Below are 57,671 nucleotides of genomic sequence, written 5' to 3'. Positions count from 1 at the left end.
TGACATTGGAATCAGAGATGGGAAAATTATGGCTATAGGAAAAGGCGGCAATCCCGATATAATGGACAGTATTGATTTTATTGTAGGTTCAAGTACTGAAGCAATTTCTGGAGAAGGTAGAATATTAACTGCAGGTGGAATTGACTTGCATGTTCACTATCTTTCTCCTTCTCTAACTCATGCAGCTCTTGATAACGGTATTACTACTTTATTTGGAGGCGGTACAGGCCCAGCTGATGGATCAAATTCTGCAACATGTACTCCTGGACAATATCATATTCACAAAATGCTTCAAGCATATGATCAAGAACCTATTAATATAGGTATTATGGCTAAAGGAACTGGAGCTATACCAGATACTATTTCAGAACAAATTGAAGCTGGAGCCGCAGCAATTAAAACTCATGAAGATTGGGGAGCTACTTATTCAGGAATTGATAACTCTTTAAAAGTAGCTGATGAATATGATGTACAATTTGCTGTTCATACAGATTCATTGAATGAAGGTGGTTTTGTTGATACGACGTTAAATGCATTTGCTGGTCGAACAGTTCATACGTTTCACACAGAAGGTGCAGGTGGTGGTCATGCTCCAGATATCATGGTCGTTGCAGGACATAACAATATTTTACCATCGTCAACTAACCCAACAAATCCTTATACAGATAATGTTATTGATGAATTATTTGATATGACTATGGTATGTCATAATTTAGATCCTAAAGTTCCAGAAGATGTAGCATTTGCTGAATCGCGTGTTCGTAAACAAACAATTGCTGCTGAAGACGTTTTGCATGACATGGGTGCACTAAGTATTATGACTTCTGATGCAATGGCAATGGGACGTGTAGGAGAAGTTGCAATGCGTTGTTGGCAATTAGCAGATAAGATGAAGAAACAACGTGGTTTATTAGAAGGTGATACAGAGTTAAGTGATAATAATCGGATAAAGCGTTATATTGCAAAATATACAATTAATCCTGCAATTACAAATGGAATTTCAGAATATATTGGATCAGTTGAAATTGGTAAATATGCAGATTTAGTTATCTGGGATGCTGATAAATTCGGTACTAAACCCAGAATGATTTTAAAATCAGGAATGATTGCTTACGGTGTTATGGGTGATGCTAGTTCAAGCTTACCTACTCCTCAACCTCGATTAATGAGAGATTTATATGCTTCTAAAGGAAAAGCTGTTGGAGAAACTAACATTACTTTTGTATCTATGTATGCTTATAACAATGGAATTAAAGATAAATTAGGATTAAGTAAAATAGTTTTACCTGTAAAAAATACTCGTCATTTAACTAAAAATGATATGAAATTAAACAATTATGTTCCAAAAACAATTAAAGTTGATCCACAATCATTTGTGGTAACAATAGATGACGAACCAGTCACTTGTGATTCTTCGTCTAATGTTTCATTAGCACAGCGTTATTATCTTTATTAAGAATGAACGAGGAAATTAATATGATTTTAGAGAGTATGTATGGACATGTTAGTAATATAGATATCGTTAAATACCATATAGAAACAGCTTTTGTAAAAAGTGATGACTTATATAAATCAATACTAAGAGTAAAAACTGATCATGGAAATGAATATGGTATTAGACTAAAAGATAAATCAAAACAATTAGAAGATGGGACAATATTCCAATTGAATAATCATAATCTGCTTCTAATATCTGTTTTACCAGATAACATGATAGTAATAAGTCCTGAGAATATTGAACAAATGGGGACTATTGCACACTTAATAGGAAATCTACACAAGCCAGTTAAAATAGAAAATAGTAAAATATTTTTAAATTATGATAAAACAGTTGAGAAAACATTATTAAGCCAAAAAATTAAATATTCCATTGAAGATATAAAACTAAAATCACCGTTAAAATATGTAGATTTTTCCAATGGAAAGTGAATTTCTTAATTACTTAGATGTGTTTCAAATTTGTGATTCAACTTTTCCTATAGGTTCTTTCAATCACTCATTTGGAATGGAAAATTATTTGTACAATAAAACTATTAAAAAAAACGATGATTTTAGTATATGGTTTAATAATTTTTTTAATACACAATTTAAACATGGAGAGGGATTATTAATAAAACTAGTATATGAGTCATCTGGCACTCATAATTTAAAAAAAATATTATTTTACGATGATGTAATCACAAAGTCTTCTTTAGCTAAAGAAACTAGAGATGGAAATAAATTAATAGCAAAACAATTAATTAATATTTTAGAGGTACTGTACAAAAATAAAATTCCTATGTTAGATAAATATAGAAATATCATTTTAAAAAAAGAAGCTTATGGTAATCCTGCAATAGTATTTGCACTACTTTCATTATATAAAAAATTAAGTCTAGAAGAAGCGATATTTATGTATTCTTATAGTGTAGGGGCTACTATTGTTCAGAATGCTGTCCGTTCTATTCCTATAGGACAAAAAGAAGGGCAGATCATTTTAAAAAATTTAACGGTTTCGTTGCCTAATTTAATTTCACAAATAATGAAATTGGATGAAGATACTTTAGGAGCTAATACTCCTGGAATTGAAATAGCTCAAATTAGACACGAATCTCAAAGCTTTAGGTTATTTATGTCTTAAAAGGAGATTGGATGTTAATGAAACAAGCAATTAAAATTGGTGTAGGTGGACCAGTAGGATCTGGTAAAACTATGTTGATTGAAAGATTAACTAGATTTATGCACAATGAATATAAAATTGCAGTAATTACTAATGATATCTATACAAAAGAAGATGCTGAGTATATGGTTAAAAATTCTGTGTTGGATAGAGATCATGTTATTGGAGTAGAAACGGGTGGGTGTCCACATACAGCAATTAGAGAAGATGCATCGATGAATATTGCAGCAATTGAAGAATTAGAAAGTAGATTTTCTAATTTAGACATTATTTTTTTAGAAAGTGGTGGAGATAATCTAGCAGCTACTTTTAGTCCTGAACTAGTAGATTTTTCTATTTATATTATTGATGTCGCTGAGGGAGAAAAGATTCCTAGAAAAGCTGGACAAGGAATGATAAAGTCTGATTTATTTATTATTAATAAAATAGATTTAGCTCAATATGTTGGAGCTAATTTAGACAGAATGAAAGAAGATTCAAAAATATTTAGAGAAGAAGGAACATTTTTATTTACTAATTTAAAATCAGATGAAGGTTTAATAGAAGTAATTAATTGGATAAGAAAAAACTGTTTATTAGAGGATTTATAATAATGAAAGATACCTACGATGGAATTATTGACATGAATTTTATATATAAATACGATAGAACCATTGCTGATAAGACATATAGGAAAGGGAATTTTCGTATATCGTCTATGTTAAGAAATACAGATATAATTCCACAATATTTTATTATTTCAACTGGAGGAGGATATGTGGAAGGAGAATCGTATTTACAAAAGTTTAGACTAGATCAAAAATCCCATGTTATTTTGACTACACAAACTCCCAATTATATTTTCAAATGTGATAATAGAAAATTGACTAAACAAACAACAGAAATTAGTTTAGAAAAAGATTCTTTTCTGGAATATTATACAGATGAAATTATACCTTATAAAGATGCTATGTATCGTCAAGATACGAATATTAATATGAAAAAAGGATCTAAGTTAATATTAACAGATGGATTAACTAGTGGTTGGTCTAAAAATCAGGCATTATTTCAATACAAAAATATTATGATTAAGACACAAATCAGTATGGATAATGAGTTAATATTAAATGACTGTATGGTCATTGACAGTAGTAATAATAATATAGAAGAGATTGGTATTTTTGAAGGAAAAAAGTGTTTTAATTCAGTAGTTATTATAGACGAAACAATAAATAATGAGATTATTTTAAAGTTACAAATAATTACAAATAATTTATCAACTAATTCTATTTTAGGAATTTCTCTTTTAGAAAAGTATGGTCTAGTAGTTAGAATTTTAGGTGATTCAATACAAGATAATCAATTAATCATGCAAACTATAATCAATTATTATAGAAGGTGTATTTATAATCTTCCTTCTCTGAATTTAAGAAAATTTAATTTTTAGATATAAAAAATATAAAAATTTATTTTTTTATTTCATAATTAAGGAGGAAGAGTATGCATTTACCAGATAATTATTTAAGCCCACAAACATGTGGATTTATGTTTGCTTTATCCACCCCAATAGTAGTTACATCAGTAAATAAAATAAAACTAGAATTGAAAAATAATAGTTTAATGGCTCCTATGTTAGGAATTTCGTCTTCTTTATCTTTCCTAATTATGATGTTTAATATTCCTATACCTGGTGGGACAACTGCTCATGCAGTTGGCGGAACTTTATTAGCAATTTTGGTAGGGCCATATGCTGCCTGTATTTCGCTCTCAGTGTCATTAATATTACAAGCATTTTTGTTTGGTGATGGTGGAATTTTATCATTAGGAGCTAATATTTTTAATATAGCGTGCATAATGCCTTTTTCAGGATACTATATATATAATATTTTTAGAAAAAAACAACATAGAGAGCTAGGTACAATTATAGGATCGTATGTAGGAATTAATTTATCTGCTCTACTTGTATCTTTAGAACTAGGAATTCAACCTATAATTTTTCATGACTCTAGTGGAGTTCCTTTGTACAATCCATATTCTATAGAGATAACTGTGCCAGCTATGATGATAGCTCATTTATTTATTGCTGGTGTTATAGAATCTTTTTTCACTTATACTATTTATAAATTTATATATAGGGTCTCACCAGATTCTATTTATTACGATAAGAAAGACAAAGTCAATATTAGATATAATTTAAAATATCTATACCGTATTATTTTTATGCTAGTAATTATATCACCTATTGGCTTAATTTCTAAAGATACAGCTTTTGGAGAATGGTCAGGTAAAGAATTACTAAATAGGTTAATTAATGAAAACATAATGAGTTCACTACCAATGGGAATAAAAAATGGATTATCTTATAATTCTATTTTTACTGATTATGTGATTCCAGGAGTATCAGATTCTATCAGTTATATACTTAGCGCATTGACAGCAGTTTTATTATTTATTATTGGAAGTAAAGTTCTAGGAGCTATATATGGAAAATCGAAAAATTCGAATTTACCTTCCTGAATGGATTAACAAGGAAGACAAAATAAAATATAATGGTAAAAATAAAGATTTTGTGTTAGTTAATTTGTCTATTATCAGTAAAATTTTATATTTTTTTACTCTTAATAACATATATTACAGATCTAGAACAACTCCGGTTATCAGGCTACTAAAACTTTTTATATTCTCATTCGTTATTTTTTCATCAAATAATCTATTATTTATTTGGATAATATTGGTATTGTTATTGTTTAATCTATCCTTTTTTTCTGGATTAGTTTTAATAAAAATAATTAAAAAAATATTTAAATTACTAATATTCTCTATTATTTTTTTATTTCCATCTATTTTATTTCAAAAAACGAATATAGAGTTATTTTCTTTAAGAATATTAATTGGTATGTTAAATTTTGCTATATATTCTTCAACGACGAATTGGACACAATTTATCTTATCATTAAGACAGTTGAGGATACCTTATGTAATTTTAATAACTTTTGATATAGCACTGAAATATATATTTGTACTAGGTAGATATTTAGAAGATATATTATATAATATACGATTGAAAATGTTAGGTCAGAATATAAATTATAAATTATTCGGTGCAATAATAGGACAATTATATTTTATATCTAAAGATAAGATGATTGAATTATATCAAGTAATGAAAATTAGAGGATACGAAAATTCACTTTATAAAAAAAAGATAAAACTCACTAAGTTTGATTTTTTTACTATATTTGAATTAATGATAGTTTTATTATTATTTGTGCTATTTAAGGGAGAATAATAGATGATAAAAATTTGTAATGGTAGTTATGATTATAAGGAAAGCTTCGGGGTTAAGGATATAAATATAGAAATTAATAAAGGTGATTTTATTTGTTTAATGGGGCCAAATGGGTCTGGAAAATCTACCTTATTGAAAATAATTGTGGGTATTTATGTACTTAAGACTGGGAAATATTTTTTTAATGATAAACTAATTGACCATAATTATTTAAGAGACTCAAAAAAAGCTAGTCAGCTGTATAAAGATATTGGATTCGTCTTTCAAAATAGTACTATTCAATTATTTAATATGAGTGTATATGATGAAGTTGCATTTGGCTTAAAAAATATAGATTTATCTAATGACGAAGTTGAAACTAGAGTATTCGATTGTTTAACATTATTGAATATTCAAAAATTGAAAGATAAGGTTCCTTATCACCTTTCTGGAGGGGAACAAAAGCTTGTAGCTATTGCTAGTGTTTTAGCTATGAATCCTCAAGTCATTCTTTTGGATGAACCATTTAGTGGCTTATCTCCGAGATATCAAAAATTAATATTTGACGTTATTTGTGAACTAAAATCTTTTGGAAAAACTATTATTTTAACTAGTCATAATTTTAGAGAAATAAATAATATATTCGATAGAATATTTATTTTTTCAGAAGAACACACTATAGTAAAAGAATTGAAATATCAAAATATAAAAGATAATCCAGAAATATTAAATTATTTAGATAATTTATAAATAATACTGTGTAATTAATAAATAAGGATTATATAAAAGTTACTAGAATAAAGAAACTAAATTGTATTTAAAAAGCTGCTCAATTGAGCAGCTTTTTAAATACAAGCAAAGTAATCCATTCACTATTCAACAAATGGTTCTTCACCCAAGGCATGTTGAGCAGCAAGATTCAACATGCTCCATTGGCGGTCAAATCCCGGTTGAAAGAAGAAATCAGCTGAAGCCAAATCTTCGAGAGTCAGTTCTTGTTGGATAGCTAATGCAATGACATTACCTTGGGCTGTGATATCATAAGTGGATAAAATGGCGCCACCAAGAACTTGATGAGTTATTGGATCAAAGAAGAGCTGGACAGAAGCTTTTTTATTGCCTTGTTGTTCAGGAACATATTTGGGACGCAACGTATCTTCATAATAAGAAGAGTGGACATTAACCCCTGCTTTTTCTGCCGTAAAACTATTTAATCCACTAGCTGCAAAATGATAATCAAATACACTTAAAGCAGAAGAGCCTACGACACCACCGAAGGGGCTACTTGGTATTTTTTCAAAGAGATGTTGCACGACATAACGTGCTTCTCTTCGTGCAACTGTTGCTAGAGCAATAGGCATCTTCGCTCTTGCTGGAATCGAGTAAGTAAGTGTCGCATCACCTACTGCATAAACATCTGGAAGGTTTGTTTGTAGATATTCATTGGTCCTAATCCATCCTCGTTCGTCTAAATCAACGGAGCCTTTTAACCACTCGGTATTTGCTTTTACACCTGCTGCTTGGATCACTAGATCGACGGGTATTTCTTCTTTTTCTGTTTTAATTGCTTTAACATTTACATCTCCAACAAATGCACTTATTTTTGCATTAGTCACTACATTGATTCCTTTTTCTTTTAAGTGATTTTCTATAATATCAGTCATTTCTTTATCCAAATAGGTACCTAATGGGCGATCTATTATATCTAAAAGTGTGACTTCTTTACCTGCTTTATGAAATGCTTCGGCTGCTTCAATCCCGATATAACCAGCACCGATTACTGCTACTTTTTTTACTTCTGGGTTTTCTAATTTAGCTTTTATTTTTGTAGCCCAATTATAGCCACGCATCAAGAAGATGTTCTCTAACTCTGCTCCAGGTAATGGTAAAGAGTTTGGTTTGACGCCAGAGCTTAAGATCAATTTATCATATTTGTATTCTTTCTCTTTATTTTCTGCAGTACTTTTCACTATTACTGTTTTTTTATCTGCATTGAGTTCTATTACCTCGTGATTATTGTAAATATGAACATTTGGTTGTGGGAAGCTTTCTAGTCTGAAATTTCGTACATCTCTAACATTTGTTACTTGATCTTTTAAGTATAATTCCATTCCACATGACATGAAAGAAACATAATCACCAGCTTCAAATAAAGTAATCTCGACATCTTCTCCATATCTTGATAGCAATTCTAAAATGGATTGGTGTCCCCCGTGTGACGCGCCAACAATAATAACTTTGCTTTTATTCATAATATAATAAATCCTCCTATAAATTGAATTTATTTGTAATTAAATATTTCTATAAATTAATTTTTAGAAATAAGTAACCAAAGCATAGTATATTCAATAGCAGTATGTTTTTTTTTTAAAATATTGTTATTTATATTATAAATTTTAAGATAAATAGTTATTAACAATTGATTGAATAAAATTTATTGAATTTAACATTATTCGATGTATATGATCCGTAAAGATTTTAAACTATAAAAACTAATTAAGAAAGATATTAAAGAAACCATACTTTAATGTTTGACTCTTTTTTTTTGCTATAAATTTTAATATTAACAAAAAAAAAGAAAAATATGGTAATAAAAAAATATATAATTTCTTTAATTGATTTATCTATAAATAATAAGTTTAAGGAGATTAAAAATGAATAGGAATAAGTATAAATGTGGCGAAAAAAAAGTAAAATACGCTTTGAGAAAATTATCTCAGGGAGTATTTTCAGTTGCTATAGGATCCGCATTATTTTATAGTGGTCCAATTATGAATAATGTTCACGCAGATGCTATCTCAAATGCTGATAAAGTAATACAAGGATTACAAAATAAAGATAGTAATTTTGCTAAGGTTGAACTCATTCCCATTTTAAAATCTGAGTTGAATAATAATGAAAAGTCTAAGATTACTAAGAATCTACCAAAAATAACTGTAAATAAAAATCAAAAATATTATTTAGTCTATCAAAAGAACTCACAAAATATCTTACCGAAAACCAATGAAGTAAAATCATCAATAAATTATTTATTTATAGGATCTAGTATTGTTTTAGCAAGTTGGATTTTACTTTCTAAAAAAGCAAGAAAATCCAAATTCTTATTCAGTGTACTTTTACTTAATTCATTTAGTGGTGTACAGGTATTAGGTTTGACTATGAGTAATGATCAATTATTAAATAGATATAAACAAACCGTTGAAGTTCCTGTAGGAAGCTCTCTTCCTAATATTGATGTAAATATTCCTGGATATGAATTTTTAGGCTATGCACCTGTCGAAAATTATTCAGGAAAGAATGATATATTAAAATCTAATATTGGTAACAAAAAACCAGAAGAAAATATTAAAGAAGTAAAAAGTTCTATAGCGACTAAAAAAGATGAAACGGTGACAGAAGTAATTCCATATACAACAAAAACTATAGATAATCCAGAACTAGAAGAAGGAATTACAAAAGTCAAAACTGCAGGAGAAAACGGAATAAGAAGTATCGTATACAAAGTAACTTATGACGCGACAGGAAAAGAAATTAACCGAGTAGAAGTAAGTAATACCGTCACAAAAGCACCTGTAGAAGAAGTAATCGAACGGGGAACAAAACCGAAGGTTACAACAACAGAAAAAGATGAAACGGTGACAGAAGTAATTCCATATACAACAAAAACTGTAGATAATCCAGAGCTAGAAGAAGGAATTACAAAAGTCAAAACTGCAGGAGAAAACGGAATAAGAAGTATCGTATACAAAGTAACTTATGACGCGACAGGAAAAGAAATTAACCGAGTAGAAGTAAGTAATACCGTCACAAAAGCACCTGTAGAAGAAGTAATCGAACGGGGAACAAAACCGAAGGTTACAACAACAGAAAAAGATGAAACGGTGACAGAAGTAATTCCATATACAACAAAAACTGTAGATAATCCAGAACTAGAAGAAGGAATTACAAAAGTCAAAACTGCAGGAGAAAACGGAATAAGAAGTATCGTATACAAAGTAACTTATGATGCGACAGGAAAAGAAATTAACCGAGTAGAAGTAAGTAATACCGTCACAAAAGCACCTGTAGAAGAAGTAATCGAACGGGGAACAAAACCGAAGGTTACAACAACAGAAAAAGATGAAACGGTGACAGAAGTAATTCCATATACAACAAAAACTATAGATAATCCAGAACTAGAAGAAGGAATTACAAAAGTCAAAACTGCAGGAGAAAACGGAATAAGAAGTATCGTATACAAAGTAACTTATGACGCGACAGGAAAAGAAATTAACCGAGTAGAAGTAAGTAATACCGTTACAAAAGCACCTGTAGAAGAAGTAATCGAACGGGGAACAAAACCGAAGGTTACAACAACAGAAAAAGATGAAACGGTGACAGAAGTAATTCCATATACAACAAAAACTGTAGATAATCCAGAACTAGAAGAAGGAATTACAAAAGTCAAAACTGCAGGAGAAAACGGAATAAGAAGTATCGTATACAAAGTAACTTATGACGCGACAGGAAAAGAAATTAACCGAGTAGAAGTAAGTAATACCGTTACAAAAGCACCTGTAGAAGAAGTAATCGAACGGGGAACAAAACCGAAGGTTACAACAACAGAAAAAGATGAAACGGTGACAGAAGTAATTCCATATACAACAAAAACTGTAGATAATCCAGAACTAGAAGAAGGAATTACAAAAGTCAAAACTGCAGGAGAAAACGGAATAAGAAGTATCGTATACAAAGTAACTTATGACGCGACAGGAAAAGAAATTAACCGAGTAGAAGTAAGTAATACCGTCACAAAAGCACCTGTAGAAGAAGTAATCGAACGGGGAACAAAACCGAAGGTTACAACAACAGAAAAAGATGAAACGGTGACAGAAGTAATTCCATATACAACAAAAACTGTAGATAATCCAGAACTAGAAGAAGGAATTACAAAAGTCAAAACTGCAGGAGAAAACGGAATAAGAAGTATCGTATACAAAGTAACTTATGATGCGACAGGAAAAGAAATTAACCGAGTAGAAGTAAGTAATACCGTCACAAAAGCACCTGTAGAAGAAGTAATCGAACGGGGAACGAAAAAAGTAAAAATAGATAAAAATAAACTAGAAATAGTTATTGATCAGGCAAAGACGTATCAAGAAAACCAATACACAACAGCTAGTTGGGATGTACTAAGAAAAGCATTGTCATCCGCAGAACAAACATTTAATGATACAAATTCAACTCAAGAACAAGTAGATCAAGCTGTAAGCACTCTACAAGCAAGTATTAAACAGTTGGAGAAAAAACCTGTAAATAAAGAACAATTGAAACAGTTGATTGATCAGACAAAGACGTATCAAGAAAACCAATACACAACAGCTAGTTGGGATGTACTAAGAAAAGCATTGTCATCCGCAGAACAAACATTTAATGATACAAATTCAACTCAAGAACAAGTAGATCAAGCTGTAAGCACTCTACAAGCAAGTATTAAACAGTTGGAGAAAAAACCTGTAAATAAAGAACAATTGAAACAGTTGATTGATCAGACAAAGACGTATCAAGAAAACCAATACACAACAGCTAGTTGGGATGTACTAAGAAAAGCATTGTCATCCGCAGAACAAACATTTAATGATACAAATTCAACTCAAGAACAAGTAGATCAAGCTGTAAGCACTCTACAAGCAAGTATTAAACAGTTGGAGAAAAAACCTGTAAATAAAGAACAATTGAAACAGTTGATTGATCAGACAAAGACGTATCAAGAAAACCAATACACAACAGCTAGTTGGGATGTACTAAGAAAAGCATTGTCATCCGCAGAACAAACATTTAATGATACAAATTCAACTCAAGAACAAGTAGATCAAGTTGTAAGCACTCTACAAGCAAGTATTAAACAGTTGGAGAAAAAACCTGTAAATAAAGAACAATTGAAACAGTTGATTGATCAGACAAAGACGTATCAAGAAAACCAATACACAACAGCTAGTTGGGATGTACTAAGAAAAGCATTGTCATCCGCAGAACAAACATTTAATGATACAAATTCAACTCAAGAACAAGTAGATCAAGTTGTAAGCACTCTACAAGCAAGTATTAAACAGTTGGAGAAAAAACCTGTAAATAAAGAACAATTGAAACAGTTGATTGATCAGACAAAGACGTATCAAGAAAACCAATACACAACAGCTAGTTGGGATGTACTAAGAAAAGCATTGTCATCCGCAGAACAAACATTTAATGATACAAATTCAACTCAAGAACAAGTAGATCAAGCTGTAAGCACTCTACAAGCAAGTATTAAACAGTTGGAGAAAAAACCTGTAAATAAAGAACAATTGAAACAGTTGATTGATCAGACAAAGACGTATCAAGAAAACCAATACACAACAGCTAGTTGGGATGTACTAAGAAAAGCATTGTCATCCGCAGAACAAACATTTAATGATACAAATTCAACTCAAGAACAAGTAGATCAAGTTGTAAGCACTCTACAAGCAAGTATTAAACAGTTGGAAAAGAAACAAATAGAACCAAAAGTTATATTAAAGAATGTAATACCTGATATTGTTCAAAAATCTGCGTCTATTGACTATAAAATAGTGGATCCAGATAGTACAATTCAGTCTGTGCAAGTAAATGTATATCAGGGAGATAAGTTTGTAGAACAGAAAGAATTAAGTTTAATAAACTATACAGTAATAATTAATAATTTAGCCTATAACACGCCATATACTTTAGAAACAATTTATAGATTTAGTCTAAATGGACAGACTATTTCTAAAACACAAAATGAAACACAAATAATTGAATTATTACCTAAAAAACTAGAGATTAATAATTATGCTTCAACTAAGCTATACAAATTAAATACAAATGGTGAATTACAAAATATTATTGGTTTGAGTGATATTCCGCAAGATTACTCTAATTATATAGTTAAGGTAGATACTCTAAATAATAAGGATATTCTTTTACCAGTACATCAGATACAAGAAGTTACTCAAGATGGAATTGCGAAATATAAGGTAATAGTTCATTATCCAGAATTAGTGACGTATGATCCAAAAACTAATGACTATATTGAGAATTATTCTTTTTATATTAACAAAATTATAAAAAAAGAAAACGAGTACACTACATTTAATGAATTAGTTAATGCCATCAATAAAAATCCTAGTGGTACTTTTGTTGTGGGAAGTGATCTATCAGCTTCAAATTCATCTGTAACAGGCGACAGTTATATTAGTGTAGATTTTACTGGAACATTGAAAAGTGAGTATGGTCATACTTACAATATTTATAATTTAAGTAAACCTTTGTTCAATTCAATTATGAATAGTACTATTAAAGATATCAATTTATTAGATGTATCAATTTCTGGTAGTCAAAGTAATGTTGGGGCATTAGCTAAAACAGCTATAAATTCTGTAATTGATAATGTTCATGTTTCTGGAAAAATTAGTGCACCAACTAATATAGGTGGGGTTGTTTATTCATTAACTAAAAATTCTACTATGCTTAATAGTTCATTTACTGGTTCTATTAATCTAACTAGCAGTCAAAATTATTTTGTTGGAGGATTAGTAGGTAATCTAAGCGGACAATCTATTATCAATAGGAGTTATGCTGATATAAATATTGTAGCTACGGCATATAGAAATGATAATAAGATTGGTGGTTTAGTCGGACAAAGTGACAGTAATACATTAATAGAAAATTCATATGTAACTGGAAAAATTAAAAATTCTGGAACAGGAGGATTCGTAGGTGGAATTATTGGTAGTGCATGGTGGAATGGTAGGCTACAAAATATAATTACTTCTGTTAAAGTAACAGGAGGAAATATTATACATGGGGACACTGGCTATACTAATGCACCGTTTACTAATATTTATTACGTTGAAGGAAATGCCAGTGGTAACACAAATCATCAATCTACAGGAATTACAACAAATAAGGCTAAAGAGCTTATTAATAACTGGAATATCAAGATAATCCCTATTGAGCCAAATTATAACTTAATAAATTATAGTTATTTATTAGGCTATGAGAAGGATAGAGAGGTTTCTTATCATAATATTGAAAAGTTAATACCTTTATATGATCGGTATACTATCCTCCGTTATGGTAATTTAGTAAATAAAAACGATAAACTATATACAACAAAGATTTTATCTGTTACACCAATGCAAAATAATTTTATCATTACAGATATATTTAGTAATTTAAATAAAATAAATCGTTTATTAATTCATTATGAAGATGGAACTGTAGAATTCATGAAATTATCTAATAGCTCTACTTTTAAGAATACAAATTTAGTAGAATTCCAGTTAGGTGATAATTTGATTTATACACCAATGCAATTTAAATCAGATTTTTCTAATGTATTAACTAATGTTTTACGTAAATTTCAGGATATTGAATATTTATCTCCAGATATGTTGAATAAATTTGGTTTTATGTGGACTCAGAATGAAATACAAGCTGCACAAAATAAAGCAATACAGGATTATAAAAATAATACAAAAAATCCACCAATAAATCCTGAAAAAGAACAAGAGTTGAAACAAAAAGCATTACAAGATTTACAAACTTCAAAATATAATAAATTACGGGATATGTATTTATTAGAATCATTTACAGAAGTAAAGAAAAATATATCAAAAGAATTAAAGTCTATTTTGACTAATGGTTCTGTAGTTGACTTAAATTCTTTGGGAATTGTTAAATATCTAACAGATAAATTACAAAATCAAGCTTTAAATTTATTGTTAGGTTTATCATATGTAAATCGTCTATATAATATTAATTATGGTGATATTAATATTAAAGATTTAGCGATGTATAGAACAGATTTCTACGGCATTAAGTCAAATAATTTAGATTGGTTAATATCATTTGGAAATATAGGATACGAGAATCTAAGAGTTAAAAATAACTATAATAGTTTCAGTGCACAATTTTCGTCTATAACAGGAAAAGCTGATTTAATTGACTATCTCGATTATAATCGAAATTTATTCTTGCCAAATGTTGACGAAAATAATTGGTTTAAATCTGCAACAAAAGCTTATATATATGAAGCAGCATCTAAAGAAGTTCCAAATGCAGATGTTAAAATTTATTCTCGTTTGAAGGGTAAGTATCGTGCTGAGTATAAAAACTTTATTTTACCATTACTAAATTTAAAATCTAACGACGTATTTGTTGTAACTAATATGTCTACCATTACTTTCGGATTATATGAACGTTACATTGATGAAGCATTGAAGAAAACACCAACTATATATGCACAAAAAGTAAAAGAATTTGAAAAGACCATTAATCATTATGGAGATTTGTGGGCGGGATACTATGATACGTGGTATAGAATTGTAGACGATAAGGTCAAAAGCAAATTATATACCAGCGATATTCCAGTTTGGGATGGATATTGGATTATTGATAATACTCAAAGTGGATATTGGAAAAATCGTTGGGTAGGACCTTATGATTCAAGTGTACCTGGTATGACAGAGTTTTTTGGAGCAATTGGCAAATGGTATAATCCTAATGGAACTGGAGCATATGCTAACGGAAGCTTGGTACACTTTGTAGTAGATGCAGTAGTATCTGACTATGGAACATCAACCTTAACCCATGAAATGACTCATAATTTTGATGGCAAAATTTATCTAAATGGATATGGGCGCCGTAATGGACAATATGCAGAGAATTTTGCTATGGGATTACTGCAATCTCCATATACAAAAGATTCTTCTATTTATGGCTTGAACCTTGTCTATAATTGGCCTGAAGATAGTTTGAGATCTCAAAACTATAGTCCAAGTATATTTAAATCCGATCTAGATTTAGGAAACTATATGCATGGTGTATTTGATGTAACATATTTATTAGATTATGTGGAAGCAGAAGTCTCACTTGCTAAAGAAAAAAATGATCAAAAATTACTTTACAAAAAGCTTACTTCTTCTGGTGGTACTGATAAGGTGGTTGATTTTACTGATGAAGAATGGAATAGAATGAATCTTCGAACAGTAAATGATCTTATTGATTACAACGTAGTATCTAGTCGATACTACAAGGGAGCGAACGTAGGAAATAATTCATATTTTGAAGTATCAATGTATGCACCAATTTATGCAGGTTTACAAAGTACTACTGGAGTTTCTGGCGGGCTTATTTTTAGAAAATCTGCTTATGAATTATTAGCTGCAAAAGGTTGGGATAATGGTTTTGTTTCTTATACATCTAATCAATACGCGGATGATGCTAAGAATGAAGGACAAGTTTTCTCAGATTCTTATGTTGTTCATAAAATTTTGGGTAATGAGTACAACGATTATGCTGCATTCAAAAAAGCAATGTTTCAAGAACGTATTGCTAAAAAAGATAAGCTAAGAGAAATTACAATTAATTGGGATAACTCTAACAGAACTATTAGATCATATGAAGATTTAAAATCTTTATTTGAAGACGCGTTAAATAAAGATTTAGCTTTAGCTAAAAGTAATAGAAACATGCACTATATAGATGATTTAAAATCAAAAATTATGCAATCCTGTCATCTTTTGACTAATGATTTCAAATCATCAATTTTTAAATAGAAAATAATATATGTAAAAAAGACAAACCTTATACAAAAATAAGGTTTGTCTTTTTTTTATGTAATAATCTATAAAGAAGTGATAGATTAGGCTATTTCCTTTAGAAAAACGATTGTTTCATGCTTTTATCCTTTTTATTTTTACCAGTTTTTTCATATTAAGACACACGAAATTGAGCTCAATTTTCATGTGTACTCATTTTTATTGATAAATATTGAATATTTCTATAGATAAATAGTAGTCGATTTTTTTGAGAAGTAATAGCGAAATTTTTATACCCAACACCCATAAATTCGTAATAAGTTGTTTTGTTGGCTCAATTCTTCAAGATAAAAAGTCTATTGCTGGGAGTTAAATTATATTTTATTTTGAGAACATCTGTATACATATACAAATTATGCTCTTATTTTAATATATAAAAAATACAAGACACTTAAAAATTAGTATTTTGTCTCTTTCATATATATTATTTTATACATAAGCGTTTTTTATTTTATCTGAGAGTTATTTTTCAAAAATAAAAAGATATTAAAATACCCTTGAAGAATCAGAGAAAACTTCAAGGGAGGGTAATAATTTGTGTTTAATGGTAAAAAGAAGAGATATAAGTGATTAATATTACCCATTTAAATTATAACAATCATATTATGTAGTATTTATTGTTTTTTTTCATTATTCGATGTATTTTAGATAAAATTTATGAAGTAGCAGAGCAAACTCGCGACTTTAGTCGTGTAGATGAAGCTGATACGATTAGGATATAGATTTAGTTATATCAATCAACAGATCTATGTTAAAATGCCTAGAACAATGAGGATTAACGAAACTGTATGTTAAAACTGTTAAGAGGTGTTTTTTGTATGTCAGAAATTCATTATGGACGTGGCTATACCTATTCTATTCAATATTATCTTGTTTGGTGTGTAAAATACCGCTATGATGTTTTGTATGGTTATGTAGACATGAATATTAAACAGTTATTGAAACAAATCGCTGATGATAATAATGTAAAAATTATGGAAATAAAATCAGATAAAGACCATATTCATCTGTTAATTGAATGTAACCCTCAGCACTATATACCAAATATGGTAAAAGAGTTGAAAGGTATATCGGCTATAAAAAACATCCTGAACTTAAAAAACAGCTTTGGACTGGACATCTTTGGAATCCAAGTTACTTTATAGCCACTGTTAGTGAAAACACCAAAGAACAAATTAGAAAATATATACAAAACTAGAAAAAGAAATGAGGTGAATCTGTATGCTACAACATAAATCTTATAAATTTAGAATCTATCTTAATCAAGAACAAGAGATATGAATGGCTAAAACTATTGGTTGTTCAAGATTTATCTATAATCATTTTTTGAATTTGTGGAATCACGAATATATGACTACTGGAAAAGTATTATCTTATAATTCTTGCTCTGCCATGCTTCCACAAATGAAAAAAAATTCAGAGACAATTTTGTTAAAGGAAGTTAATAGGTTGCGATTCTTTCGGATGGTCAAAAAATTGATAATAATAGATTCACTTCGAAAATGAAGAAGCAACTAAAACGTGAACAAATAAAATTGTCTAGACGCGCTTTATTAGCCAAACAAAAAGGTAGAAATATTTTTGAAGCGAAGAACTATCAAAAGCAAAAACGAAAAGTGGCTCGATTACACGAAAAAACGCTGATATGGACTTGAAAGATTAAGAAAGATAAATGGTATCCTACTAGTCAAATTTGCCTATAAATAATAGTCTTCACAGAATTTAAAATAAATCAGCAAATTTTATCCAATATACTCCATAAAAAAAATCCCAAATAATCCATTTTTATCTTTACTTTTATGAAAGCGGATGCTATATTGTTTTTGGAGTTGTTATCCAAAAAAATAAAATATTCGGAGTGTTTAGGATAATGAATAAAAATAAGTTTTTAGATCTCATTTCAAAAGGTTTGATTGTTTCGTGTCAAGCATTACCTGGTGAACCATTTTATAAAGAAGAAGAAAGTTTAATGCCTTATTTTGCTTTGGCTGCTCAAAGGGCTGGAGCAGTTGGTATACGTGCAAATTCTGTTCGAGACATTATTGAAATTAAAAAATGTGTATCATTACCAATGATTGGAATTATTAAAAGAGATTATCCACCAGAATCTCCATTTATTACTGCCACAATGAGAGAAGTAGATGAGTTAGTAGAAACTGGTGTTGAGGTAATTGCTCTTGATTGTACTCTTAGAAAGCGTCATGACGGTCTATCTATAAATTCTTTTATTACTAAAATAAAAGAAAAATATCCTGAACAATTATTTATGGCAGATATTTCTACATTTGAAGAAGGAAAAAATGCATATAAAGCAGGAATCGATTTTGTAGGAACTACTTTAAGTGGATATACTGAGGAAAGTAAAAAACAAAATGGACCAGATATAGATTTGATTAAAAAATTAGTAGAAGAAGGAATTTGTGTAATTGCTGAGGGAAGGATTCATACTCCAGAACAAGCAAAAGAAATAAAAAAACTAGGGGTTGTGGGTCTTGTTGTTGGTGGTGCTATTACTCGTCCACAGGAAATTGCATCAAGATTTGTTAAAGCATTAAGATAGGAGGAGAAAGAAAATGTTTAAAAAGTTTTCACAATTAGGTCGTGCTTTCATGTTACCAATTGCTATATTACCAGTAGCTGGACTACTATTGGGGCTAGGAGGAGCGTTAACAAATGAGAGTGCTATAAATGCTTATCCATTTTTAGGACAGCCATGGTTGCATACGATTTTAAGTATTATGAGTTATGCTGGAAATGCAGTTTTTGCAAACTTAGCACTAATTTTTGCAATTGGGATTGCTGTAGGACTTGCAAATGGAGATAAAGGAACAGCGGGTTTAGCTGGTGGAGTAGCTTATCTAGTATACACCGCAACCATTAGTGGATTTCTTGAACTTTTTTCGACAAAAGACGCAACACTTGATACAGGTGTAGTTGGATCAATTGTTGTGGGGGGGACTGTTGCATTTTTACACAATCGATATAGAAAGATAGAATTACCACAATTTTTAGGATTTTTTGGAGGATCAAGATTTATTCCGATTGTTTCTAGTTTAGCCGCAATCATTATTGGTTCTTTCTTTTACTTAATTTGGCCGCCAATTCAAAATGGTTTAGTAGTTGCTGGTGAACAAATTGCTCAAATGGGTAGTTTAGGAACTTTTTTATATGGTTTCTTATTGCGTTTAACAGGTGCTGTTGGACTACACCATACCATTTACCCTTTATTCTGGTATACTTCTTTAGGTGGTACAGAAACTGTAGCTGGATCAACAATTGCTGGTGCCCAAAATATTTTCTTTGCTCAACTAGCTGATCCAAACCATACTGGCTTATTTACTTATGGTACTAGATTTTTTGCAGGAAGATTTGCAACAATGATGTTTGGATTACCTGCAGCATGTTATGCTATGTATCGTGCAATTCCTAGAAAAAATCGTAAAAAGAATGGTGGTCTTTATTTTAGCGGTGCTCTTACATCATTTTTAACTGGAATCACTGAACCGGTTGAGTATATGTTTTTATTTGTTGCACCATGGTTGTATGTAATTCATGCGTTTTTAGATGGATTGTCTTTTTACTTTGCTGATATATTAAATATTCGTGTAGGGAATTCTTTCTCTGGGGGATTAATTGATTTCTTGTTGTTTGGTGTACTTCAAGGAAATGATAAAACTAATTGGTTGAAATTGATACCATTCGGTCTTGTATGGGCACTTATATATTTCTTTGTTTTTACATTTTTCATCAAAAAGTTCAAAATAGCTATTCCTGGAATGGTAGAATATGCAGATGTACCTTCTGAAGAAGTAATAAATAAAAATACATCATTGCATGAAGAATCTATGATAATTATTGATGCACTTGGTGGAAAGAATAATATTGAATCTGTTGAAGCTTGTGCAACACGTTTACGCATTGCTGTAATAGATGGTCAAATTATACAAAAGCAAAAAATAAAAAATCTTGGAGCAACAGCTGTTTTTGAAGTTAATGGGGGTATTCAAGCAGTTTTTGGGGGAAAAGCAGATTTATTCAGCCAAGAGATTAACCAAATATTAGAAAAAGATATTTAGGAGGTATTCTAGATGTTTCAATTTTTAAAAAAGAAAAAACAAGAGATAATTCATGCTCCTTGTTCAGGACAAGTTATTCCAATTACAGAAGTAAAAGATCCTGTATTTTCACAAAAGTTGTTAGGAGATGGATTTGCTATTATACCTAATGATGAAAAAATTACTGTTCCGATTACTGGTCAAGTATTATCAGTATTTCCAACGAAACATGCAATTAGTTTTAGAACAGAAGAAGGATTAGAATACTTAATCCATATAGGCGTTGATACAGTCAAATTACAAGGAGCTCCTTTCACTATTTTGATTAAAGAAAATGATATGGTAAATCCTGGAGATATAATTGCTGAAGTAGATTTTAATCAAATAATAAAAGCAAGAAAAGATCCTTCAGTTATTGTTGTTTTTACAGAAAATAATCAAGTTAAGAATTTAAGCTTGAATAAGAAATTTGTAGAAAACGGTAATACTTGTGGGAAAGTTAGCTTTTAAATTAATGCAACATCTATCAATAAATAATGATAGATGTTGCATTTTTCATTAACAGATTTAGTTAATTGCGCTCGTTAGGAGTACAAAATAAAAAACGTGTATTTCCACTCGCGGACGAAGTAGATTTAGATATAAAAATCTAGAATATACCAAATGGAATTAGCACATGGACATCGAACACGTGTAATCTTCACTGGTGCAGGAACATCTCAATATGTATGAGACACTTTAGTTCCTTATCTGCGCAAGCACGGTAATCGTCAGGCATTTAGCTTTGAAAGTATTGGAACGACCGATATCGTCGCAGAACCTGAAGAGTATTTAATTAAAGAAGAACCAACTTTACTTGTATCATTTGAGAGGAGTGAAAACAGTCCTGAAAGCTTGGCGGCAATTAAAATTGCAAATCAAGTAGTTAATACGATCTATCATTTATCAATCACGTGTGCTGCAGAAGGGAAATTAGCTAACCTTAGTCAAGTAGATTCCAATAGCTTTTTATTCTTGATGCCAGCACGATCAAATGATAGTAGTTTTGCTATGACTGGTATCTTCTCCTGTACGATACTGGGAGCTTTGTTGATATTCGATCAGACAGCACTAGAAGAAAAACAAAAATACGTGAGAGTCCTGAATGGTTTAGGAAATGAAGCGATCGACCGTGAAAATGAAATTGGAAAGATCGTTCAGATGGATTTTGAACGATTTGTTTATGTTGGTTCAGGAAGTTTAGCTGGATTAACAAGGGAAGCACAATTGAAGATTTTGGAGTTGACAGCCGGAAAAATTGCAACTTTCTTTGATTCATCCATGGGCTTTCGCCATGGACCAAAGTCGTTTATTAATGAAAAAACAATTATATTCGGTTTTGTTAATAATAATTCTTACACGCGTGATTACGACTTGGATATTTTAGAGGAGATATGCAGAGATAAAATCGTTTCCGGAATGTTTGCTATTACTCAACCAGGACAACGGAATTTTACTGGGGATAAATTCGAGTTTGTAAGTGAGGCAGAATTGTTACCAGATAGTTATTTAGCACTAGGCTATATCATGGTTGCACAAATAGTCGCTTTGTTATCATCTATTAAAGTGCAAAATAAGCCGCAATGGACCGTTTATCGACAAAAGATGGTATTATAAGCGCCTTAGCGATTGATCAACGTGGCGCATTAAAAAAATGATCAATTCCTTAAATGTAGAACTAAATGATGAACAAATTTAGCGCTTAAGGAGTTAATTTCTAGTGAATTAACCCCTTATGCATCTTCTATTTTATTGGACCCAGAGTATGGCCTTCCTGCTGCAAATACACGACATGAAGATGCTGGTTTATTGTTGGCCTATGAAAAAACCGGTTATGATGTAACAACACCAGGACGCTTGCCTGATTTATTAGCAGATTGGTCAGTTTTACTATTAAAAGAGCAAGGAGACGATGCGGATTAAGTTTCTACTTTATTATGACGTAGATGAAGATCCAGAAATCAATCATCAGAAGCATGTCTTCATAGAACGTTTAGGTAGCGAGTATGCCGAAGAAGATTTGCCATTCTATTTAGAATTGCTATCATATGATACTCAAATTTCAGATGCTAATTCAATGGTGTGTTGTGTGGTCGAGCTACTTGGAAAAATGGTGTGAAGCCGTTTATAGAATCTGGTGAGGAAGCTGCTTGCGCATGGCTGGAAAGCGAAGGTCGGGAAAATATAGAAAATCTGAATAACGTTTTGGCTCAAACAGCCAGTTCTTGGTATGATAAAGTCCAAATGGTAGAAAAATAAGCGGTGAACCGGTATATTGTGATAATAACTATAACAATATACTCTTAAATTGATATTTCCTATTCACTTGGTATGCTGAATCCAGACACTATCAATCAAACAGATCAAGTTATTGAAATAGCAGGTAGACAAGATCTTAATGTAACCTGCGTAATCCATTATCTAAAGGAAGATGGGTTCGTTATCGGAGTTCTCGGTCGGTTACATGGGGTGTTTATTGCATGCATATGAAGTGAACTACTCGCCACTTAACTAAATCTAACGGTCTTTAACGTTTGAAGTGAGAGCTTCTTGGAAAGAGAGCATACTTGATTACTTATTTCTAACAGTGGTGTCTCTTGTTGACTAAGCTATTCCCGTAGTTCCTACGGTTCGTATTTATTTAATCTAAGCCAATTCTATAGAATGTAGTCTCAGACCTTAGGCCAGAATATTTATACTGGCGTTGACATCTCGATTATGATAAGTATGACAAATAGGACAAGTCCACTCACAAATATTAAGCGATTTCTTGCCATCTTTATACCCACATTCTGAGCAAATTTGACTAGCAGGATACCATTTATCTATTTTAATGTTTTCAAGTCCATATCAGCCTGCTTTTTATTGTATCTTTATTATAAATTTAGATCACGATACATCAGAAATACTTTTCGCTAGTTTATTATTACTCAACAACCCTTTTGTATTTAAGTCTTCAATACAAATAATATCGTTTTTTTGATAATTTCTGTACTCAATTTATTAAGAAAATCAGTATCTTTAATTAATGAACTATGAACCCATTCTTTACTAATTCTATTCCTATATAAAACTTATCACTATTTTGGAGTTTACCAGAAATGATTTTTTGGTTTAATTCATCATTTATGATTTGGTATTACGAGATGACTATATTAACTCTTTAAGTAAAATCAAAGAATTAAATTTTTCATTAACATTATTTAATTTTAACACATTTTGTGAAGTTGAGGTGGTTGACTTTCTATTTTAAATTATTTAATACATCAATATACTGAGAATGCTTTTATTTAAGAGGGTAGCTTTTGAATATATGTGAATTTTCTCAATGATAAGCCCTTTAAGATAATATCAGGAGCTTTCTACTATTTTTGAGTAGATTCCAGCCTATTTGTATCACTCGTTATATAATCTGAAAGCATTGAGCTTAATACAGTTGAAATTTATGTATCATGGAATTTACATGAGTCTAGAAAAGGATATTTCCATTTGGAGGGAATTTTAGACTTGGGGTATTTTTTGTGTCTATTACTGAGAAATTAGGTCTATACGCAATTATTAGATCCTATCTATATACTGTGTAGAGTGGGAGTTTTGTAGGTACCTTGATTTGTTATTGAATTAGGAAATTTGGATATGGATAAATGAAAATGATTATTTAAAATATGTAGCGGATAAAGATAGACAAATAATCAATAAAAATAGATAACCCGTGCGTGGTATCTATTTTTATTTTGTTCTTTGTTATGAAATGAGACAAAAAAATTTTTATAAATTTTTTGAAAAAAATGTTAAAATGGTTTATAAATTAATCCTGCTTTTTTATAATAAAATCAATCTATTTTTGGAGGGAGTTTATTGAAACGAACAAGTAAATTATTATCAGCGTTGCTTTTGTTAGGACAAGTGGTTGGTAATACTCCTATTGTTTTAGCAGACGAAAATCAATCGAATGTATCGACGACAGAGCAATCTTATACAGTTAATACTGAAACAGTGGATACAGATACTTTAACAACAGATAGTACGAAAACAGTAGAACAAGAGAAAACAACAGATTCTACAGCAGAGATACCTGTTCAAACAACGGACCATTCAGTGAGTGAATCAACAAATTCAACGACAGAACAAACTACAGCTTCTTCAACGGATAGCTCACATTCACAAACAATTGATTCAAAAGCAGAGACAATCACTCCTGACGCTACAGAATCTAGTCAATCAGAAAATAGTACGCAAGAAACAACCAAGCCTTCAGAAAAGAATTCTTTGGAAAAACCAACAACTAACCCAAGCGAATCAGGTAATCAAGAATTGAAACAACCAACGAATTCTGCGGAAGTTACTCCATCACAACCAGTTGCGCCACAGTCTTTAACAACTGTAAAAAATACGCAACCAAATGCAGAAGAACAGGATCAACCAATTACTCAAGAAGAGACAAAAGCTTATCATCAAGCACCAACTGCGCCAATTCAAAAACTAGTGCCTTCTAGCACACAGGATAACGAAGGAAATATTCATTTTGAAAAAGATGAATCAGTTGAAACGTTTATTCGTAAAATTGGCGAGTCTGCTCGTAAAATTGGACAAGAAAATGATTTGTATGCTTCAGTCATAATTGCACAAGCGATTTTAGAATCGGCAAGTGGTCAAAGCCAGTTAGCACAAGCGCCAAATTACAATTTATTTGGAATCAAAGGCACAAATAACGGAAAAAGCGTCTCTTTTGCGACACAAGAAGATTTAGGTAATGGAACACTTTACACTACCCAAGATATTTTTAGACAATATGAGAACTACGAGGGCAGCTTAAATGACTATGCTCGACTATTAAAAGAAGGTTTAACAGGAAATAATCATTTTTATGATGGAGTTTGGAAAAAGAATGCGAAAACTTATCAAGAAGCAACGAAATTTCTAACAGGACGTTATGCGACAGATACTAGCTACGATAAAAAATTAAATGGTTTAATCGAAACTTATGACTTAACTAAGTATGATAAAGAAGTAGTGGGTCCACAATTAAATAAAAAAGGATATGTCGCTCCATTAAAGAATTACACGATTTCTAGTCCATTTGGTAATCGTGGGGGAGAATTTCATAGAGGATTAGATTTGGCAGCACCACAAGGCGAGCCAATCTATGCCATCAAGGCAGGAACTATCGTTAAAGCAGAGTATCATCCTTCATGGGGGAATTATGTCACCATTGAGCATGAAGACGGTACAACGTCTTTATATGCCCACCAACAAGAATATCAAGTCAAAGTGGGAGATAAAGTGAAACAAGATCAAATTATTGGCTACGTTGGCTCAACAGGAAATAGCACTGGTAGTCATTTACATTTTGAACTTTGTTTAGATCATAGTTTAAGTCAATCACAATTGGTTGATCCAGAAACAGTCTTATTTTAAAAATAAGACTGTTTTTTTATTTGATTTTTAAGAATCAAGAGCAATATATTGTTACGAAGATATGATCGATGAAATAAAATAATTGGAAACAAAAAGGGAGATCTACAGTGATAGTAGAAGAAAAACTACGAATTTATGTGGTTAATGATGGGAAAGTAAGTTGGGAATTCTGGAAGATATTGGACATCTACTTTTATAACATTACATAAAATCCAATGGTTGGATAGTTTTGTGAGCTGCATTTTTTGCTAGAAATGATAGTCTTATTTGGCAAAAAGAAGAGGAAAATAAATCAATTTAGGATTTATTGCTAAACCATATAATAAATATTGAAGGATACATTTCTTAGAAATAATGAACAGTGGATCGATATTGAAGTTTCAATCGTTATAAAAATTATTCATCAATATAGTTTAAAATGCGATAGCATTGGGATTAGTGATATCAGTATATCTAATGGAGATATCATAATCTTTAATTGTTTGATAGATTTGAAGATAAAGAATTTTGTTTTTTTCTGAATTTATTTCTGAACGTGAACCTTTCAATTCAGTATTTTTAGCTCTCAGCATTTGCCAGTTAATAATGCCAAGAAAATAAAGACGTTTTTTATATTCTGTAACGTACTTGCTAGAAATAATTGGTCTATTAGATTTTTATAGATTTAAAATTTTTGGGGAATTATTTTATTCTGCGTTCGAATAAGCTTTTCATAGTAAATACTCCATCTTTTACTTGTAACTGAAAAAAATTTCAAAATTAAGCAAATAGTTTCCAATCTTCTATGTAAGTATTTACTAAATATCCAGGAAGGATAGTAATCTTTGGGGGATCACCAGTTATTTATTTGAAAAAAAGATAAAGAAAAACCTTCTTTATAATTTGTTTCAAACAAGCAGGAATACACAATATTCTTATAAGTAAAATCAAAAGTGGCAATATAAACACCTAGCTTTTTCATCCCTAAAGATAGTATTCAGTGATTGAACAAATGCAGTATGAACAGAGTTTAAATGGGAAGGACAAACGTGCGGTGTATATTCGAGAAAAAGGTGAGATGAACTTATATCTGTATTTAATCATGAGAAGTTACAACAAATAAGAGTGTTTCATAGTGGAGAAAAAAACTTGATATTCAGTCATTAAACTCCTCCAGTTCATAAGATAAGCAACCATTTTAGGATAAGAAAGATAAATAAAAAATAGAAAGTAACTTAGATACTTTTTTACTAGGAAATCATCACCAGATCTTAGAACAATATTCTGAAGCAACGCTGGTGTATGGTTCGCAGCAATGGAGAATAAAAATTGGCAAATGAGGAGCGTATCCTCTCATCCTTTTTTTATTTTTATGATAGGGAAAATATGAATTATCAAAAATACAAAGAATTAGGAAATTTATTCAACGAGACATTTAGATTGATTGTTTCTGATAAGAGCAATTTGTTTGTTTTTTTAACAGATTCAGATGTTCCATAAATATCGTATTTATGAGCAAATAATTATTTAAGGACAGAAGCTGAATGCTACCCATATCGCTGATTTTGATACGTAGAAAAAATTAGGACGATTTGTTAAAAAAGGAGAAAAATCTATTGGTGTTATTAATCAGTCAACAGGGAAAATAAATGTAAAACATTACTTTGATCTTTCTCAAACAGATGGAAAATAGTTTAATTTTCCTGATTATACGTTAGAAAAGAATTACTGGAATCTTTTAGTTAGTCAAGAAATATAAAATATAGTTGATGAGATAGTTGACTTTACTGAAGAATCAGACATTCGCAAATTATCTATATAAATTGGTTTATTTTTAGCAAAAAAATAAGATTATTGGTTTTGAAGCAATTGAAATAAATGAACAAGAACTAACTATGTTACAAATTTTTACTAACTTTTTTAAAGTAATGAATTATGGGAAATGACGTGAATCGACTAATTAGTAAAGAAATTTTGTTTTATAAAAGAAAAAGAAAGATTAAACATGAGTCTAAAATATTACGAGAACGAGACAGGACAACTGATACCAGAAGTCGAGTATCTCCATTATTCATTGGGGAGATGTGGGAAAATAGCCATAGCCAAATTATAGGAAGGTAATAAATCAAACTAGTCGAGGGCGATCCTGTGGAGTGGGATACGACATCAACAAAAAAGTATGAAACAGAAGGGGTATTTATTCCGAAAAGAGAAACTGAAAAAATAATCAGTCATAATAAAAAATATTTAAACAACTTTATCCAAGTAAATCAAGAGAAAAAATCAAAGCAAATCTTAAAGCAATTCAGTTATCGAAATAAATCAGTTAAACACCTGATCGAATCACTAACAATAAAGAACGAGAAGTTCTTGAAAATATGTTGGTTGGGTTGTTTTGCTTCAATTTTTGACAAACGAGATGACCAACATCTGAAATATTTGGATGCAGAAATATCTTCAGTCGGACGTATGAGAATTGATCCACAAGTAGGTATTGGCATGGCTCATCAATTTGAAAACGCCATAAAGAGACTACCTGAGCAAGTAGAAAAAAAGCAGGAACACCTCAATAAAAACTCAAGAAAATGGAAGAAAAATTAGAAGTAACGAATAAACAGTTTTGTCAATCTTAACAACAAGAAGAGGATTTGAAAGAGAAGATAGCAAAACAGTAGAAATCGAGTGTTCACTAATTAATAAAACAGATACACATTCAATGTCTGATGAGATAGAAGAAAATGTAGAATATGAAGGAGAATATTCTACAATAGAAAATAATATGGAATAAATGGAAATGTAGGAAGTTCCTACATTTCTTATAATTTTGGAGGTAATTGAAATGACAAATGAAACTTATTCATTAAAAGAAATATTAACTAAATTAGAACAACAGAAGATGGAATAATGTTTATTTCTGATTTAGACATAGCAATGGTTGATGAACGCACTCTAGAAGTACGTACTTTCTACATACTATTATTATTAATAGTCTACTACAGTAAAATAGGAAGAAATTCTTATAAAGTAGATTTGTTTTTTTATTGAATTACTGATTTTATGACCACTCTCAATTAGAAAAAAGAATGTCGACTAGACACCATTATTATTTTTCTTTCCAATTCCGTGATTGAGGAAATTTATAGGGCCAACCAACTTTATCAAAAATCATCCGTTCCTGTCACTCGTATCTTTTTAGAAGCTGCTCGAGCAAGTAATGGAGAAACTGTTAAATAATTTTCAGCAATAGTTAAGTTATTAGTTAGGCTACCAATGGATATTCCGTCCTTATCTAAAGGAGTCAATTCTTGTTTATTATCTATTACATTAGTTGGTTCATTTATGCTATCAGCAAAAATGGAAATTGTAGTTCCAGTTACACTAACTCTAAAAATACCTAAAGATAAAATAAACTTACTTTCATTATCTATCGTATCGAAATTTAATAAGAGAAATCGTTTTCTAAGTAAATTCTAACAGATAAATCAAGTAATATACTAGAAAGTTCATAAAATTTATTTTTAATATTAAAATTGTTTGATTATTCTGGATTGTTATTTGTTCTAAACTTAATACTGTTCTGTTAAACAAACGACTATAAAAAATAGGAAATAGGTCTGTAAAAATATATTTGTTTTTGTTAAAAATATACATAAAATGATTTAAAATAACTATTTATTTATATATATATTTCGAAAGATACATTGTTTTATTTACAAATATTTAATATTCTTAAATTACTCTAAAAGTAATTTTTCCAAAGCATATAGGAAGCGTTGTATCTCTGAGGACTGCTCTATAAAGAGCAGTTTTTTGTTTCAATCTATATTATTGATTTATAAAAATTTGACTATTTAAAAGTAAAAGAAGACAAATCTTACGAGCAGCTTTAAAAAATATATAATATTTATATTAAAATAACAAATTTATAAAAGGTAATCAGTAAATAATCATAAAGATGTGAAAAAAGAAAAATGATAAAACTCAATATTTAAATAGGAAATATTAAGTATATTAAATGACTGTATTTAATTTTATAAGATATAAAAAGGTATTAATGTGATTTTTACTTTTTATAGCTCATAAAATTTAAAATACAAGTTTGAAAATCGATACTTTTGTTCAGAAAGATACTAGTCAGTATAGTGTTCTATTGACTTTCTACAATCTTTTGTTTAACAAAAGATTGATTTAAAATAGAAGAAATAATGAAGAATAGGTGACTAACGTAAGTTAAAAATATTGGAACTATTTTCATTAAATTAATTGATAAATAATAAAAATAAAAACAAAAAATAAAAAATAAGTACTATAGTCAGAAATCTATTTTACATGCTATTATTTATTTACACCATACCAAACTAATTTTTTCTCTCATAATTACTAAGATTACTAGAATTTTCTAGTAAAGTTTTTCCTCTATTGCATCAACAGTAGAGGAATTTTTTTCAGAAAGTCACTGTTTTAACTGGTTTAATTGATCTATAATCCTTTTAAAGTCTTGGTTTACGTGATCATTAGATAGAAAAGAAACATACTTCAATGTGGCATTTCTATGTAAGCTTTCAGAACATTTTAATCAAAAAGAATGATTGATACCATTAGGTGGTTTGAAACCAAGCCTAAGGTGTAGTACATCGTATCATCGATTTTAAATTCTTCTTCATAAATGTGACTTAACAAATTTTATCTATAAATAATATATGCTGATTCATTGTATATTACTACAATAAATAGCTACTTTTTTCGAATTTTCTTTCTCTTAAAATTTGACAAACTTGTAAACAGAAGAAATCTGAAAGGCGTTCTATTATTGAATACAAATGGATAATATTTTTTCTGTCATTTCAAGATCACCTGGCGTAACTGTATTTTAATCAATTGGTATTCGATCATTAAATATACATATTTTTTGAAATAAAAAAGTTAACTAATTTGATATTTACAAAGGAGAATTTGTATTTGCTAAGATCTTATCTCAATAACGTAAATACATCTTTTATAATTCCCTACAGTGGAATACTGTGTTTAACGTCTAATAAGATAAATAGACATGGGGGGAATTCAAAAACACAATTATAAAGAGGTGAAAAAATGTTTATTCAGTATGTTTCCATAGGAATAGGATGTTTTATAGGAGGATGTCTGAGATATTTTTTGAGTAAAAAAATGAATAAAAAGAATAACAAATTTCCTCTTGGTACTTTTCTAACAAATATTGTAGGAGCATTTTCAATTGGTCTTTTTTTCTATAGTTTACCACTAAAAAATACTTTACTTTATCTTTTTTTATCTGGTGGAGTTTGTGGCGGTTTAACCACCTTTTCTACTTTTAATTTTGAAGTAATAAATCTGTTTCTAAATAGGAAAATCTATACTGGTCTTTTTTATTTATTAATTACTTTCTTTGGTACAATTATTGCTATAGTTTTAGGAGGATTAGTTTCTCTTATGTTTAAATATTAGAAAGGTGGTATAGCTACAGAATATGAAAATAAAAAATTATATTATTGTTGGTATAGGCTGTTTTTTAGGGGGAGAATTACGTTATTTTTTAGAAAATATGTGGACAGCAAGGATGAACTACTTTCCATTTGGTACGTTTTCTGCTGATATTATTGGTTGTTTGTTTATGGGAATAATCATGGGATTTGTTTTAAAAAAAGAGATACAATCTTCAAAAATAAAATTGTTTTTAGCAACTGGATTTTGCGGAGGCTTAACTACTTTTTCTTCATTTTCTTTAGAGGTAGTAAAATTTGTAACACAAAATAATTGGAATATGGCTGTTTATTATGCAGTAACTAACTCGGTTTTAGGGATAATTGCGATATATTGTGGTATAAAATTATCAATACTGATTGTCAATAAATAAAGATGATGATGTAAATTACATTATATAACAAAAGTTCATCATGCTTCAAGTGTTAAGAACCAATGGATTTATTTAAGTGGTAGTATTTTACTAAATTAACTAATGATAGAGAAATGAAAAACTAGTGACTAATTTCTTTAAAAAGTAATGAAGTCTATATTTATATCTTATATTAATAAATAAATTATACTGCTACATGGACGAAGAATCGTCAGAGTATGAATATTAAAGAATCAGTGAAACGTAGAAATGTTTAATCCGTATCTCGAATTAATTCATTCAGACCATGTCTAAAGAAATCAATTGATGCAAAGAAATAGTATCATAACGTTATGTAGCTAGTATTTATACAGACTAAAAATAGTAGGAACTATGGGATGAGTAGATAAGAACACAACGATTAGTAAAGAAATACACTATCAAGTATGCTTTATTCCCAAGAATCCTGTGACCTCAATCATGAGAGGTTCAAAATGAATATTTATGTAGTTTTACTTTCTAAAGATTCTAAGGGATTTAGTCCTTTACGTAAAATTAATCTAACATTTGGAAAAGAAGAGAAATATGCCGTATTTAAAATTACTCGACTAATTTATGATAAACATAGAAATCCTTTGGAATATTCTTATAATTATATTAATCCCAAATATTATTCTATTAAAATAGACGCTGATTAATAGAAAAAGTAAAGTATGAGTAGTAAAGAGCGCATTATTTAAGATGTGCTCTTTACTACTCATATTTTATTAATCGTTTACAAATACGGTGGAATTCGGATTACAAATACTAACGGCAAAAAATGGGATTTATATTATGTAAACAAAGATATAGTATCTGGACAAAAAGTATTAAAAGTGAATATGGTCTTCTTGTTTATGGAAAACTTGTTCTTTATAATGATCGTGATCATTATATTAAAATTGTTTAACGTAATTCAGGTATACGTTATCTAATTTTTATATATGATGTTGCCGTTGGAGACTAGAAAACCGTCTTATGAAGTATCTTATTTTATTTGAAGATAAGTGATTGGTTATTAACTATCTGATTATGCCAGAGTGAATTTTAAATGAATTGAAATACTATATCGTATAATCTTAGATAAATGGGATTATGATAAAATTATGTTCAATTTTAAGATAGAAAATTAAGTAAAGGAAAAATAATTTTTTTAAAATAGAGATAGTCTTTTTTGACTATCTCTATTTAATACTATAATTTGAAGTCAATTAAAATTGATTGATCCAAAAACTGTTTTATTCTAAGAAATAGGATGAATAATACAGATAAAATCCTATTTCTATGGTGTTATTTATAGTATAAGAGTGAAGAAAAATAGATTCGTTATTTCTATAATTTATTTTTAGAGTACTCTATTTTTAAAACTAAATTACGATATAGTACTCTACGCAATTGATGCAAAAATGATCAAAAATCACGATATTTTCTTGTATAGAAAATTTACACACAAAAGATTTTATAAACTGTAAAAAATATTTAAGATGTACTATAGTCTACTTTACTCACAAAACTAGACTATAAATATGACTAACATATATATAAGATTATTAAGATAAATACATTGTTCCCTTATGGTTACATTCCAGTTAGTTTTATTCATAGTATGGTTACAATAACGATAAGAAAATGATAGGAATCATAAAATGCATTTTTATTGTGTAACTTAACTGTTATGACTAAGATAACAATGTTAGTCATAATGTTTTGATCAAGAGCCTAAGATTGATTTATTGAAACTTAGATTATTAAAAAAATTTAAAAATTAGTAAGGTGGCTTGATCAACAAAAGAAACAGATGTAAACATTCTCTACTTCTAAGAAAATTGTAAACTTAGTTGTGAGGAATCCAAAAATTATTTATAAAGAATAATACACAAGTTATTTAATCAATACTTTTATCAAGAATAGAGCGCAAAACTTTTTCTCTTAATTCAACTGAATCAATATTATTGTTTTGTTCATAACCATGTACTAATAGATCACAAATGTAAAGTTGTGATATTTTTCCAGCTAAAGATCCACCATTCAAAAATTCTTCAATTGCTGTTTGCAAAACTAAATCTGCAGATTTTCCTATAGGTGAATGAACATAGTTGGTTATGGCAATAATTTTTGCTCCATTTTTTTTAGCTATTTTCAATGAATCATAAGTATCTTTCGTTTTTCCAGATAAAGAAAAAATAATTACTAAATCATTAGCTGTTAATAAAGAAGCGACTTGGGCTTGAAAGTGAGGATCTAATACAGCTTTTGCTTGAACTCCTACGCGAAGAAACATATTTTCTAAATCAAGGCTAGTATTTCCACTAGAACCCACTCCAAATAGATAGATGTTTTTTGATTGCGTAATCATTTCAATGGCGTCATTCAATTTTTCATCGTCTAAAAGCCTAACAGTGGAATAAAGAGCTTCTGTTAAGCTATTAGCAATTTCATCATAGTATTTTGCATTAGTTGGTTGTTCTTTTTTTTGACTAAAATCTTCCTTAGCAATTTCAATTTTTAAATCAGAAAAACCAGAAAAACCAATTTTTTGACAAAAACGAATAATAGTAGCATCTCCAACTTTTGTATTTTTCTTAATATCACTCATTGTACTATAAATAATAGTCTTCCCAGAATTTAAAATAAAATCAGCAACTTTTTTTTCAGATTTAGTTAAAAATGGATAATTTTCTCTAATTAAATAAGTATAATTCATATAAACTCCTCTACAATTGAATTTTTCTCTATTATACTCTAAAAATAAAATAAACTCTTAGTAAATTCAGTTTTAACTTTATATTTTTGAAAGCATAGGATATATTTTTTGGAGTGTTTAGGAAAATGAATAAAAAGAATTTTTCAACAAATATAGAGCCCAATTCAGACATGAATGTTTCTGAAATAATTGATTATAATCTATAAGAAAATAATACTCAGGAAACAACAAACAATTCAAAAACTGAATAAGTTGAAAAACCAACAGCAAAATTAAATGGGATAAAAAAAGAAGTCACTCAACTATCGGTGTTTTAAAAATTAATACAACAATAAACTCCACATAAAAATTTTAAGAGTACAAAAAATATACAAGAACATGTTAAGTCAGATTCACTTAAGGAGAATCAAATTATTACCAATAATGCTACCATCATATATTCAATATTTAGTTACTAAAATGATAATTGGAATGATGGGAATATTAATGGAAAAGATATTTGTTTTTATTACATAAGAAGGCTTAGGAAACGAATTATTTTAATCTATCAAATGTTGCAATTTATTCAATCATTTGCTTCAAAAGTAACATAACATGAAATCTTTCTAAATCCAGATACTTTAATTATTTTTATATTAAGTAACTTCCTAGCTATTTTCCTCATTATGTGATTAGGGTAGTAGTCTTTATGCAGGAAGTCTCTTTTTTTATTTGATTTTATCATACTAATGACAGATTTATCATTCATATTATAGGTTCTGATATCTCTTGAAAATTTTTCATGACTATACACTTTTATTTCTTAATTACGTTCAAAATTCCGTTGTTTATTGTAATTGTTCATATAGCCATCCGATAGATCTACTAAAACAATCTTTTGAACCTCCACGTCATCCTAAGTAATTCTCTTCTTCCAGCTCATGTATAAGAAGCTAATCTAAATAATAATAGAGCACAATCATTTTTTATCTCTCTCACTCAATCAAAAAATTGTAGAAGCTCTTTTTTAGATTCTATTTATAACTGGATGATGAGGATTTTTTTCTGAATCCTTTAAGTATCATCCATTGTTTTACCAAGTAAAATTCGTAAAAATAAACTTAGATTATATCCTTTTTTGTATTATTTGTATATTTATATAGTATTTATTTTTGAAGAAGCTATAGAAAGTCGATGAGAACTCATGATCTATAAAGTAATCACACTCATTCATTTGTTGGTAAAAATTCAAAGCACAAAGAAGAGAAATAAACTGTTTGTTAGTTACATGATATCTTATCTGATACAATTTGAATTAAGAAGGATATAATTATAGAGAAACTAAACATTATTTATCAAAATTATTACCTAAATTAACAAGAATTAGTATGATACAGTATTAGAAAAAGTTAGTAAAGATATTCTACTAAGATTACTTGAAAATGAAAAAAAGAATTACTATGTGATATTTAAAGATAGACAGGTAACTAATTATAATGAAGACTTTGAGAGATTTATTGAATAATAACCTTACAATTCTTTTTATTTGGTAATTATACCTTTTCCATTCCGTTAATAAATAATCGTATTTAGAGAATACCTTCAGGTAGTAAAAGCTATCTGGAGGTTCTTTATTGTGTTTATGAAATCTGCTTAAATGAAACATTTCTGAAATGAATTAAGGAATGGCTTAATAATGTTGCTATAAAAGTATTGAGATTAATTAAAAATAATGAAAACTAATAGGAATTTTTTTGTGTAAACTCTAAATTTTATTTAATTTCTTAAATATTTTTTACTGGATGATGTTTAAGATCAGTATTTCATATGATAACTCTTTTATGAATTATGTTTTTCTTCTCTAGGACATGCTAATATGGGATAATTAAAAACCTTAAATAAAAATAAGGGTTGCCAAAAAATTAAATATGATATCCTTAAAATTAGGAATTTAAACACATAAATTTATATTTTAAAGATGTAGAAAGAAGGGGTCTTTTTGTTAATTATTCATAATTTATCTGTTTCTTATGGGGAAGTTCCAGTCTTCACTGATATATCTGTTCAATTTAATCCAGGAAAAATCACAGGAATTATTGGACCAAATGGGGCGGGAAAATCCACGTTAATTAAAGCATTATTAGGACTTGTAAAGACAAAAAAAGGAATCTGTAATTATAATGGTAAAAATATTAGAGAAGTTCAAAAGAAAATTGCCTATGTGGAACAAAGAAAAGACCTAGACCTTAGCTTTCCTATTAGCGTCTATGAATTAGTATTAACAGGGAGTTATGGGAAATTAGGTTTGTTTAAAACACCAGATGAAGATGAAAGAAAAGCTTGCAAAGAAGCTATAAAAAAAGTAAATATGAGTGACTATTGTGATAGACAAATTGGTAATCTGTCAGGTGGGCAGTTGCAACGTATTTTCGTAGCTAGAGCTATTTTACAGCAGGCAGAGATTGTTATTTTAGATGAACCTTTTGTAGGGATTGATTTAGAAAGCGAAGGTGCTATCATGAAAATTTTGAAGCAATGGCGTAATGAAAATAAAACAATCATAGTTATTCATCATGATTTAAACAAGGTGTTTGATTATTTTGATGAGTTGGTTGTAATGAACCACGGTATCATAGACTATGGACCTACAAAAGAGGTCTATAATTCTAAAAATATTGAAAAAGCCTTTAGTGCTGATTTGTCTTCAGTATTATTTAAGGAGGTATATTAGATGGATTCCATCATGAATTTTTTCCAAGCGATGACAAAATATGATTTTTTACAAAGTGCGTTAATAACCGCTATTATGGTAGGAATTATGTCTGGAATTATCGGCAGCTTTATTATTTTGCGTGGAATGTCGCTGATGGGAGATGCTATTTCCCACTCAGTTTTACCAGGTGTTGCTGTTGCCTATATGTTGGGTATTAATATTTTAATTGGTGCATCCGTGTTTGGGGTGTTAGCTTCGATGTTGATTGGTTACGTTGCCGCCCATAGTAAAATTAAAGTGGATACTGCTATTGGGGTAGTTTTTAGTTTTTTCTATGCTTTAGGTTTTATTTTGATTTCAATGGCAGAAAGTTCAACGAATCTACACCATATTTTATTTGGTAATATTTTAGCTGTTAGCAACAGTGATATTATTACTACTGCAATTGTACTAGCACTTGTAATTTTATTTATCCAAATTTTTTACAAAGAGTTACTCATTACATCTTTTGAAGAGACTTTTGCTAAAACGTATGGTTTGAATACACAATTGATTCATTATAGTTTAATGCTTGTGTTGACATTAGTGACTGTGTCAGCTTTACAGACAGTTGGTATTATTTTAGTAGTTGCTATGTTAATTACCCCTGCAGCTACAGCATATTTTTGGACTGATCGCTTAAATATAATGTTAATTTTTTCTTCTGTTTTTGGAGTCATTTCATCAATTTGTGGCCTTTACCTTAGTTATACTTTTAATTGGGCTTCGGGTCCAGCTATAGTAATTGTAGCGGCAGGAATGTTTTTGATTTCGTTTGTATTTTCGCCTAAACAAAAATTAATATACTTAAAAAAATAGAAATGAGGATATAATATGAAAAAAATATATATAACAATAGTTACTATGGTGTTGGTAGTAGCAGGAGTAATTTATTTCGTTAATAATCGGAATGAAAGCTCTAGCAAAGCGATAGAAAAGGATAAAATTAGTGTGGTAACCACTAACTCTATTTTGGAAGATATGGTTAAAAACGTGGCTAAAAATCGAGTTAATTTGTATAGTATTGTACAAAGAGGGGTTGATCCTCATGAATACGAACCTCGTCCAGAAGATATATCAAAAGCGACCGATGCTACAATTATATTTCATAATGGATTGAACTTAGAAACTGGAGGGAGTGGATGGTTTAAGAAACTTGTAAAAAGTGCGCATAAAGAGTTTAACAAGGACGTTTTTGCTGCTAGTGAAGGGGTCATGCCGTTACACTTGACGACTAATGAAAAAGAAGAGGATCCGCATGCTTGGTTAGACTTAGCTAATGGTATTCAGTATGTTAAGACAATAACGAAGGTATTAAAAGAAAAAGATCAAAAGAACGCGGATTTCTATATAGAAAAATTGCAAAAATTACATGAAGAAGCACAATCCAAGTTTCTTGATATATCTGAAAGACAACGCTTGCTTGTTACATCAGAAGGGGCATTTAAATATTTTGCTAGGGCATACCATGTTACTCCAGCTTATATTTGGGAAATTAACACAGAAGCACAGGGGACTCCTGAGCAAATGAAAACAGTGTTAGCTAAAATTGAAGCTTCTGATGTTAGACACTTGTTTGTTGAGACCTCCGTCTCACCAAAATCGATGGAAAAAGTTGCTTCAGAAACTGGTTTAGAAATCTATTCCAAAATTTTTACCGATTCTCTGGCAAAAGAAGGAGAGGAAGGTGACACGTATTATACTATGATGAAATGGAATCTTGCTAAAATACATGATGGTTTAGCTTATTAGTTTATATTTTTCTTTGATGATCTGCAAATCTTTATGTACAAATAATACTTGACACTATGATGTATAGTAGTATAGGAGTGATGATAAGGATTGACGCCAATTCAAGAAAAATACTTATTGGTTATTGAACAGATTAGTTTCCAAAATAAGATTGTAAAAAATAGTCAAATTGCTAGTTATTTGAACGTGAAGCCTTCGTCTGTGACGGAAATGGTTGATCGGTTATCTGATAATGGTATGGTTAATTGTGTTTCGTACAAAGGGATAGTTTTAACTGATAAGGGAAAACAAGAGTTAGAGATTTTAAAAAAAAGATGGCAGATTATGACAACTTTTTTAAAGGATCAATTGGATTGTTCTGAAACAGAAATAGAAAATATTATGGAAGAATTAATCCAGATTAAAAATCCAGTATTTTTAAAAAAACTTGATTTGTATATAAAAAGTACTAATGTAGCATATTAAACGGAAACTCAAGTGTTTAATCTTACAGTGTTCTTTTTTGGAGAAATTTTTATTTTTTAACTGAACTGTAGAATTTAATTAGTTAAGTTTACTACCCAATTAAAATTTTTTATGTTTTTTATATATTAAAAATCATGAGCAATAAAGAGATCCAATTTATCATAAAATCATTCTTTGTCAATAATAAATCTCTCTAAGTAAAAGAGAAATTCTATTATCTAATAGTTCAACACAAAAAATCCGGAATAGAAGTTCACACTTCTATTCCGGATTTTAATAAACTTGTACAATTTAATTAGAAAATATTCTTTGTCTCTATCAATCAATAGCGAGCGCGTGATTTTGATGGATCTATCTGAGGTGCTTTGCCTAAGTGAGCTTGAATCATCCATATCCGTTTTTCGGTATCCGCTTTAAAACCTATAAAGATATCTTGTGTTGAGTCATCGCCTTCTTCACCACTAACTTCTATTCCGTTTTGGTATAAATCAGCTAAGTAACGATAGCCTTCAGCAAGCGTTCCTAAACGTTCTGGGATTGTACGGTCCCAGTTGCCGATTTCATCAGGGATTTTTGTATTGTCTGCCATTTCCTTTAATGTTGAATATGGTGAGCCATCTAATGTAATCAAACGTTCAGAAACTATATCTAATTGGTCATTCAAGTCATCCATAAAATCATCCATCATGGGATGTAAAGTTAAAAAGTCAGGCCCTCGCATGTACCAGTGTGTTTGATGAACGACCATTACCATTTGACTTAAGTCAGCAACAAGTTGATTCAATACTTCTTTTGTTTGTTCAAATTTCATTACGATTCCTCCTTTAATTTACTTACTTCAAACATAATATGAATACCATAAAATGTACACCAAAGACCACTACTTGATAAGATTTCTCATTGTTGTCTTTATTTCTTCTTTATAAGATAGAAATAAGGATTAAAAGAAAGCCACGATGAGAAGTTGTGGATTTTATTTAAGTCATTTTGGATAGTCATTCCAAAATATTATTATTAATTAAGACCAAATTCATTTTTATTAGTTGCAATATTATCTGTGAATGTAATTGACAAATAAGAACCTAAAGGTCCATTGGTATTTGTTGACCACGTTACATTTTTAATTAATTTACCATTAGTATTTTTAAATTCCGATATATCATTTGGTTCCCCAAACTGCTTAACAGCTTGTTCGAATTTAAATCCTTCATTTAATGTAATATCTTCATATTTTTTGGATGAAATTAAATTTTCTTTATTAAACGGAACATATAAACCTGAAATAGATTTACCCACTACCTTTTGATTTTGAGTGGTAACAGTTAATCTAGATCCAATTTCATCAGTGTTTCTACTTCCCCAAGTATATATACTACTACTATTATCTGATTCAGATAAATAAGATTCTGTATAGATTGGCGAACCTAATATCTTAGAGATATTTGTAATTTCATCTCCGATTTTTAAATTATCGTATTGTTTTTTAACTTCTTTAGCTGATATTTTTTGTTCGTGTACTATATTATTAAATTCTTGTTTTTCTTGATAATTAAAAATAAAAAACACTAATCCTGATATTACCGCAATTAATATAGCTAACCAATATGGTCTTTTTTTCAAAATAAACACATCCTTTTATTTAAATATTAATTTTTAATAATTACCGTGTTCCCCAATTATTATCTCTTAGATTACAAAGTGCATATATTCTGACAGGTATTAATATACAAACATGTAAAAATCCATATATTATAAAAATAAAAAAACCTTTATCTTTTGTCCTATATATTGCATAAAAAACTCTAATCAAAGACATGCTAATTAAAATAAATATATATATAAATATATAAGTCATATTTTTTTGTACTATGCTTTCCTTAATCATTAATGTAATAGCTATAAGTAGCATAGGGGGTAGAACGATTTGCATAGATAAATCATACAAGAGATAGAATGGTTTTTTTAGTATAAATTGAAGAGTCCAAATAATTTCTCTATAAAAACTTTTATTCCACCTAACTTGTTGTTTTATATATGCTTTTAAGGTTTCTGGAACATACGTATGAGAAGAAGCATTGAAATTATAAACAGCTGTATATCCTTCTGATAAAATTAAATTTGTTAAGTGTCTATCGTCACCATAAGTACAAGGTACATTAAGGAAATTTTGAGAAATATATTTGTCTTTAACTATATCAATAACATCAGATTTATAAGCTGAAAAAGGGCCAGAACAACACATAACTACATTACTTAAACTTTGTGCTTCTCGTTCTTGGTTAAATGCTGTCCAATACCGATAAGAAATTAATTTAGTCAGTAAGTTATTGGCATTATTTTCTACTTTGACATCTCCTGTAACAGCACCTATTTTTTCATCATCGACAAATCTTGATATTAGTTTAGCAATAGAGAAGGGATCATGTATGATAGTATCTGAATCTATGGTAACAATATAATCACCCTCAGCATTATCAAAGCCAATTTTTTGACAGTGACGCTTACCTATGTTCTTTTTAGGATAATATATTTTTACATTGTCTTTATATTCATATTTATAATAAACAGAATTAATTAATTCGGTTCTATTATTGGACATATCATCTATGATGATTAATTCTAATAAAATATCCTGTTGATTTAATATAGAAGTTATTACTTTCTCAACAATTTTTTTTTCTTCATTGTATATAGGCAAAATAACAGATACAGATAAAGGTGTTTTGATTCTTTTATAAATATAATTTTTATTTTTTTGATAGTCTATTTCACTTCTTAGTATTTGTACAAACAAATGTACTATAGATAGAATGCTGTATACAATAAGAAATAGATTTATTTTCACATCATATCCTCCTTCTTAAATTCATATAAATATCTTAATTCATATGAAAGATATCTCGTGTGTACACTTTATGATTTACATCAGATAAAGATGAATCGATTCTATTAGCTATGATAATGTCAGCTTTTTCTTTAATAATATCTAGATCATTGGTTATACTAATTCCTAAGTAATTATCCATGTCTTTGATTATAGGCTCATATATATATATAATAAGATCTCTAGATAAATCCATTAATAATTTGATAATATCTAATATAGAGGATTCTCTAAAATTATCTGAATCTTTTTTTTGTACCAATCTGTAAATTCCAATTACTTTAGGATTTAATTCTAAAATTTTTTTTACAATGTGTTCTTTTCTTAATTTATTTGATTCTACTATAGAGTTAATCAAACTATTGGGTATAGTACTATACTGACTTCTTAATTGTTTAGTATCTTTAGGTAAACAATACCCTCCGTATCCAAATGATGGATTATTGTAATAATCACCTATTCTATCATCCAAACCTAATCCCTTAATTATATTAAAAGTATTTAGATCATTTATTTCTGAGAAAGTGTCTAATTCATTGAAAAAAGCTATACGCAAAGCTAAATAAGTATTTGAAAAAAGTTTGATAGATTCTGCTTCACTTGAAGTGACATAACATGAAGATAATTGCTCTTTCAGTGAATTACGAAAATATAAATCATATATTTTTTTAGCAATAACATCGTTTCCACCAATAACTATTCTAGAAGGGTATAATCCATCTTTTAAAGCGGATCCTTCTCTTAAAAATTCAGGACTATATATTATTTTTTTTGTCTTATGTCTTTTTTGCATTTTTTCAGTAAAACCAATTGGAACAGTAGACTTTATTATAATTACAGTATCTTTCTTTAATTCCATGATATTATTGATAACAATTTCGAGCGTTGTAGTATTTAAACAATTTGTTTGATAAGAGAAATCAGTAGGAACACAAATAATAGTATAATCTGTATTATAAATTGCACTTTTGAAGTTACTCGTAAATTTTAAGTTAAGTTCTTTTTTCTTCAAGTAAATTGTCATTAATTCATCATCTAAGTAACATTCTTTTTCTTTTAGCTTATTTATCTTGTTACTATTTATATCATAGGCTATGACATTATCTTTTTGGCTTAATAGAATTGCATTTGAAAGTCCCACATATCCTAATCCAATAACTGAAATATTCATCTTTAACCTCTTTCCTTTTTTTAGATTACGTTTAAGTTTTATTTTACAAATTATAAATTACTAATTTATATTTTTTTTAAGTTGATTGTTCTAATTTTTATCATATTTTTTAGAAAAAAATATCCATCCATATGTTATAAGTTACATAAATTATATAAATGTTAAATTTTATATTTGAAAGCATATAATTAATAACAAATAATACGATAATGATTAAATATAATTATTATATAATTAAAAAAAAGGGGGGGATTAAATGCTTAAAAATAGTAGAATGGTATTAGTTTTAGCTTTATTAGCCAATTTTGTAGTGGGAACTCCTGTTTTAGCAGATTATAATGAAGATAATATTTTAGGTACTACTACTACTGAAACAGATGAAAATGGAAACATCAAAACAATAATTACAGTAAAAAATAGACAAATTGAAACGTATAATTCTTCTGATTCTGCAACTACTTCTAATAACTCTTCTATTACAGTAAACGGTACTTTCTTTAACGATAAGTACTCTCAGGAATTAACTACAATTTTATCAGTAAGTGGTTTTGTTCCTTCAGGAAGAAAATTTATATTTCCGCCACATAATACATGGGTAGGATCAATGTTATGGCCAGTTCAGTATTCAACAACTGTTAAAAATAGTTCTAAAGATAATACAGTAAAAATTTCTGATTCTACTCCTGCAAATACAATTAGAAATAAAGAAGTATCGAATTCTATCACTTATGGAATTGGGGGAGGAGTAAAAATTGAAGGCAAAACTCCGGGAGCAAATTTGGATTCTAGTGTTGCTTTTACAAAAACAATTTCTTATCAACAACCTGATTATGAAACTGTGAAAACTGTAGGAACTACTCAAATGGCTACTTGGAAAACTACATTTACTGAAACTACAGATGGTTATACGCGAAATAGTTGGAATCCCACTTATGGTAACGAAATGTTTATGTATGGTCGATATACTTACGATGTGAAAAAAAATTTCACTCCAGATTATAAGTTATCACCATTAATTACAGGAGGATTTTCGCCTAGTTATGGTATTGTACTTAAAGCTAGGAAAAATACAAAAAAATCAACTATTGAAGTTTTTCTAGATAGACAATCAGAAACTTATAAGCAAGAATGGTCAGGATTTAATTGGTATGGTAGTAATTATTTAGATCAAACAAAACCTGATTGGTCTTCTGGTGCTGCATTAACATTTGAAGTTGACTGGCAAAATCATACTATAAGATTTATTGCATAATAAATTAACAAAGAAAGAGCGAGTAAAATTGGCTCTATACTTTTTGATGTTGGTGAAATTCACCAACATCTTTTTTATGATGTAAAAACATAGAAAAGACACCCTGAAATCCTTTAGAATTAATTTGGCTAACCAATTCATAGGAGGATTCAAGATGTCTTATACTCAGCTTATCAAAGATACCCTAAATATTCTAGACCTAACTATCTATTTCTAGGAAAATTGTTTAACCAAAGAAAGATATAAAGGACAAATTTGCTTGATTTACAAAGGTACTCTTCAATACACGCCCGAAGAGTGTCCACATTGTCTTTGTGTCGTCCCCTCTAAGATCATTCGTTGGGGGACGACAACCGTCCGGTTGTTACTTAATGACGTGTCTGAATATCGGACCTATCTGGAATTGAAGAAACAACGATTCAAATGTAAGACTTGCCAACGCACCTTCGTAGCGGATACCTCTGTCGCTGAGAAACACTGTTTTATTAGTCAAAAAGTTCGTTGGTCTGTCGTTACTCGCTTAAAAGAGAATACTTCGATGACAGAAATCGCTCGTCAGAAAAATATTTCCACTTCTTCGGTTTATCGTGTCATGAAGAGATTTTACCGCCCATTGAACCCTTTCAAACAGACTTTACCAAAGATCTTATGCTTTGATGAATTCAAATCAGTTTGAAGTGTCGCAAGTGCCATGAGTTTTATTATGATGGATGGACAAAGGCACGAACTACTAGACATTGTTGAAAATCGACGATTGCCTTATTTAGAACGCTATTTTTCTCGGTTTTCCTTAGCGACTCGAAAAGCCGTTGAATTCATTGTTATTGATATGTATGCGCCTTATGTTTCATTGGTTAAAAAGCTTTTACCAAATGCTCAGTTGATTATTGATCGTTTCCATATTGTCCAACATATAGGCAAAACTTTTTTAAACCATCGAGCGAAGGAAACCAATGCACGACTCAAAAGTACTTCTCAATATCAACGTGGGCTTGGTAGAAAAATGAAACATTATTGGAAACTCCTACAAAAAGAAGAAGCAAAGTTGAACTATGAAAAACGGGTTTGGCATGCCAGTTTCAAAGATTACTTAACTGAAAGTGAGGTTGTCGACCGATTGTTAGCTACTTGTCCCAATCTACGACAAGGCTATCAGTTATATCAAGATGTTCTTTATGCAGTAAAGAAAAAAGATCATTCACTATTTGAGGACTGTTTATCCAGAGAAGTCAGCCAGCTACCTGAAACTTATGTGACAACTTTGCGAACATTTAAAAAGTTTCTGCCACAGATCCGAAATGCCCTCCGCTACAGTTATTCAAACGGACCACTAGAATGTTTAAACAACCATATTAAAGTATTAAAACGCAATGCTTATGGGTTTCGAAATTTTTATCATTTCAAACGACGGATCATGATCTGCCACGGTAAAACCATTTTAACCAAATAAAAAGAACAGAAAGAAGTTTTTCTTCTTTCTGCCCAAATTATTCTAAGATTTCTCTTTACCAACATCATTTGACAAAGCGCCGTAAAATTTACTCGCTTTTTCTTTATAGTGCTATAAAACATTATTCAAAATATATTTCCCTCTATGAAAATCTAAAATTATTAAGTTCTTTTATATAAAAATGTGGTAATAATCCAAAATCTCTATAATCTTCTGCATAATACTCTAAACTATCTATATAATCTTTTAATACATACTTAGATTCTCTATCAATATAATTTTTTAAATTAGTATCTTTATCAAATTCTGAATAAGATAGAATACCAATTATATTAATAATCTTAGATTCAGTTTGAAGAATCACTTCTAAGTTTTCTATATTATCTATTTTTTTACATAATATTTTACTTAAACAATCATCTCTAAGCTTTTTAATTACTATTAAGCCTTCATGTATATTTTGCTTGATATAAATACTGTCTTCTTTTCCAAAGGTACTTTTTCTTGTATTTAGTATTACATTATAAATTATGTCAATATCCATCCATTTCATATTTAAACCTCAATATCAATAATAAAATACATCTAATAACTGACTATTATTTAGTTAAATCATAATCATATTATTAATTATATATTTTAATATGTGTGTATTTTTTTTATAATTTTATAATTTTATATATATTTACAAATAAAATAAAAAAATTGAAATTAAAAGAAAAAGACTAAAAAATAAATTGGAATTTTTACTTATCCGATACTTATATGAAAATATTTTACCTTATATTTTCTATAAAAAAACATAAGGTAAATGTTTACTGAAAATTTATAGTTATTATATTCAAAAATATAATTAAGTAAGTTTAAATATCTAAATTGTGATAATATTGAAAAATTTGTTATCTATATATGGCTATGAGATTGAAATATATTAATTTACCTATTTATTGGAGTAATGTACATAATATTATAGGCAAAATCATTTTTTTATTAATAGGAGGAATAATATATCCGAAACGATTAATTTTTAATTAATTATATAACAGACTATAAAAATGTACACGACGAATAGCTCACGTGGATACATTGTAATACATGTCTAATATAGAATGATTATTTTTAAATAAAGTTAGTTATTTATTAAATAGTTTATCTTATTAAAGGCTGATATCTTTTAGCAATAGCAATTATTAGTATATAAAAATATACAAATAAAAATTAACAACTACTATTTAATGGTAGTACTTTATGTTAATTTTCAATATTTTGTTAGTCAAAAATTGAATTTTAATTTGTATGTTTGTATCATACAAATTAATAATAAACTACTTAAAGTGAGTAGTACTTAATTACAGTATAAATTAACAAAAAGGTTGGTAGTTAAATCAACTAGAAAAATAGCCAAGATAAAAGATCAGATTATTATCAACGTTTTTATTTAATATAATTTAATTATGTAAATTAAAGATTCTAAGAACTTTTATATAGATCTGCCCGTCTAAAATTTAAACAAGAGCTTAGAATCTTCATATAAGTAAAGTTAATTTTTTATACAAAAAGTCGGAATATTCTGAGTTACTGAAATGATATAAAATCATAAACTCAACCCATTGATTTTACTGACTTTCAAATCTTAGTATCTATCAGTTTATGATTATGTTAATATATAGCTAAAATAAAGAACTCAGAATATTTTTAAGAAGGTGAACAATTTGAACTATAATGTTCAACCGCTGCGAACGATGGAAGAGATCCAGGATTTCCAATTCTGGTTACGAAGAACAACTTACGCTGAACGTGATAGCTTTTTATTTTTATTTGGGATAAATAATGGTTTACGGATGTCCGATATTATAAAACTTAGGGTAGGGGACGTTCGTAGAATAGATAAACCTGTAATCATCGAACAAAAAACGGGAAAGAGAAAACCAATTTTTATAGATAATCTAAGAGAAGAAATTTTAGTTTATACTGAAGGAAAAGAAGACCATGAATGGCTGTTTCCAAGTAGACAACAGGGAGGGCATATTACTAGAGATCGTGTGTATCAAATCTATGCTGATGTAGCAAAAAAACTAGAAAGAACAGATATTGGAACCCATACTTTACGAAAAACTTTTGGGTATCATTATTATAAGAGAACGAAGGATATCGCTACATTAATGTTTATTTTTAATCATAGCTCGCAAGCAATTACAAAAAGATACATTGGTATAACTGAAGATGAAATAGGGGCTTCACTTCGTGGTTTTAAACTAGGCGTATAATCTAACAATTCAACACAGTAGTAGCTGCTTAAGATTATTTAATTATGACTATTTCTCTAAATTTATTGTGTTTTTTAAGAAAATTAATAAAAACAAACTCTATCTAACTTTTCCATTTATTAGGATAAACTAGTAGAGAAGTTGCAGTAGATTAGTCCTTATCTTGCAAGAATCAAGACATATCTACAGCTTATTTATTTTTAAAAATAAATAATTCAAAGGAGCGTTCAAGTTGGGAAAATTTAATTTTTATTATGATGAAAGTGAACATAGTAGAAAGATTAATGGAAAAACGATTTTACAAAACAATTTTTATGATAATTTTGTTACTGCAATAGTAGGATATAATTTAGATGATCTATTTGAAATTGAACAAAGATATCTGACGTTTGAAAAGTATTATGAAGATCGAAAAAAGGGGGGAGAATTAAAAAGTACAACTATAAAAAATTCTCAAATTAAGTATGGATTTGCTTCTATGGCTACTGATAACGTAAATTTTTTGAGAGATTTTTTTAGTATTTTTGATGATAAAATATATTTATATTATTCTATTAGAAGTAAAATTGAGTACGTTATCTTACAATTATTGCTTGAAAAAAAAAATGCTCCCTTTTTTCAAGATATTGTTTATAGTATTACCAAAGCTTTAGTTATATATAAACCAAAAGAAATATTGGGTGTGCTGGGTGAAAACGACGCGCAATTATTGCTTTTATTGAAGAGTTTTTTTCAAGATAGTATAACGGCTAACAAAAATAACTTAGTATTAAAGCAACATGAAAATCAAGCATTCAACTTCATTATTTCTATTTTGGATAGTCTGAATCCAAATGTGAATATTAATTGGCAGTATGAATTCTCTTTTTTGGGTTTTCAAAAATATTTAGATGATTCGTCAATATCAAAGGTTGATATTTTTATTGATAAGGAAGGTAATGAGCTAACTTTGAATGCCGCTAAGAATCTAGGCTTTATCAATGCAAAAGAACTCGATTCAGAGAATAGCATAGGTATCAGGTTATCTGATATGATTGCTGGCATAATATCAAAACTTTTAAAATCATTACGTAAGGCTTTAACATATCAAAATGAGACAGAATATACTAAAAAAAAAATATTGGACCAAAAATGGTTTGATTTGAATGAAGATCAATATAAATTGTACAAGAAATTATTTTATATTTTATCTCATTTAAACAATGTATATTATAAATCTTTTTCTGGCATATATGCTGATGATTTTGTTATATTAATCAGTTTCTTGGGATATATTGATAGTTTTTCTAATTATGATGATTTTGTTAATTGCAAAGATAATAAGCCGGAAGTATTGAACTCAAGTACATATTCAAGACTACAAGACTATTATAAATCTTTCGATTAAGATAACAAAATCAATCTATAAAGTAGCTTGGATTGTATAACTTTTATAAAAATTAAAATAAATGATTAAAAGCTATTTTGAACTAGACTGATTTTATTTTGTAAACTTAGATGAAAAAAGGCTTGAAACTACTAGTACTTGATACAAGGCTTATGATATCAACTAGAGTATTAAATAACAGAAATAGGGTGTTTTTATTGGGTAGCGAGAAATTAATTATTTTAGGAAATGGTTTTGATTTAGCTTCAGGTTTACGATCTTCTTACTATGATTTTTTTTCTAAAAGAATAGACGATGAACTTATACGATATTTTGATGAAGCGTACGACTATTTTAATAAAAATATGTATGGTAAGGATGTCAACTTTAATGTTTTATTTAACTTTGATTTTTTGGGAAACGATACAGGTCACGCGGCTGGAAAAGTTATTAAAATTCAAAATATATCCCATTCTGATAATTCAGAACATAAAATCTACGAAAAAATCTATAAAAGTGATTTAACTTTTTGGGATCTTGCTTTTTATTTTTCTAAAAATCAATTTGGTAGTGAAGAAATTAAGGATTACGATTGGCAAGATGTAGAAAGAAAGATGTTAGAGTTTTTAACTGGTTCTAAAAAAGATAAAAATGTTCCTCACTTGCCTGGAATGGAAAGTTATGTAAAGAGGTGTTTTGACATCAAAAATTCAGCAACTTTTCTATGTTTACATTTAGCCTATTATTTACCTGATAGAAAAGAATATTCAAGTAATGAAATAATAGAATATTTATATGATGAATTACAATTGTTTGAAAAAAAATTTGCAGAATATATTAAAACTGAATCAAATAAAAATGATTATAAGGAAAAAGCAAAAGAAAAAATATGTAAGATTTCCCAGAAAAGTATAGAAAATTTCAAAGATAAAATTTTCTCATTTAATTATACAGACCCATTTAGCGAAAACGGTTTAGATATTATAAATGTTCATGGAAAAGCAGAAACAAATTCTATTTTATTTGGTATAGATCAAGAAACTATCTCACCTGATTCATATATTTATAGCTTTACAAAAACTTTTAGACAAATGACAGAAACAAAATTAGCTAAAAGTTATGCAGTGGATATTTTACCTAATAAAGACGATATATCTGAAATAGCTTTTTTCGGTCATTCATTAAGTAATTTAGATTACTCATATTTTCAAACTATTTTTGATCATTATGATATTTATAACTCTCATGTTAAATTAGTTTTCTATTATGAAAAATATAAAAACAAAACTACTAGAGATATAGAGTTAGATTTGGCGAATAAAATTAGTCAAATGCTATATGCTTATTCGCCAAGTATCGATAATAAAAAAAAGGGGAGGAACTTATTACACAAGTTGTTATTAGAAAAAAGACTGATTATTGACGAAATTAACTAATCGCATATGGTATAATTGAGAGGTAGAAAAGCGGAAAGACGATGGCTGATCTCTTGAAAAAGGAGTGGGGCCTAGAGTTCGTAGCTTTATCCCTGAAAGGAAGTAGGCACGTATCAACTTTTGAGCTTTTGGGACGTTAGTTTTTCTGATTATTGACCCTGACGACCAAAAAATAACCATCTAACATGAATTGACTCCCAAGTGGCGAAGAACTATCTCAAAAGTCAACCATTCACTAAATAATTATCTAATTTATTTAGTGAATGGTTTTTAATTTTGGATATTGAATACTTTTATATATTACCTCTATCTATCAGTAATTATAATTTACTATGTAGTAAAGAATTAATATCAAAATATTTTTTAGATAGCATAGCTAAGAGATTATTTTCTATAAATGCTGGTTATAGTTGGTATTTAAATAAGTCTAATTTAAACATGTTCTTGATACTTTTGAATCTTAATTCTTGATTCGGACTCACAGCACCTAAAAAAGCAGTGGTAATTATTTCTTTCTCACCTAAAGTTAACATATTATCAATTAGTTTAGGGGAGAAATAGACATTTTCACTATATTCCGCTAAACAATAAGTTAAGAAAGAAAAAAGGTTCTTATCATCTTTGCAAGAATTTAAAGATTTAATAAAATTGTCATAGCATTTATCCTCTTTAAATCTGGAAACTATGATAATAGTCTCCGTTTCTTTCGGGATTATAGATAAATAAATACTTGGAACAAACAGAGATTCATTATAATTATAAATATCAGCAGCAGCTTTCCCCTCTATATCAACACATACAGCAATAGCTGTTGTAGCTGTAAAAGCAACTTTGAAAGGCAGAATTTTAACGAAACTTTCTAATTTATCAAATTCACGAGATTCAAAAATACTTTTAAATCGATTATAATCAACTTCCATATCTCGTATCGTTAATTCGTTTCCTCTATAATTATTTGATAATTGCTTATTTCTTGTAGCTTCAGGCGATTTCTTAAAAAGTGAAGAAAAACTTTTTCTAAGTCTGTATTTCCTGTGGGATTCAAAGCAATGTGCTCTAAAAGCAAACCAATAATTTTGTTCAGAGTCTCCTTTAAAAGGAACATCTTCGATTCCTTTGAAATATTCTTCATCGTGATACTTACAAAAACCGTTAAAAACACTTGCTTGTTTTTTTCCGATTTTTCTAAATTCTAGTTGGGGAGTTAATAAATTTCTATGATAGTTCATATCTAACATATAGACATGATTGTCATCAGCAATTAGATTTAAAACACCATTATTTTGTAAAGAATGAGCACCTATGTAACCATGTTTACAATTAGAATCAAATCCAAAACACATCTTAAAATCGGTATCTCTAAAATGTCTATGTGATTCTGCGTATAGTCTTTTCGAGTTATAATTTTGTTTATTGTTAGTTATAGTTTTACTTTTTTCATAGCAACAAAATTTATATTTTTTTCCGCTTTCACAAGGACAAGGATCATAAGGTTCAAATACATAAGGAGTAGTGGTGTACGGATTCATAGTTAACCTCATTTCAGAATAGTGGTATTTAATTAAAGTCTATATACTATGGTTTTATAGTTAGAGAGCAGTAGATGAGAGTGTTTCTCTCTACAAAGTTAGTAGGTAAAAGCAAATGTGTACTAAATACAGAATACTTTTAAATTAATATGGTTATAGAACCACTGATATATAGATATCAAAGAAACTTATAAAAAATTTTTTCTCTGCTACTGTATCGGTTATGGTCAATTTTACTTTAAGCAAACTTTTTTCACCAGAAATTTTCAATAATAATTATATGTATGTAATTATTATTGAAGATAACCTTTGCATAGTACTTGTTTTTTAACACCTCGCAAAGGAATATCGGGCAAGAGAAATTTCTCAAAAGGCTAATCCTTCAACAATTAAATAAAAATCTAATTTATTTATAGAATGATTTTTAGTTTTGGATGTTGAAAACTTTTATATAGACCACCTCTACTTATCATTAATTATGTACTATGAAATACTTAATAGTCAATCATATCTATTAATAAAAGATTGTTAGAACAACAAAAAAACCGCTAATCCCTTGATTGTCAAAAGATTCACAGTTTCTTTCATCATTCCTACTACGCTGTACCGCCTATTTATATATTATGCTTATAAAGCATTCAGCGCATCAATTGTAGAGGAATTATCTATATGGGTATATAAAGTTGTTGTATTAGTACTAGAGTGTCCTAGTTGTTGAGCGGTTAGCACTAAAGAATTTGTTTGCTGATAAAGTCTTGTGGCCAATGTGTGACGCAATTTGTGTGGACTGACTTGTACCCTAAAACCTTTCGAATATTTTGCTACCATTCGTTCTATAGCAATTCCTGAGATCCGTTTTGCTTCTCCTTGGTAGGTTGTCAGGAAAAAGGCTTTTTCATCATCTGAAGCTTTATACCGTTCTTTTCGAATAGCTAAATAATTTGCAAGATATTCCATCGCAAATGCTGCTATATTCACAGCATCTCTTTTATTTCCTTTTCTAGTCACTACAACATTGTTCTTCTCTAAAGATAGATCTTCCAAGTTAATATTTACAACTTCCGATAACCGCAATCCAGAACCTAAGATAAGAGCATTTATTGCAAGATCTCTTTCAATATCTCTTTGATAATAAACTAATGCTCTTTTACTCAAAGTGTTCTTATAGTCCACTGCAATGTAATCCAAATAGTTTTGTGTATCATCTTCTAAAAATAATTTTTTCTCTATAGCATTTGCACGTGCAGCTAACGTTGTTTTATCTGCAATAGTAGATACTTGATCCATAGGATTTTTTTCTAAATAGGGCTTTCCTAAAGGATTATTTGAGCTCGTAGAAAGGTACTTAAACAAAACTTTTAGTGCTGTGATATTTCGGTTAATAGTAGGAATCGATAAGCCCAAGTTATTGTTGTCTTCAAGTTGAGATTTAGTAGATTCTTTTTTGACATTTTCTTTTGCACGACGCTTTAAGTGGGACTTATATAGATTTAAATCATAAGCTGTTAATTGCTTTATTGATGCGATGGAAGTATCGGCAACAATAGATTCGCTTAGTAGCCAATTATAAAAGAGTTTATAATTTTTCAGGTATTCTAGCGTTGTACGAGGAGATTGATCTTTATCCTCACGTTCCTGAACAAAGTCTTTTATATAATCTGGCATATGAAGCAATATTTCATCTATTTTTATATATATTTCCGTATTTTTCATTATATTCATCCTTTCAAAGAGTAGGGGAGAGAAATAACTCTTATAATTGGACTATACCAATTGTAAGAGTTATTGTCAATTGGTATACATAATTTTTTTATAAAAAAATTGATTTCACAATATTTTTTTATCAAACACAAAAATTGGTATACGCGAATAAAGTAGGGGTAGAGAATCAGAAGTTTTGACTCTTAAAAATCGGTCAGAAAGCAAGGACATTGCAGAAAAGTTAAATTTAAAGAAGAGCTTATTGATTATTTCAAAAAGAGGGGATCCGGATTTTAAAAATTTTTATTACAATTATATAGAAAGAACAATCTTTCTATATAATTAAATAATTGAAAATAAGTGAATGTAACTAGTTAAGTGTTTAAGAGAGTAAGAAGGGGAGAGCAATAACCAAAGAACACATAATTTAGCCTAAAAATCTAAGCAGATGTTGAGGGGTAATTTATTAACTTGTTTTGCTATAGCTATTTAAAAGAGTAGACTTGAAAATTGCACTTGTTTGTAAGTTTACAAATAAGTATTTGCCTGATTACAATTAACAGAATATATGCTATGATAAAATTATCAAAAACAGGTTCATATTACGACCGAAGGCCACTAGCGGTCGAGCCAGTGGCTTTCTTTTACGTTCTTTTCAGATCAACGGGTAGGCTTACTGTCTTTTTTGACAATTCTGCAATCAAGCTATTTACAGATGTAGGGGCTGCTACTTCTGCCGCAATTGCAAAAAACAAACTTTATCTATTGTATTTAGTTGATTGTAATTATTAATAGATATGGTATAATTGTTTTAACGAAAAGATAATTCATTATACACCAAAAACCACTAGCTGGCGGGCTAGTGGTTTTCTTTTACGTTCTTTTCAGATTAACGGGTAGGCTTACTGTCTTTTTTGGCAATAATTTTGCAATCAAGCCATTTACAGATGTAATGCGCGATTACTTTTGCTACAATTGCAAAAAACATATCGAAAAGGTAATTCATTATACAACCTCCTCCCCTTGCCAGAATAGGCCGGGGTAGCAGACAGCATAAACATTATACCATGACTGAAAATTTCAATTTAGTATATTTCTCCACATATTGGTGGACCATTACAATTAAATACTCCATGGTTCTTATTGATCCAGATATAACTTGTAAAAATCCAACTATATAGAAAACTATAATTTTCTATACACTTGCGTTTGAATAGTAAAATTATACTCTGCTAGCGCTTGAAATTTTCCTCATATAAAAAAACGCAGCTCCAAGTTTTAACCAATTTTATTTAAAAAACTCCTTTGAAGTGAAAAATTGATGTCACTTTTCTTTTTAAATGGCAAAAATTTCAATCTTTAAATGGCGAAAAACAAAGAGCGTGAGACCCTATCCTTATCTCACGCTCTTTGTCTATTTTTCTAACAAATCAAGTATTTCTTGAGGAGAATCAATAATTATATCTATACTTTGAAATTTTTCTATATTTTTGGCTCCCCATTTAGCTAAACCAAATGCTATCCCACAAGCTTTCGCACTTTGCATGTCATATAATGAATCACCAATATAAATCGTTTCTGCTTTTTTTATGCCCAATTCATCAATTGCCTTTTGTATGGGATCCGGAAAAGGTTTATGCAACTTAGTATCTGAAGCTGTAATTTGTATATCAAAATATAGATTTAAATTAAATCGATCAAACTCATTTTTCATTTCTTCTTTTGTTTTAGATGTGACAAGTCCTAATTGAATTCCTTTTACATGCAATGTCTGTAATGTTTCTTCTATATGCGGAAAAACTTGGGCATTGTCTGCTAATAAAAGTACGTTTTCACCCCATTTTGATAAGAGAGTTTCCTCTTCTTCTTCAGTATTTACAAACTTTTTAATAGCTTCTCTTCCAGGAATACCTAAAATATAATGTAATTCTTTAATCGGGATTTCCTTCTCTAATTCTTCACGCAATGTTTTTTGCAGAGAATATGTCATAACATATTCTGTATCAATAATCGTTCCATCAACATCAAATAATATCGTTTTAATCATAGCTATTCTCCTTTGTGTAGATGATTTTGCTCTTTCCTATTCTAACAACTAATTCTTCAGGAATTTTTTTATCAGTTATCAAATAATCAATTTCTTCAAACGAGTAGACAAGGTAATTGTGTGATAAATTAATTTTTGTATGATCACATAGTAATACGACTTTATTACTTTTCTCTCTAACTGCCTGTTTCATTGCGATGTCTTCTTCATGGGCATAATAGATTCCCTGATTATTTATACCCGCACAACTTAAGAAAGAACTATCAAACCGATACTTAGTTAATTCCCAGATTGGGTATCCACCAGTAACTGAACGGCTTTCTCTATTTAAAGTTCCTCCAAGAATCGTAGTAGGTATTGAAGTGGTCTTTAAGAATTGATCGGCAATGTCAATCGAGTTTGTCACAGCTAAGTTTATATTTCTATTCGCTAAATATTGAGGCAAAAGTGAGATTGTGGTCGACACATCTAAATATACGGTTTGCTTTTCAAGTAATAGTTTACTTGCTTCTTTAGCAATTTGCTTTTTCACTTGAAGTTCTTGATCTGTTCTTCCTAAATATCCATCTATTTTATTAAACGAATTTGCTAAACTAATACCTCCATAAGTTCGGATCACAAGGTTACTATCCGTTAACTTTATTGTATCTCGCCTAGCCGTGTCTCTAGAAACACCTGTGAGTTGCATAATGTCTTGTAAAGTCAATGATTTTTCTTTTTCCAGTCTTTCCATAATTATCATCAATCTTTTTTGTTGATTCACCTATTCAATCCCCTTCGTAAAAAAATAAGTAATTTTAAGTATATAAATATAATAGCTTAAAATAACTTAAATGTACACTAGTATATAATGTACAGAAAATCAGGCGTTTCTGAACAGTCTATTTTTTTATCTTATTTCTATAATTTTGATTCTATTATGTGTTCATAAACCCATATCAAAATCTATGTTCATTTATACCATTGGTGTAAAGTTATGTTACAAT

38 protein-coding genes and 8 pseudogenes (1 of these 46 only partly in view) are annotated in these 57,671 nt (G+C 29.2%); 33 read left to right on the top strand and 13 right to left on the bottom strand.

Features of this window, described 5'->3' with window-relative positions:
• The 8 genes in view from ureC to IGK81_RS13690 are tightly spaced (at most 53 nt apart) and all read left to right on the top strand, a layout consistent with a single transcriptional unit that may run on beyond the window.
• Positions 1–1,456, top strand: partial view of an urease subunit alpha gene (ureC, locus tag IGK81_RS13725; protein ID WP_181933553.1) — the 3' portion only. It extends 266 nt beyond the left edge of the window; the window shows 1,456 of its 1,722 coding nt (coding positions 267–1,722); its start codon lies beyond the left edge, outside the window; the stop codon is at positions 1,454–1,456.
• Between the two features lie 20 nt (positions 1,457–1,476).
• Positions 1,477–1,929, top strand: a complete 453-nt coding sequence (locus IGK81_RS13720; RefSeq protein ID WP_181933552.1) for an urease accessory protein UreE — start codon at positions 1,477–1,479, stop codon at positions 1,927–1,929.
• Positions 1,919–2,620: an urease accessory protein UreF gene (locus IGK81_RS13715; protein WP_412003958.1), complete on the top strand. Its 702-nt coding sequence runs from the start codon at positions 1,919–1,921 to the stop codon at positions 2,618–2,620. The genes IGK81_RS13720 and IGK81_RS13715 overlap by 11 nt, the downstream gene beginning before the upstream one ends.
• Positions 2,621–2,637: 17 nt before the next feature.
• Positions 2,638–3,249, top strand: a complete 612-nt coding sequence (gene ureG, locus IGK81_RS13710; RefSeq protein WP_181933550.1) for an urease accessory protein UreG — start codon at positions 2,638–2,640, stop codon at positions 3,247–3,249.
• A gap of 2 nt (positions 3,250–3,251) precedes the next feature.
• Positions 3,252–4,085 carry an urease accessory protein UreD gene (locus IGK81_RS13705; protein ID WP_181933818.1) on the top strand — a complete coding sequence of 278 codons (834 nt, stop codon included), beginning with the start codon at positions 3,252–3,254 and terminating at the stop codon, positions 4,083–4,085.
• Positions 4,086–4,138: 53 nt separating this feature from the next.
• A complete protein-coding gene (cbiM, locus tag IGK81_RS13700) occupies positions 4,139–5,155 on the top strand; it encodes a cobalt transporter CbiM (RefSeq protein WP_181933549.1) in 1,017 nt (338 codons plus the stop codon).
• Positions 5,121–5,927, top strand: a complete 807-nt coding sequence (locus tag IGK81_RS13695; protein ID WP_181933548.1) for an energy-coupling factor transporter transmembrane component T — start codon at positions 5,121–5,123, stop codon at positions 5,925–5,927. Before cbiM ends, IGK81_RS13695 begins: the two co-directional genes overlap by 35 nt.
• A 3-nt stretch (positions 5,928–5,930) precedes the next feature.
• Entirely contained in the window at positions 5,931–6,656 is a 726-nt protein-coding gene (locus IGK81_RS13690) for an energy-coupling factor ABC transporter ATP-binding protein (protein WP_406910928.1), read from the top strand.
• A 122-nt stretch (positions 6,657–6,778) separates the two neighbouring features.
• Here IGK81_RS13690 and IGK81_RS13685 read toward each other — a convergent pair whose 3' ends face one another.
• The gene (locus IGK81_RS13685) at positions 6,779–8,158 is read right to left on the bottom strand and encodes an FAD-dependent oxidoreductase (RefSeq protein WP_181933546.1); all 1,380 of its coding nucleotides are present in this window, start codon (positions 8,156–8,158) and stop codon (positions 6,779–6,781) included.
• A gap of 402 nt (positions 8,159–8,560) precedes the next feature.
• Between IGK81_RS13685 and IGK81_RS13680 the strand changes: the two genes are divergently transcribed.
• Positions 8,561–16,507: a ZmpA/ZmpB/ZmpC family metallo-endopeptidase gene (locus tag IGK81_RS13680; RefSeq protein WP_438758235.1), complete on the top strand. Its 7,947-nt coding sequence runs from the start codon at positions 8,561–8,563 to the stop codon at positions 16,505–16,507.
• A 28-nt stretch (positions 16,508–16,535) separates the two neighbouring features.
• On the opposite strand, the pseudogene IGK81_RS13675 reads toward IGK81_RS13680, so the two are convergent.
• A pseudogene (locus IGK81_RS13675) lies at positions 16,536–16,702 on the bottom strand (IS5/IS1182 family transposase); the annotation flags it as partial.
• A gap of 665 nt (positions 16,703–17,367) precedes the next feature.
• Here IGK81_RS13675 and tnpA point away from each other — a divergent pair.
• The 8 genes and pseudogenes from tnpA (at position 17,368) to IGK81_RS13635 (ending at position 22,902) form a co-directional block, all read left to right on the top strand.
• Positions 17,368–17,747 (top strand): annotated as a pseudogene (gene tnpA / locus IGK81_RS13670) (IS200/IS605 family transposase).
• An 83-nt stretch (positions 17,748–17,830) separates the two neighbouring features.
• A complete protein-coding gene (locus tag IGK81_RS13665; RefSeq protein WP_258924991.1) occupies positions 17,831–18,055 on the top strand; it encodes a helix-turn-helix domain-containing protein in 225 nt (74 codons plus the stop codon).
• Positions 18,001–18,192 (top strand): annotated as a pseudogene (locus tag IGK81_RS13660) (RNA-guided endonuclease TnpB family protein); the annotation flags it as partial. The gene IGK81_RS13665 and the pseudogene IGK81_RS13660, both read left to right, overlap by 55 nt.
• 227 nt (positions 18,193–18,419) lie before the next feature.
• Positions 18,420–19,109, top strand: coding sequence for an N-acetylmannosamine-6-phosphate 2-epimerase (locus IGK81_RS13655; RefSeq protein WP_181933544.1), 690 nt, complete (start codon positions 18,420–18,422; stop codon positions 19,107–19,109).
• A 13-nt stretch (positions 19,110–19,122) separates the two neighbouring features.
• Complete coding sequence (locus IGK81_RS13650) at positions 19,123–20,625, top strand: PTS transporter subunit EIIC (RefSeq protein WP_181933543.1); 1,503 nt, start codon at positions 19,123–19,125, stop codon at positions 20,623–20,625.
• A 12-nt stretch (positions 20,626–20,637) separates the two neighbouring features.
• On the top strand, positions 20,638–21,114 hold the full coding sequence (locus IGK81_RS13645; RefSeq protein WP_181933542.1) for a PTS sugar transporter subunit IIA: 477 nt from the start codon (positions 20,638–20,640) through the stop codon (positions 21,112–21,114).
• 162 nt (positions 21,115–21,276) lie between these two features.
• A pseudogene (gene agaS / locus IGK81_RS13640) lies at positions 21,277–22,224 on the top strand (SIS domain-containing protein); the annotation flags it as partial.
• A 2-nt stretch (positions 22,225–22,226) separates the two neighbouring features.
• Positions 22,227–22,902 (top strand): annotated as a pseudogene (locus IGK81_RS13635) (tagatose 1,6-diphosphate aldolase).
• A 420-nt stretch (positions 22,903–23,322) separates the two neighbouring features.
• On the opposite strand, the pseudogene IGK81_RS13630 reads toward IGK81_RS13635, so the two are convergent.
• Positions 23,323–23,660 (bottom strand): annotated as a pseudogene (locus IGK81_RS13630) (RNA-guided endonuclease TnpB family protein); the annotation flags it as partial.
• Positions 23,661–23,952: 292 nt separating this feature from the next.
• On the opposite strand from IGK81_RS13630, the pseudogene IGK81_RS13625 reads away from it, so the two are divergent.
• The 7 genes and pseudogenes from IGK81_RS13625 to IGK81_RS13595 form a co-directional block, all read left to right on the top strand.
• Positions 23,953–24,238 (top strand): annotated as a pseudogene (locus tag IGK81_RS13625) (beta-galactosidase); the annotation flags it as partial.
• A 263-nt stretch (positions 24,239–24,501) separates the two neighbouring features.
• Positions 24,502–26,061 carry a peptidoglycan DD-metalloendopeptidase family protein gene (locus IGK81_RS13620; protein WP_181933541.1) on the top strand — a complete coding sequence of 520 codons (1,560 nt, stop codon included), beginning with the start codon at positions 24,502–24,504 and terminating at the stop codon, positions 26,059–26,061.
• A 2,127-nt stretch (positions 26,062–28,188) separates the two neighbouring features.
• Positions 28,189–28,641, top strand: coding sequence for a hypothetical protein (locus IGK81_RS13615; RefSeq protein ID WP_406910924.1), 453 nt, complete (start codon positions 28,189–28,191; stop codon positions 28,639–28,641).
• Between the two features lie 19 nt (positions 28,642–28,660).
• Positions 28,661–28,828, top strand: a complete 168-nt coding sequence (locus IGK81_RS13610; protein ID WP_181933539.1) for a hypothetical protein — start codon at positions 28,661–28,663, stop codon at positions 28,826–28,828.
• 2,303 nt (positions 28,829–31,131) lie between these two features.
• The gene (gene crcB / locus IGK81_RS13605) at positions 31,132–31,503 is read left to right on the top strand and encodes a fluoride efflux transporter CrcB (RefSeq protein ID WP_181933538.1); all 372 of its coding nucleotides are present in this window, start codon (positions 31,132–31,134) and stop codon (positions 31,501–31,503) included.
• Positions 31,504–31,525: 22 nt separating this feature from the next.
• The gene (crcB, locus tag IGK81_RS13600) at positions 31,526–31,912 is read left to right on the top strand and encodes a fluoride efflux transporter CrcB (protein WP_181933537.1); all 387 of its coding nucleotides are present in this window, start codon (positions 31,526–31,528) and stop codon (positions 31,910–31,912) included.
• Between the two features lie 473 nt (positions 31,913–32,385).
• On the top strand, positions 32,386–32,589 hold the full coding sequence (locus IGK81_RS13595) for a hypothetical protein (RefSeq protein WP_181933536.1): 204 nt from the start codon (positions 32,386–32,388) through the stop codon (positions 32,587–32,589).
• A 1,226-nt stretch (positions 32,590–33,815) separates the two neighbouring features.
• Here IGK81_RS13595 and IGK81_RS13590 read toward each other — a convergent pair.
• Positions 33,816–34,634 (bottom strand): MurR/RpiR family transcriptional regulator, encoded by an 819-nt coding sequence (locus IGK81_RS13590; protein WP_181933535.1) that lies wholly within the window; start codon positions 34,632–34,634, stop codon positions 33,816–33,818.
• 1,978 nt (positions 34,635–36,612) lie between these two features.
• On the opposite strand from IGK81_RS13590, the gene IGK81_RS13585 reads away from it, so the two are divergent.
• From IGK81_RS13585 to IGK81_RS13570, 4 genes are all read left to right on the top strand, one after another.
• The gene (locus tag IGK81_RS13585; protein ID WP_181933534.1) at positions 36,613–37,344 is read left to right on the top strand and encodes a metal ABC transporter ATP-binding protein; all 732 of its coding nucleotides are present in this window, start codon (positions 36,613–36,615) and stop codon (positions 37,342–37,344) included.
• Entirely contained in the window at positions 37,345–38,184 is an 840-nt protein-coding gene (locus tag IGK81_RS13580; protein ID WP_406910923.1) for a metal ABC transporter permease, read from the top strand. It begins immediately after the preceding gene.
• Positions 38,185–38,199: 15 nt separating this feature from the next.
• A complete protein-coding gene (locus IGK81_RS13575) occupies positions 38,200–39,117 on the top strand; it encodes a metal ABC transporter solute-binding protein, Zn/Mn family (RefSeq protein ID WP_406910922.1) in 918 nt (305 codons plus the stop codon).
• Positions 39,118–39,207: 90 nt separating this feature from the next.
• On the top strand, positions 39,208–39,582 hold the full coding sequence (locus IGK81_RS13570; RefSeq protein WP_181933532.1) for a metal-dependent transcriptional regulator: 375 nt from the start codon (positions 39,208–39,210) through the stop codon (positions 39,580–39,582).
• Positions 39,583–39,904: 322 nt separating this feature from the next.
• Here IGK81_RS13570 and IGK81_RS13565 read toward each other — a convergent pair whose 3' ends face one another.
• The 4 genes from IGK81_RS13565 to IGK81_RS13550 form a co-directional block, all read right to left on the bottom strand.
• A complete protein-coding gene (locus tag IGK81_RS13565; protein WP_306690634.1) occupies positions 39,905–40,393 on the bottom strand; it encodes a Dps family protein in 489 nt (162 codons plus the stop codon).
• A gap of 203 nt (positions 40,394–40,596) precedes the next feature.
• Positions 40,597–41,202 carry a DUF3862 domain-containing protein gene (locus IGK81_RS13560; RefSeq protein WP_181933530.1) on the bottom strand — a complete coding sequence of 202 codons (606 nt, stop codon included), beginning with the start codon at positions 41,200–41,202 and terminating at the stop codon, positions 40,597–40,599.
• A gap of 40 nt (positions 41,203–41,242) precedes the next feature.
• Positions 41,243–42,427, bottom strand: a complete 1,185-nt coding sequence (locus tag IGK81_RS13555; RefSeq protein ID WP_306690635.1) for a glycosyltransferase — start codon at positions 42,425–42,427, stop codon at positions 41,243–41,245.
• A 34-nt stretch (positions 42,428–42,461) separates the two neighbouring features.
• The gene (locus IGK81_RS13550; RefSeq protein ID WP_181933529.1) at positions 42,462–43,637 is read right to left on the bottom strand and encodes a nucleotide sugar dehydrogenase; all 1,176 of its coding nucleotides are present in this window, start codon (positions 43,635–43,637) and stop codon (positions 42,462–42,464) included.
• A 256-nt stretch (positions 43,638–43,893) separates the two neighbouring features.
• Here IGK81_RS13550 and epx point away from each other — a divergent pair, with 256 nt between their 5' ends.
• Entirely contained in the window at positions 43,894–44,889 is a 996-nt protein-coding gene (gene epx / locus IGK81_RS13545) for an enterococcus pore-forming toxin Epx (protein ID WP_181933528.1), read from the top strand.
• A 154-nt stretch (positions 44,890–45,043) separates the two neighbouring features.
• Positions 45,044–46,339 (top strand): annotated as a pseudogene (locus tag IGK81_RS13540) (ISL3 family transposase).
• Positions 46,340–46,481: 142 nt separating this feature from the next.
• Here IGK81_RS13540 and IGK81_RS13535 read toward each other — a convergent pair.
• Positions 46,482–46,892 (bottom strand): hypothetical protein, encoded by a 411-nt coding sequence (locus IGK81_RS13535; RefSeq protein ID WP_181933527.1) that lies wholly within the window; start codon positions 46,890–46,892, stop codon positions 46,482–46,484.
• 1,159 nt (positions 46,893–48,051) lie between these two features.
• Between IGK81_RS13535 and IGK81_RS13530 the strand changes: the two genes are divergently transcribed.
• From IGK81_RS13530 to IGK81_RS13520, 3 genes are all read left to right on the top strand, one after another.
• Complete coding sequence (locus IGK81_RS13530) at positions 48,052–48,606, top strand: tyrosine-type recombinase/integrase (protein ID WP_185185147.1); 555 nt, start codon at positions 48,052–48,054, stop codon at positions 48,604–48,606.
• A 232-nt stretch (positions 48,607–48,838) separates the two neighbouring features.
• Entirely contained in the window at positions 48,839–49,993 is a 1,155-nt protein-coding gene (locus IGK81_RS13525) for a DUF3800 domain-containing protein (protein ID WP_412003972.1), read from the top strand.
• 188 nt (positions 49,994–50,181) lie between these two features.
• Positions 50,182–51,408: an AbiH family protein gene (locus IGK81_RS13520; protein WP_318841573.1), complete on the top strand. Its 1,227-nt coding sequence runs from the start codon at positions 50,182–50,184 to the stop codon at positions 51,406–51,408.
• A gap of 404 nt (positions 51,409–51,812) precedes the next feature.
• Here IGK81_RS13520 and IGK81_RS13515 read toward each other — a convergent pair whose 3' ends face one another.
• The 4 genes from IGK81_RS13515 to IGK81_RS13500 form a co-directional block, all read right to left on the bottom strand.
• Positions 51,813–52,937 carry a YecA family protein gene (locus IGK81_RS13515; protein WP_185185149.1) on the bottom strand — a complete coding sequence of 375 codons (1,125 nt, stop codon included), beginning with the start codon at positions 52,935–52,937 and terminating at the stop codon, positions 51,813–51,815.
• Positions 52,938–53,564: 627 nt separating this feature from the next.
• Positions 53,565–54,650, bottom strand: a complete 1,086-nt coding sequence (gene xerS, locus IGK81_RS13510) for a tyrosine recombinase XerS (RefSeq protein ID WP_412003971.1) — start codon at positions 54,648–54,650, stop codon at positions 53,565–53,567.
• Between the two features lie 1,402 nt (positions 54,651–56,052).
• Positions 56,053–56,685 carry an HAD family hydrolase gene (locus IGK81_RS13505; RefSeq protein WP_081129176.1) on the bottom strand — a complete coding sequence of 211 codons (633 nt, stop codon included), beginning with the start codon at positions 56,683–56,685 and terminating at the stop codon, positions 56,053–56,055.
• Positions 56,678–57,448, bottom strand: a complete 771-nt coding sequence (locus tag IGK81_RS13500) for a DeoR/GlpR family DNA-binding transcription regulator (RefSeq protein WP_010721059.1) — start codon at positions 57,446–57,448, stop codon at positions 56,678–56,680. Before IGK81_RS13500 ends, IGK81_RS13505 begins: the two co-directional genes overlap by 8 nt.
• Between the last annotated feature and the right edge of the window lie 223 nt (positions 57,449–57,671).

It is taken from the genome of Enterococcus sp. DIV0703 (assembly GCF_051711065.1).
GTDB lineage: Bacteria > Bacillota > Bacilli > Lactobacillales > Enterococcaceae > Enterococcus_B > Enterococcus_B hirae.
Note: the sequence above shows the minus strand (reverse complement) of the source record. Positions and strands in the feature narration are given on the sequence as shown.

Bases quoted from the DNA above. Each gene is read 5' to 3' on its own strand.
- IGK81_RS13720 (WP_181933552.1), top strand. From the start codon at position 1,477: ATGATTTTAGAGAGTATGTATGGACATGTTAGTAATATAGATATCGTT.
- IGK81_RS13715 (WP_412003958.1), top strand. From the start codon at position 1,919: ATGGAAAGTGAATTTCTTAATTACTTAGATGTGTTTCAAATTTGTGAT.
- ureG (WP_181933550.1), top strand. From the start codon at position 2,638: ATGAAACAAGCAATTAAAATTGGTGTAGGTGGACCAGTAGGATCTGGT.
- IGK81_RS13705 (WP_181933818.1), top strand. From the start codon at position 3,252: ATGAAAGATACCTACGATGGAATTATTGACATGAATTTTATATATAAA.
- cbiM (WP_181933549.1), top strand. From the start codon at position 4,139: ATGCATTTACCAGATAATTATTTAAGCCCACAAACATGTGGATTTATG.
- IGK81_RS13695 (WP_181933548.1), top strand. From the start codon at position 5,121: ATGGAAAATCGAAAAATTCGAATTTACCTTCCTGAATGGATTAACAAG.
- IGK81_RS13690 (WP_406910928.1), top strand. From the start codon at position 5,931: ATGATAAAAATTTGTAATGGTAGTTATGATTATAAGGAAAGCTTCGGG.
- IGK81_RS13685 (WP_181933546.1), bottom strand. From the start codon at position 8,158: ATGAATAAAAGCAAAGTTATTATTGTTGGCGCGTCACACGGGGGACAC.
- IGK81_RS13680 (WP_438758235.1), top strand. From the start codon at position 8,561: ATGAATAGGAATAAGTATAAATGTGGCGAAAAAAAAGTAAAATACGCT.
- IGK81_RS13665 (WP_258924991.1), top strand. From the start codon at position 17,831: ATGGCTAAAACTATTGGTTGTTCAAGATTTATCTATAATCATTTTTTG.
- IGK81_RS13655 (WP_181933544.1), top strand. From the start codon at position 18,420: ATGAATAAAAATAAGTTTTTAGATCTCATTTCAAAAGGTTTGATTGTT.
- IGK81_RS13650 (WP_181933543.1), top strand. From the start codon at position 19,123: ATGTTTAAAAAGTTTTCACAATTAGGTCGTGCTTTCATGTTACCAATT.
- IGK81_RS13645 (WP_181933542.1), top strand. From the start codon at position 20,638: ATGTTTCAATTTTTAAAAAAGAAAAAACAAGAGATAATTCATGCTCCT.
- crcB (WP_181933538.1), top strand. From the start codon at position 31,132: ATGTTTATTCAGTATGTTTCCATAGGAATAGGATGTTTTATAGGAGGA.
- crcB (WP_181933537.1), top strand. From the start codon at position 31,526: ATGAAAATAAAAAATTATATTATTGTTGGTATAGGCTGTTTTTTAGGG.
- IGK81_RS13595 (WP_181933536.1), top strand. From the start codon at position 32,386: ATGAATATTTATGTAGTTTTACTTTCTAAAGATTCTAAGGGATTTAGT.
- IGK81_RS13590 (WP_181933535.1), bottom strand. From the start codon at position 34,634: ATGAATTATACTTATTTAATTAGAGAAAATTATCCATTTTTAACTAAA.
- IGK81_RS13580 (WP_406910923.1), top strand. From the start codon at position 37,345: ATGGATTCCATCATGAATTTTTTCCAAGCGATGACAAAATATGATTTT.
- IGK81_RS13575 (WP_406910922.1), top strand. From the start codon at position 38,200: ATGAAAAAAATATATATAACAATAGTTACTATGGTGTTGGTAGTAGCA.
- IGK81_RS13565 (WP_306690634.1), bottom strand. From the start codon at position 40,393: ATGAAATTTGAACAAACAAAAGAAGTATTGAATCAACTTGTTGCTGAC.
- IGK81_RS13550 (WP_181933529.1), bottom strand. From the start codon at position 43,637: ATGAATATTTCAGTTATTGGATTAGGATATGTGGGACTTTCAAATGCA.
- epx (WP_181933528.1), top strand. From the start codon at position 43,894: ATGCTTAAAAATAGTAGAATGGTATTAGTTTTAGCTTTATTAGCCAAT.
- IGK81_RS13535 (WP_181933527.1), bottom strand. From the start codon at position 46,892: ATGAAATGGATGGATATTGACATAATTTATAATGTAATACTAAATACA.
- IGK81_RS13515 (WP_185185149.1), bottom strand. From the start codon at position 52,937: ATGAATCCGTACACCACTACTCCTTATGTATTTGAACCTTATGATCCT.
- xerS (WP_412003971.1), bottom strand. From the start codon at position 54,650: ATGAAAAATACGGAAATATATATAAAAATAGATGAAATATTGCTTCAT.
- IGK81_RS13505 (WP_081129176.1), bottom strand. From the start codon at position 56,685: ATGATTAAAACGATATTATTTGATGTTGATGGAACGATTATTGATACA.